The sequence below is a fragment of the Rhodococcus sp. FH8 genome (assembly GCF_019266085.1).
Lineage (GTDB): Bacteria > Actinomycetota > Actinomycetes > Mycobacteriales > Mycobacteriaceae > Rhodococcus_F > Rhodococcus_F qingshengii.
In genome coordinates this window covers 56,594-114,264 of sequence record NZ_LPNQ01000073.1, presented here as the reverse complement: position 1 = coordinate 114,264, position 57,671 = coordinate 56,594, and the positions used below count along the sequence as shown (strand labels likewise).

The 57,671-nt window shown below is 62.8% G+C and carries 45 protein-coding genes, 1 tRNA gene and 1 pseudogene (2 of these 47 running past the window's edge); 18 read left to right on the top strand and 29 right to left on the bottom strand.

Annotated elements, in window-relative coordinates; all coding sequences use genetic code 11:
- Nucleotides 1-331, top strand: the final stretch of a protein-coding gene (locus ATN38_RS19015) for a tyrosine-protein phosphatase (RefSeq protein WP_007735104.1). It extends 584 nt beyond the left edge of the window; only the last 331 of its 915 coding nucleotides appear in the window; its start codon lies beyond the left edge, outside the window; it ends in the stop codon at nt 329-331.
- 174 nt (nt 332-505) lie between these two features.
- Here the strand turns inward: ATN38_RS19015 and ATN38_RS19010 are convergent, their stop codons facing one another.
- Complete coding sequence (locus ATN38_RS19010) at nt 506-1,081, bottom strand: TetR/AcrR family transcriptional regulator (RefSeq protein WP_030535586.1); 576 nt, start codon at nt 1,079-1,081, stop codon at nt 506-508.
- A gap of 108 nt (nt 1,082-1,189) precedes the next feature.
- Between ATN38_RS19010 and ATN38_RS19005 the strand changes: the two genes are divergently transcribed.
- The 3 genes from ATN38_RS19005 (at nt 1,190) to ATN38_RS18995 (ending at nt 3,817) form a co-directional block, all read left to right on the top strand.
- The gene (locus tag ATN38_RS19005) at nt 1,190-2,371 is read left to right on the top strand and encodes a GDSL-type esterase/lipase family protein (protein ID WP_218748368.1); all 1,182 of its coding nucleotides are present in this window, start codon (nt 1,190-1,192) and stop codon (nt 2,369-2,371) included.
- Nucleotides 2,372-2,442: 71 nt separating this feature from the next.
- Nucleotides 2,443-2,949 (top strand): glyoxalase/bleomycin resistance/dioxygenase family protein, encoded by a 507-nt coding sequence (locus tag ATN38_RS19000; protein ID WP_042922656.1) that lies wholly within the window; start codon nt 2,443-2,445, stop codon nt 2,947-2,949.
- Nucleotides 2,950-3,001: 52 nt separating this feature from the next.
- Complete coding sequence (locus ATN38_RS18995; RefSeq protein ID WP_308256319.1) at nt 3,002-3,817, top strand: MerR family transcriptional regulator; 816 nt, start codon at nt 3,002-3,004, stop codon at nt 3,815-3,817.
- 19 nt (nt 3,818-3,836) lie between these two features.
- Here the strand turns inward: ATN38_RS18995 and ATN38_RS18990 are convergent, their stop codons facing one another.
- Complete coding sequence (locus tag ATN38_RS18990; RefSeq protein WP_003942131.1) at nt 3,837-3,992, bottom strand: hypothetical protein; 156 nt, start codon at nt 3,990-3,992, stop codon at nt 3,837-3,839.
- 276 nt (nt 3,993-4,268) lie between these two features.
- Here ATN38_RS18990 and ATN38_RS18985 point away from each other — a divergent pair, with 276 nt between their 5' ends.
- A complete protein-coding gene (locus ATN38_RS18985) occupies nt 4,269-5,318 on the top strand; it encodes a biotin/lipoate A/B protein ligase family protein (RefSeq protein WP_003942269.1) in 1,050 nt (349 codons plus the stop codon).
- Nucleotides 5,319-5,363: 45 nt separating this feature from the next.
- On the opposite strand, the gene ATN38_RS18980 is transcribed toward ATN38_RS18985, so the two are convergent.
- On the bottom strand, nt 5,364-6,524 hold the full coding sequence (locus ATN38_RS18980; RefSeq protein ID WP_042450699.1) for a hypothetical protein: 1,161 nt from the start codon (nt 6,522-6,524) through the stop codon (nt 5,364-5,366).
- Entirely contained in the window at nt 6,524-7,471 is a 948-nt protein-coding gene (locus ATN38_RS18975) for a metal-dependent hydrolase (RefSeq protein ID WP_030535581.1), read from the bottom strand. Before ATN38_RS18975 ends, ATN38_RS18980 begins: the two co-directional genes overlap by 1 nt.
- A 225-nt stretch (nt 7,472-7,696) precedes the next feature.
- On the opposite strand from ATN38_RS18975, the gene ATN38_RS18970 reads away from it, so the two are divergent.
- Entirely contained in the window at nt 7,697-8,353 is a 657-nt protein-coding gene (locus ATN38_RS18970) for a TetR/AcrR family transcriptional regulator (RefSeq protein ID WP_007735111.1), read from the top strand.
- Here the strand turns inward: ATN38_RS18970 and ATN38_RS18965 are convergent.
- Both ATN38_RS18965 and ATN38_RS18960 read right to left on the bottom strand, forming a co-directional pair.
- Nucleotides 8,319-9,053 (bottom strand): energy-coupling factor transporter transmembrane protein EcfT, encoded by a 735-nt coding sequence (locus ATN38_RS18965; RefSeq protein ID WP_042450697.1) that lies wholly within the window; start codon nt 9,051-9,053, stop codon nt 8,319-8,321. The two genes, ATN38_RS18970 and ATN38_RS18965, sit on opposite strands and share 35 nt — an antisense overlap.
- Nucleotides 9,050-11,089 (bottom strand): ATP-binding cassette domain-containing protein, encoded by a 2,040-nt coding sequence (locus tag ATN38_RS18960; RefSeq protein ID WP_218748366.1) that lies wholly within the window; start codon nt 11,087-11,089, stop codon nt 9,050-9,052. The genes ATN38_RS18965 and ATN38_RS18960 overlap by 4 nt, the downstream gene beginning before the upstream one ends.
- Before the next feature lie 111 nt (nt 11,090-11,200).
- Between ATN38_RS18960 and dapB the strand changes: the two genes are divergently transcribed.
- On the top strand, nt 11,201-11,956 hold the full coding sequence (dapB, locus tag ATN38_RS18955; protein WP_374104623.1) for a 4-hydroxy-tetrahydrodipicolinate reductase: 756 nt from the start codon (nt 11,201-11,203) through the stop codon (nt 11,954-11,956).
- Nucleotides 11,953-12,417: a hypothetical protein gene (locus ATN38_RS18950; RefSeq protein ID WP_003942246.1), complete on the top strand. Its 465-nt coding sequence runs from the start codon at nt 11,953-11,955 to the stop codon at nt 12,415-12,417. The genes dapB and ATN38_RS18950 overlap by 4 nt, the downstream gene beginning before the upstream one ends.
- Before the next feature lie 34 nt (nt 12,418-12,451).
- On the opposite strand, the gene ATN38_RS18945 is transcribed toward ATN38_RS18950, so the two are convergent.
- Nucleotides 12,452-13,108 carry a DUF3105 domain-containing protein gene (locus tag ATN38_RS18945; protein ID WP_003942235.1) on the bottom strand — a complete coding sequence of 219 codons (657 nt, stop codon included), beginning with the start codon at nt 13,106-13,108 and terminating at the stop codon, nt 12,452-12,454.
- A gap of 48 nt (nt 13,109-13,156) precedes the next feature.
- Nucleotides 13,157-14,104, bottom strand: coding sequence for a hypothetical protein (locus ATN38_RS18940; protein ID WP_030535576.1), 948 nt, complete (start codon nt 14,102-14,104; stop codon nt 13,157-13,159).
- 200 nt (nt 14,105-14,304) lie between these two features.
- Here ATN38_RS18940 and ATN38_RS18935 point away from each other — a divergent pair, with 200 nt between their 5' ends.
- Entirely contained in the window at nt 14,305-14,703 is a 399-nt protein-coding gene (locus tag ATN38_RS18935) for a DUF1801 domain-containing protein (protein ID WP_037130001.1), read from the top strand.
- A 7-nt stretch (nt 14,704-14,710) separates the two neighbouring features.
- On the opposite strand, the gene ATN38_RS18930 is transcribed toward ATN38_RS18935, so the two are convergent.
- Nucleotides 14,711-15,868, bottom strand: a complete 1,158-nt coding sequence (locus ATN38_RS18930) for an isochorismate synthase MenF (RefSeq protein WP_128637961.1) — start codon at nt 15,866-15,868, stop codon at nt 14,711-14,713.
- Between the two features lie 200 nt (nt 15,869-16,068).
- Between ATN38_RS18930 and ATN38_RS18925 the strand changes: the two genes are divergently transcribed.
- The 9 genes from ATN38_RS18925 (at nt 16,069) to ATN38_RS18885 (ending at nt 35,840) form a co-directional block, all read left to right on the top strand.
- A complete protein-coding gene (locus ATN38_RS18925; RefSeq protein ID WP_003942230.1) occupies nt 16,069-16,299 on the top strand; it encodes a phosphopantetheine-binding protein in 231 nt (76 codons plus the stop codon).
- Nucleotides 16,287-17,087, top strand: a complete 801-nt coding sequence (locus tag ATN38_RS18920) for a 2,3-dihydro-2,3-dihydroxybenzoate dehydrogenase (RefSeq protein ID WP_003942103.1) — start codon at nt 16,287-16,289, stop codon at nt 17,085-17,087. Before ATN38_RS18925 ends, ATN38_RS18920 begins: the two co-directional genes overlap by 13 nt.
- Before the next feature lie 41 nt (nt 17,088-17,128).
- Nucleotides 17,129-18,793, top strand: coding sequence for a (2,3-dihydroxybenzoyl)adenylate synthase (locus tag ATN38_RS18915; protein WP_215515868.1), 1,665 nt, complete (start codon nt 17,129-17,131; stop codon nt 18,791-18,793).
- Between the two features lie 36 nt (nt 18,794-18,829).
- On the top strand, nt 18,830-19,477 hold the full coding sequence (locus ATN38_RS18910; RefSeq protein WP_042922600.1) for an isochorismatase family protein: 648 nt from the start codon (nt 18,830-18,832) through the stop codon (nt 19,475-19,477).
- A 47-nt stretch (nt 19,478-19,524) separates the two neighbouring features.
- Complete coding sequence (locus tag ATN38_RS18905; RefSeq protein ID WP_003942217.1) at nt 19,525-19,977, top strand: flavodoxin family protein; 453 nt, start codon at nt 19,525-19,527, stop codon at nt 19,975-19,977.
- 207 nt (nt 19,978-20,184) lie between these two features.
- A complete protein-coding gene (locus tag ATN38_RS18900; protein WP_308256316.1) occupies nt 20,185-32,646 on the top strand; it encodes a non-ribosomal peptide synthetase in 12,462 nt (4,153 codons plus the stop codon).
- 40 nt (nt 32,647-32,686) lie between these two features.
- Nucleotides 32,687-33,700 carry a Fe2+-enterobactin ABC transporter substrate-binding protein gene (locus ATN38_RS18895; protein WP_003942170.1) on the top strand — a complete coding sequence of 338 codons (1,014 nt, stop codon included), beginning with the start codon at nt 32,687-32,689 and terminating at the stop codon, nt 33,698-33,700.
- Entirely contained in the window at nt 33,697-34,998 is a 1,302-nt protein-coding gene (gene entS / locus ATN38_RS18890) for an enterobactin transporter EntS (RefSeq protein WP_007735127.1), read from the top strand. The genes ATN38_RS18895 and entS overlap by 4 nt, the downstream gene beginning before the upstream one ends.
- Complete coding sequence (locus ATN38_RS18885) at nt 34,995-35,840, top strand: siderophore-interacting protein (RefSeq protein WP_047271424.1); 846 nt, start codon at nt 34,995-34,997, stop codon at nt 35,838-35,840. Before entS ends, ATN38_RS18885 begins: the two co-directional genes overlap by 4 nt.
- Here the strand turns inward: ATN38_RS18885 and ATN38_RS18880 are convergent.
- The 20 genes and pseudogenes from ATN38_RS18880 to ATN38_RS18785 form a co-directional block, all read right to left on the bottom strand.
- Complete coding sequence (locus tag ATN38_RS18880) at nt 35,789-37,237, bottom strand: MFS transporter (protein WP_218748363.1); 1,449 nt, start codon at nt 37,235-37,237, stop codon at nt 35,789-35,791. The two genes, ATN38_RS18885 and ATN38_RS18880, sit on opposite strands and share 52 nt — an antisense overlap.
- 1,020 nt (nt 37,238-38,257) lie before the next feature.
- On the bottom strand, nt 38,258-39,883 hold the full coding sequence (locus ATN38_RS18875) for an ABC transporter permease (RefSeq protein WP_218748362.1): 1,626 nt from the start codon (nt 39,881-39,883) through the stop codon (nt 38,258-38,260).
- Nucleotides 39,880-40,671: an ABC transporter ATP-binding protein gene (locus tag ATN38_RS18870; RefSeq protein WP_019748159.1), complete on the bottom strand. Its 792-nt coding sequence runs from the start codon at nt 40,669-40,671 to the stop codon at nt 39,880-39,882. The genes ATN38_RS18875 and ATN38_RS18870 overlap by 4 nt, the downstream gene beginning before the upstream one ends.
- A gap of 120 nt (nt 40,672-40,791) precedes the next feature.
- A tRNA-Cys gene (locus tag ATN38_RS18865) sits at nt 40,792-40,862 on the bottom strand.
- Between the two features lie 104 nt (nt 40,863-40,966).
- Nucleotides 40,967-41,593: a trans-aconitate 2-methyltransferase gene (locus ATN38_RS18860; protein ID WP_003942244.1), complete on the bottom strand. Its 627-nt coding sequence runs from the start codon at nt 41,591-41,593 to the stop codon at nt 40,967-40,969.
- A 20-nt stretch (nt 41,594-41,613) separates the two neighbouring features.
- Entirely contained in the window at nt 41,614-42,330 is a 717-nt protein-coding gene (locus ATN38_RS18855) for a hypothetical protein (RefSeq protein WP_218748361.1), read from the bottom strand.
- A complete protein-coding gene (locus ATN38_RS18850; protein ID WP_218748360.1) occupies nt 42,327-42,911 on the bottom strand; it encodes an RNA polymerase sigma factor in 585 nt (194 codons plus the stop codon). Before ATN38_RS18850 ends, ATN38_RS18855 begins: the two co-directional genes overlap by 4 nt.
- Before the next feature lie 30 nt (nt 42,912-42,941).
- Nucleotides 42,942-43,625 carry a lysoplasmalogenase gene (locus tag ATN38_RS18845; protein ID WP_218748359.1) on the bottom strand — a complete coding sequence of 228 codons (684 nt, stop codon included), beginning with the start codon at nt 43,623-43,625 and terminating at the stop codon, nt 42,942-42,944.
- A 4-nt stretch (nt 43,626-43,629) separates the two neighbouring features.
- Entirely contained in the window at nt 43,630-45,225 is a 1,596-nt protein-coding gene (gene nuoN, locus ATN38_RS18840; RefSeq protein ID WP_218748358.1) for an NADH-quinone oxidoreductase subunit NuoN, read from the bottom strand.
- Entirely contained in the window at nt 45,222-46,826 is a 1,605-nt protein-coding gene (locus tag ATN38_RS18835) for an NADH-quinone oxidoreductase subunit M (protein ID WP_218748357.1), read from the bottom strand. The genes nuoN and ATN38_RS18835 overlap by 4 nt, the downstream gene beginning before the upstream one ends.
- The gene (nuoL, locus tag ATN38_RS18830) at nt 46,820-48,712 is read right to left on the bottom strand and encodes an NADH-quinone oxidoreductase subunit L (protein WP_218748355.1); all 1,893 of its coding nucleotides are present in this window, start codon (nt 48,710-48,712) and stop codon (nt 46,820-46,822) included. Before nuoL ends, ATN38_RS18835 begins: the two co-directional genes overlap by 7 nt.
- A gap of 1 nt (nt 48,713) precedes the next feature.
- Nucleotides 48,714-49,013 carry an NADH-quinone oxidoreductase subunit NuoK gene (gene nuoK / locus ATN38_RS18825; protein WP_003942238.1) on the bottom strand — a complete coding sequence of 100 codons (300 nt, stop codon included), beginning with the start codon at nt 49,011-49,013 and terminating at the stop codon, nt 48,714-48,716.
- Nucleotides 49,010-49,807 carry an NADH-quinone oxidoreductase subunit J gene (locus ATN38_RS18820; RefSeq protein ID WP_218748354.1) on the bottom strand — a complete coding sequence of 266 codons (798 nt, stop codon included), beginning with the start codon at nt 49,805-49,807 and terminating at the stop codon, nt 49,010-49,012. Before ATN38_RS18820 ends, nuoK begins: the two co-directional genes overlap by 4 nt.
- Nucleotides 49,804-50,391 (bottom strand): NADH-quinone oxidoreductase subunit NuoI, encoded by a 588-nt coding sequence (gene nuoI / locus ATN38_RS18815; RefSeq protein WP_218748353.1) that lies wholly within the window; start codon nt 50,389-50,391, stop codon nt 49,804-49,806. Before nuoI ends, ATN38_RS18820 begins: the two co-directional genes overlap by 4 nt.
- Complete coding sequence (gene nuoH / locus ATN38_RS18810) at nt 50,384-51,709, bottom strand: NADH-quinone oxidoreductase subunit NuoH (protein ID WP_218748352.1); 1,326 nt, start codon at nt 51,707-51,709, stop codon at nt 50,384-50,386. Before nuoH ends, nuoI begins: the two co-directional genes overlap by 8 nt.
- A complete protein-coding gene (locus tag ATN38_RS18805; protein ID WP_218748351.1) occupies nt 51,706-54,135 on the bottom strand; it encodes an NADH-quinone oxidoreductase subunit G in 2,430 nt (809 codons plus the stop codon). The genes nuoH and ATN38_RS18805 overlap by 4 nt, the downstream gene beginning before the upstream one ends.
- The gene (gene nuoF / locus ATN38_RS18800) at nt 54,132-55,451 is read right to left on the bottom strand and encodes an NADH-quinone oxidoreductase subunit NuoF (protein WP_218748350.1); all 1,320 of its coding nucleotides are present in this window, start codon (nt 55,449-55,451) and stop codon (nt 54,132-54,134) included. The genes ATN38_RS18805 and nuoF overlap by 4 nt, the downstream gene beginning before the upstream one ends.
- 1 nt (nt 55,452) lies before the next feature.
- A complete protein-coding gene (gene nuoE, locus ATN38_RS18795; protein ID WP_003942123.1) occupies nt 55,453-56,277 on the bottom strand; it encodes an NADH-quinone oxidoreductase subunit NuoE in 825 nt (274 codons plus the stop codon).
- Complete coding sequence (gene nuoD / locus ATN38_RS18790; protein WP_007735150.1) at nt 56,274-57,605, bottom strand: NADH dehydrogenase (quinone) subunit D; 1,332 nt, start codon at nt 57,603-57,605, stop codon at nt 56,274-56,276. Before nuoD ends, nuoE begins: the two co-directional genes overlap by 4 nt.
- Nucleotides 57,605-57,671: pseudogene (locus tag ATN38_RS18785) on the bottom strand (NADH-quinone oxidoreductase subunit C); its annotated part runs 572 nt beyond the window's last position; the annotation flags it as partial. The pseudogene ATN38_RS18785 and the gene nuoD, both read right to left, overlap by 1 nt.

The window sequence follows — 57,671 nt, the reverse complement described above, 5'->3', positions numbered from 1 at the left end:
TTCCGATGTCGCCTTTCGTGACCTGCTGACTGCGATCGCGAACAACTCCGACGGCGCAACCGTCTACCACTGCAGTGCAGGGAAGGACCGCACCGGTTGGGGTACCGCGATCCTGCTGACCATTCTGGGTGTCCCGCGGGAGTTCATCAGTGCCGATTTCATGGCGTCGAACACGTACCTGGGCCGGGACGACGCGGTGGACCTGTCGTGGCTCGATGCGGCGTATGCACAGGTGGACCGGCTCTACGGCGGTATGGATACTTACGTACGGGAGGGCCTCGGCGTCGACCAGGGCACTGTCGACTCTCTGCGCGCCAAGCTTCTCCTCTAAGCGGAGCTCCACGCCCGGCTTCTTGCCTATTCGGACCTTCTTCTGTCCCAGCGCGACCTGTGGTTGCGGGAGCGCGCGATTGTGTGGCGCCGCTCCTGGGGTGGGCCCGAGGTTTCTTGGCCGTGTGCGATCACCAAGTGGCGCAAGAACTTGGCGCGCAAGAATCACGCCTGGTCATGGACTCGACGCGGGCCAATTGGTCAGCATCGAATCGAGAGCCTCGAGGATTCTTGCCCAGCTTTCGGCGCTGTCCGGTGCACTGTGGCTGAACGATCCACCCAGCTCGAGGCTGGCGTACCCATGAAAAACGCTGCCGAGCAACCGAACTGCGTGGGTCTGATCGAGATCGGTGAGGTTGTACCCGCGCAGAATCGATCGCATCATCTGCGAGTGTCTGAAACCCGCGCTCGCGGCCGCGGCCTCCGGGGTGAGGCGCATCTGTGACGCGGCGTACCGACCAGGGTGTGACCTCGCGTAGTTGCGGTACACGTTCGCGAAGGCGGTCAAGGCGTCGCGGCCGGACCGACCGGCCACGGCGTCGGCAGCCTGGTCGGCCATCTCTTCCAAGGCAAGCAGCGCGATTCTGGTTTTGAGGTCGTTCGAACTTTTCACGTGCGAGTACAGGCTTGCGACCTTGACGTCGAACGCTCTGGCGACCGCCGATACGGTCACCTGCTCGAAGCCCACCTCGTCGGCCAATTCGGCGCCCGCCACGGCGAGGCGTTCGGGTGTCAGTCCTGCGCGAGGCATGTCCGTTGGTCCTGTTCGTCGAGAAGTGAAACCGCTTGCCTAAATAGTATAGGCAAATTACTGTGTGCTGTAGTTAAAACCTTCGCAACTTATCTACAGGTGAATGAGATGAACAGCCAGAGCAGCTGGATTACCACCGCAATTTCCGAGGACATCGTGCGCGGAGCCCTCGAGCTCGAGCGGACCGAACGCGGTGTGCTGACACACCGTCTGCCTGCCAGAGCTCGCACGCAATTCGCTGACGGGCAGATGGCAATGGCGCAATCACAACCGTCCGGAGTGCGGCTGGTGTTCCGAACCAGCGCTACGGCCATCGAACTCGACACTCTGCCCACGAAAATGATCTACATCGGTGCCCCGCCGAGGCCGCAAGGGGTGTACGACCTGATCGTCGACGGCGAACCAACCGGGCACGCAATCGCTGAGGGTGGCAACACGGTGACGATCGACATGGCGACCGGTACCGCTCAGAGACAATCCGGACCCGTCAGCACCATCCGCTTCGCGGACTTGCCCGCGCGATCCAAGACCGTCGAGATCTGGTTGCCGCACAACGAAACCACCGAACTTGTCGCATTGCGAACCGACGCCCCGCTCGAACTCGCAGTCGGCACGAAGCGCGATGTGTGGCTCCATCACGGAAGCTCGATCAGTCAAGGCTCCGGCGCTGAAAGTCCCTCCCGCACTTGGCCTGCTCTCGCAGCCTCCCTCGGCGGCGTGGATCTGATCAACCTCGGGTTCAGCGGCAGCGCTCTGCTGGACCAGTACGTCGCCCGCGCTATGCGAGACACTCCTGCCGACCTCATCAGCATCAAGATAGGCATCAATCTGGTCAACTCCGACGTGATGCGCCTGCGGGCCTTCACGTCGGCAATGCACGGCTTCCTCGACACGGTCCGCGACGGCCATCCAGTGGCTCCACTGCTGGTCGTCTCGCCTGTCTATTGCCCGATTCACGAAGACACGCCTGGACCTGGTGCACTCGATTTCGACGCGCTTGCCAGAGGCGAAATGCGATTCGTTGCTACCGGCGATCCCGCCGAGCGTGCAGCCGGAAAGCTGACGCTGCGCTCTATTCGGGAAGAGTTGGCGCGCATCGTAACCCAGCGATCGGCGGCTGATCTTAATCTGCATTACGTCGACGGGTGCGATCTCTATGGTGCGGCCGAGAACGAAGAGTTGCCGCTTCCCGATCAGCTCCATCCGGACGCTGCGACGCACCGTCTCATCGGCGAACGCTTTGCCCAACGGGTATTCGCAGACGACGGCGCATTCGCACGCACGGTGTGATCGCGCAATCTGGTTCGATCGGATTTCACACGATTTGACCCTGACGTAGCGTGAGGGCTCACGATGACTTCATGACCGATACTTACCCGGCATTCGACATCAGCCCCGTCCCTGTCCCCGCTACAGACGCCGTGCCTCCGGAACAGTTCCGAGGTCTCTACGGAATGCCCATGTTCGTGTCGGTTCCGACATCGGATCTGGCCGAATCTGCCGACTTCTGGATCCGTGGGCTCGGTTTCTTCGACCTCTTTTCGGTACCGGATCGACTGACGCACCTGCGACGCTGGGCATTTCAAGACGTTCTGCTCGTGCCCGGCGAATGTGCAGATTCACCACCGTCCGTCAGCGTGAGCTTTGCGTGTGTGCTGAGTCAGATCGATCAGATAGCCAAGGCGTGTGAGGAATTGCGGCCCGGATGCACCAGCGGTCCACATCTGAAGCCGTGGAATTCACTGGAGTTGGAGATTGTGACACCGGAGAACGCGCGTGTGATCATGACGGCCGCTCGTCCGTACGACCCGAACAGTGCCGAGGCCGAGCATCTGCGAGGCATGGGAATTGACGGACCCGTCGACTGAACCGAGGTCTGACGCTGTGGCCTCCCGAACCGCGTCTGTCAGACTGGATCACGTGACGGACCAACTCTTCGGAGACGAGGCAGACAGTGCTCTCACTGTCGGTGCTGCCGCATCACGACTAGGCATAACCGTACGTACCCTCCATCATTGGGACGCAATCGGTTTGGTGCGTCCGTCCGGGCGCAGTGACGGGGGCTACCGGCAGTACACCGACGCGGACCTCGGCCGCATCGGCCGGGTGCTTGTCTACCGTGACGTGGGTTTGTCGCTCGACGAGATCAGGATATTGCTCGATGCGCCCGCAGCCCACGTGGACGAGACGCTGCGTGGGCAGCGCGCCGAGTTGCGGCAACGGATAGCCGACTTGGAGGAACTGGGCGAGTCCTTGGATCGCATCATCGATGCCAGGAAGTCGGGTGTGCTGTTGCCGGCACACGAGCAGGTCTCGATCTTCGGCCGACACTGGCAGCCGTCATGGGGACCTGAGGCGCACGAGCGTTGGGGTGACAGTGCGCAGTGGGCGCAGCACGCGGAACGGTCGGCGGGTAGGATCGCTGAGGATTGGCAGAAGATCGCCGACTGCGTCGAGACGCTCAACGAAAATCTGGCGCTGGCCTGCCGATCCGGTGTCGAACCGGGAAGCGCCGAGGCGAATTTGCTGGCAGAACGGCACCGAGCGTCGATCGGGGTTTACTTCGACTGCACACATTCGATGCAGGTGTGTCTGGGACGGATGTACGTGGCCGATCCGGGATTCACCGCGTTCTACGAGCAGGTCGAGACCGGTCTGACAGTGTGGCTCCGCGCTGTCATCGATGCGAATGCTCGGGCCAACGGGGTTGTCCCCGAATCGGCGACGTGGGTGTGAGTGAGCTGGTGGTCGCTCGTCAGTCCAAAGACGCACACGCAGTGCACCACGGTCGGCCGTCGACTCCGGGCGCACGATGGGACACTGCGATGCGCGCGGCCAAAATGCAGCTTTCGTTGTCGTGATAGACGTCGAGATCCGAAGGAACCGTCGAGTGGAACGCCGGGACCTTCATGTCTACCTCCGTTGTGGCTCGCCAGGGAGTTGGCTCGTTGCGGCAATCCTCCCACCACAGAGATCATCTCGCCTGTCGGCAGAAGCAGGGCCGTTGCTCGGCCAAATTGCCAGGGGTCGACACGTGCGGTCCCGTCCGCGCGATTGTGCAGCCCCGCAGCGACTTACAGGTGTGGTTACTTGATCGCCCTGCCTTCCGAACAGATGCGCACTGCGCGCGGGGTGTGATCTTCGACGGCGCTCACCGCAGAGAATCCCGCAGGGATAGGCTGGACGGATGCGTGGAGAGTACAAGGTTCCTGGTGGAAAACTGGTCGCGGTCGACGTCGAGGTGGCGGACGGTCGGCTGTCCGAAGTCGCAGTCTCGGGGGACTTCTTCCTCGAGCCCGACAGCGCGCTCGACGACATCAACGCGGCGTTGCGCGGAATGCCCGCCGACTCGGATGCAGAACAGTTGGCGCATGCCATCTCCACTGCGCTCGACGAGTCCGTCTCGATGATCGGCTTCACGCCGCAGTCGGTCGGCATCGCGATCCGGCGCGCACTCGGCCACGCCACGAGCTGGGCGGATCACACCTTCGACCTCATCCCGCCGGTGGTTCTCGATCCCGCGATGCACGTCGCGCTGGACGAGGTCATCGCGCGTGAGGTCGCATCGGGTGAGCGTCCGCCGACATTGCGTTTCTGGGACTGGGACTCGCCCTTGGTCGTGATCGGATCGTTCCAGTCCGTGCGTAACGAGGTCGACTCCGAGGCGGCTGCGCGGTACGGCATCGGGGTGGTGCGCCGAATCTCCGGTGGCGGCGCGATGTTCATGGAACCGGGCAACTGCATCACGTACTCGTTGGCAGTACCGGCGTCATTGGTCGAGGGTTTGAGTTTCGAGCAGTCCTACGCGTTTCTCGATCAGTGGGTCATGGGAGCGCTTGCCGAGGTCGGTATCAACGCTCGGTATGTGCCGCTCAACGATATCGCCTCGGACAAGGGCAAGATCGCCGGCGCCGCTCAGAAGCGATTCGCGTCCGGCACTGTGCTCCATCACGTGACCATGGCCTACGACATCGACGCTGAGAAGATGACGCAGGTGTTGCGAATCGGACGAGAGAAGATGTCGGACAAGGGAACCAAGAGTGCGGCCAAGCGCGTCGATCCGCTGCGTTCGCAGACCGGAATGACGCGTGCAGCAATCCTGGAGTCGTTTGCGCAGCACTTTCGAGGTCAATACGACACCCACGACAGCGATTACACGGACTCGGAGTTGGAGCAGGCGCGCAAGCTGGTGGACACGAAGTTCAGAACCGAAGAGTGGACTCACCGCGTCCCGTGAAACCGAGAAACCGGGACGAGACCCGAGCGGTCTCGTCCCGGTCGCCTAGGTAGCCGGAGTCGCTGAGTTTGCCCCGAGGAGCTCGGCGTCGGCCGTCCCGGAGTTCCGCTTCGGAATGGTGAAAGTTGCGCTCACGCACAGGATTGCGATGACGAAGCACGCCACTGTGTACCAGAGGTTCCCGATGGGATCTCCAGCGCTGGTGGAACCGTCGACCGCGTCGAAGAAGTCGGGAAGCGCACTCGCCCACAGGACGGCCATGACAACCAGGTACACCACGCTGTAGATCTGCACGAACCTGTTGGTGTGTGCAGGAGTGTTCGATTCTGCCGAGCGCAGGTGCGTCCATTGGCGGACGAGAACCACGATCGCGACCACTGTGAGGACTGCAAGTTCAGCGGCGTAGAGGAACCCGCGGACAGTGTCGCTTCCTATACCGAAGACCGTCGCCGGGAGCGGGAGAATGAACGTACCCAGCGAGGCCAGCAGGCCGATCACGATGGTGCGCCATACCAATTGAAGTCCGGAGAAGTGCTTGCCGGCATCGACGTGCCGTCCGACGAAGTACTGGACGCAGAATGCCAACGACATCGGCCACAGCGCGGCGAAGACGACCACGCTGGGAAGTGGAACCGCGTCGAACATGGGTTGGTTGATCGGGTTCGACGTCGACCACTCCCACCACCGCAACTGGGGCCCCAGGTGGTCGAAGATTTCGTAGAACGCATGGTGGACGAAGCCGACGCAGACAGCGCCCAGTAGTGGACCGTATCTGCGGAAAACGCCGAGCATTCTGACTATTTCGAAGGCCAACGTCGCCATCAGTGGATAGATGGCAACGATGTACAGCGGCAGTCGACCCCACATGAAGTCGACGGTGAACACGTTGTGCGCGAACATCGTGTCCACTTGTTCTTCGATGCCGAACGCCGCCGGGAAGTACAGCGGAGGCTCGATGATGAACAGGTAGGCGGTGGCGCCGAACCAGAGAACCAGATTGGTGGGGTCGCCGTTGCGGCGCAACCGCACGATCGCCAGGACCAGTGCGAGCACCGAGCCGACGATGATGGTCCATTCGAGGACGGGCAGGGTCCAGTTCTCCAGCGCCGCCGGGTTACGGAACTCGACGAGTCCACCTGCTTCCTGACAGGAGAAACCGAGTTCTGTTGCGAGCTGGGAAAACGTGGGGGAGCAGTGTTCTGCCATCAGTTGGCCCCTGACGTGATCGACTCGGCTTGTGCCTGAGATTCGGCGGTGTACCAGCGTGTGCAGTCGTAGCCGTCGTCGTAACGCTTGAACCACTGGTCGGCGAGTGCGGGGAGTTTCTCGTGGTCCGGGTTGTGATTGGGCATCTGGCTGCGGAAGACACCGCCGAGTGCAACGAGTTGTTCTCCGAGTTGAAGGTGATCGAAGGCGCGAGGCATCGTGCCCTTGGTCAGATACGGAGCGAACGACGTCAGAATCTTCTGCTTGGTGCGGTGGGTGGCGAACATCGACAGTGAGTCGACTTGCCGCTCGGAGAGCGGAACGTGCTGGTTGAAGCCTGCGCAGGCGATACGAATCACCTTCATCACGTGCGCGAAGATCGACGGTGCCATCCGCATCCGGTAAAGCTCGCTTCCGACAACGGAATTGAAGATGATCAGAGCCGAGCTGCGATGCTCGACCTCCTCGACGAAGTGCCAGATGAACAGCGACGCGACGCGGTCGTCTCCCGGGCGGAACAAGGTCGCCTCGTTGTCGAGCATCAGCTTGAACACCGGAGTGAAGGTCGCCTCCAGGTCCGCGGTGTATGCAAGCCGGTAGTTCAGCGAGGTCGCCTCGGTCAGTAGATCGAATTCACCGATCACAGCGTCGAGCGTGTTCTGTAGTCCGGGGTAGCGCCTGATCAGAGCCTTCACATGCTGGCGGTGCGCGGTCGAGTGATGGCCTTCCTGACGCATGAACGCCACGGCTTCCTCGGCCACTTCAGGATCGCTGATCCGCGACTTGGTCTGCATGATCATCTTCACGATCATCTTCTCGAAACCGATGGCCAGGAACGAGACCGCGTTGGACATGCTCGACCAGGCCGGATTCTCCGGGTTCCACAGGAAGGGAACGTCCTGATCCTCGAATCCGAAGTCCATTTTTCGGGGTTGAAGGTTGGTCACTTGTCGAACCTCGTCTTTCGGAGGGGCTGGTCAGGTGGCCGCTCTGGCACTCGAAGCCACGTGTGGCGGTAATCATACATATTGGTGTGCAGTTGTATGTTCACTTTCGGCGAGGGGAGTGAATTCGAGGGGCGCAGATGCAAAACCTGCCTGTGTTAGCCTGTGGCTCTTGGACTTCGAGCGCAAAGACATGGTTCGAGCCTCGTTCGAGCGAGGAAGTGGGCAGTGGCACGAAGGCGTGGGTGGGGCGGCAATCCACCGGACAGTGACGAAGATGCGTCTCGTCGCATTGTCGAGGCCGCGGTCGAGTTGATCGGACGGACGAGTTCGGAAATCAGCATCGGCGACGTCGCCGAGTCACTGGGCGTGATCCGGCAGACCGTGTATCGATACTTCCCCAGCGCTGACGCTCTGATGCGGGCAGCTGCAATCGCGTCGGTCGACGGCTACCTCGATCGGCTCACCACACACGTGAGCGGCATCGAAGATCCCGTCGAGGCGATGACCGAGGGTGTCGTCTACACCCTGACCCAGGTCCACCGAACGCCGCATCTCGGCATTCTGCTCACCAGCACGAATTCGAGTCTTCATCCCGAAGGTCTGACCTCTCAGGAGGCGCAGGCCTTCGGAATGGCGATGATCACCCGCTTCGACGTGGACTGGGTGCGTTTCGGATACGACGACGCATCACTTCAGGAACTGGTCGAATACGTCCTGCGGACGATGCAGTCGTTTTTCCTCGCGCCCGGCGACCCGAAGCGGAGCGACGAGGAACTGCGGCGATACCTACGGCGCTGGATGGGTTCTGCGATCATCGCCCAGGGAAATTCTGTCAGCGGTGATCCGATCAGCGCAGAACCAGAGTCAAAACAACCGCGCTGACGCACGCGGCGATGACGACGATCAGCGCGAACAGGTCGGCGAGCTGAGGGCGCTTGGGGTACGCCGCGATCAAACCGGTGCCCCCGCGAGCGGAGATCGCTTCACCCATCTCGGCAGAGCGCCGAATTGCCACCGACATGGTCGTGGTGATCAGATCGACTATCGAATTGTCGGCAGCGCTGTTCACCACAGCTTTCGGGCGTAGTCGTCGCGCCGCCACCAGGGTGAGCATCTCGTCGATCAAGAGCGGAAGTGAACGAATGCAGAGGGCCGTCGCGATCGCCCACTCGTCGACCGGGATCTTGAGGAATCGCAGCGGTCTACCGAGCGTTGCCAGTGCCGGCGCCACATCGCTCATCGACGTGGTCCATGCCAACATCAGTGAGACGCAGAGCAATACAAGACCGAACGTCACAGCTTGCAGGTAGATGAAGACTGCGTCGAGGCCGATCGGAAGATTGATCAACGCGCCGAGCAGGATCAGCGCCCACAACCACCACGGAGGTCGCGGAACTGCAGTCGGGGGGATGCGTCCGATCACCGCGGTCAGCAACAACAATCCGAGTACGACGCCGATCGCCGGCCAGGACGGAGCGGTCACGACCACGATGCTGACGAGAACGACGGCAACGATCTTCGTTCCGGCCCACAATCGGTGGATCGGCGATGAAGTCGGGACTTCGCGCAGAAGTGTTGTCACGTCGTCGATCCTTCCAAGGCGCTGCTGGCGGCAGGGTCGAGGATGCGACCCTCCGACAGTCGAATTGTTCTGCTGCACACGGCGTCCATGCCGTCGACATCGTGGGAGATGACGACTACTGCGGTTCCGTTCCGACGAATCCACCTGAGTACGTTCAGGATTTCGTGTCGACCGGGTGGATCGAGACCGGCCAGCGGTTCGTCGAGGATGAGTACCCGCGGTTGGCGCACGAGGAGACCGGCCAGGACGACGCGTCGCATCTGTCCGCCGCTCAACTCGTCGATGCTGCGGCCGGCGATGTGACGGTCGAGTCCGACGGCGTCGAGCGCCCACGAGACTTGCACCGATCCGATCTCCGGACCTCCGGCGGCCTCGATGTCTTCGGCGACGGTTCGGCGTTGCAGCTGCAGTCGCGAATGCTGGAACGTGAGACCGACGGTGCCGAGTTGGCGTGAGACGGGTTTGCCGTCGAAGACTGCGGTTCCCTTGCTCGGTGCGATCAAGCCCGCCATGATCCAGGCCAGAGTCGATTTACCGGAACCGTTGCCGCCCAGAACCAGCAGCCCGTCGCCGTCGCCGATTGTGAGATTGACGTCCGACAGTGCGCGCCGCGACCACGGAGTCCGGTCGTTGTACGTGTGGGTGACATCGGTGAGTTGGAGGACAGCTCGAGTGCTGACCGGCCACGGCGCAGACGGCGGACCCCCGAACGTCGACGTCATCCAACCTGGTTGGTGATCGATCTGCCGTCCGCGTTGTAGTTGAATCACCCGATCTGCGTTGCGGGTGTCGGCGTGGTGATGGGTGACCAGTACCACGGCCATCGGGTGGCGTCGCGGAAGTTCGGCAAGGAGCGAGACCAATTCCTCCCGGCCGGCCTGATCGACCATCGCGGTGGCTTCGTCCGCGATCAGCAGAGCGGGGCGCCGCACCAGCGCGGCTGCAACAGCCAGACGTTGCATCTCGCCACCGGACAGCCCGGAGGTCTCACGCATACCCATGCCTGCGAGTCCCACCTCGGCCAGCAGTGCATCGACGTCGGGATGCGACTCGGGGGGGAGCCCCCAGACGACGTCGTCCGCGACGCGGGTTCCGAGGATCTGGCTTTCGGGTCGTTGGAGGACGACGGCGGTTCCGCCGTGTCGGCCGAGACCGGCGGACCCGGGTCTCGTCAGCGTCCCGACAGTCGGCGCGCGACCGGCGAGCAACCGGGTGAGTGTGGACTTGCCCGAGCCGTTGTGGCCGACGACGGTGACGAACTCTCCTCGTCGCACGGTGAAGTTGACGTCGACGAGGGCCGGTGTCGTTGCACCCGGATAGGTGAAGCCCACGTGATCGAAAGTGACCGGCAACGGATCGATCGGACGGTCGTCGGGTGCTGTCTGGAGCGGGTCGGCCGAAGGGAGTGCAGCCAATCGGTCGAGGACGGCGCCGAGGACGAAATAGGAGACGACGGTACTGAGGACGATTCCGGAGATGATGGACACGCCGATCCACAACCACCAGTAGTCGATGATCGAGCCGATGCTGTTCTCGATCCATTCGGCTGCGCCGACGAGTGTGGGGGCACGCTTCAAGATCTCGGCCACGCCCAACGCGGTGTTCTCGAGCGAGGTCAACAACAAGGTGCGCAGCGGAGCGAGAACAAGCAACAGGACTATGGAGAACAACGCCAGCGCGGGCCCGATGACCAATGACGACAGCAATGCGGAGACGAAGCCGAGACCGCGCCGCTTGACCGTACCGATGATTCCGCCGAGGAGAGCGCTCAATGCGACCGCCGCCGCAGATCCCGAACCCGCCGCGACGAAGGCGACTGCCGTAGCCGAGATACCGGCCGTCGTCACGGCGCGGACTCGGAAGCGCTGGGCAACAATTCCCATCGGAACGGCGGCCACGAGGTTGAGGGCGCTGGCCATGGGGATGACCGTGGCAATGACGGACAACGCGACCGTGAATCCGGCCATGACGGCACCCGTTGCCAACTCGAGTGGTCGAAGGTTGCCGGTTTCGCGGACTTGCGGACGGTTGCTCACTACGTCCAGTGTGCCAGTGGTGACATAACTCCCGCCCGACTGATGGTGAGCGCATCGGGGTGATTGCGTAGGCTTCACCTCAAACAATGCATCGGACGGAGCGTGGAAGACGTGAGTGCAGCACCCATCAGGGTCGGGGTTCTGGGAGCCAAGGGCAAGGTCGGTCGAGCGATCTGCGAGGCAGTGGAAGCTGCTCCCGATCTGGAACTCGTCGCTCAGGTCGACACCGGTGATCGCATCGAGACGTTTGTCGACACCCGCACTCAGGTAGTGGTCGATTTCACGCACCCCGACGTCGTCATGGGAAATCTGGAATTCCTCGTGGCCAACGGAATTCATGCAGTGATCGGCACCACCGGTTTCGACGAGTCCAGGCTTGCGACTGTGCAGTCCTGGCTCGACGCCCAGCCGGCAACGGGTGTTCTGATCGCCCCGAACTTCGCCATCGGTGCTGTGCTGTTGATGCGCTTCTCGGCTGCCGCGGGGCGCTTCTTCGATTCCGTCGAGGTCATCGAACTCCATCACCCCAACAAGGCAGATGCTCCCTCGGGCACCGCATACCGAACGGCCGCCATGATCGCCGAGGCTCGCGCGGAAGCAGGCGTGGGACGCAGTCCTGACGCCACCACGACCGAGCTCGAGGGTGCGCGCGGAGCGGACGTCGACGGCGTCCGGGTTCACTCCGTGCGGATGGCCGGACTGGTCGCGCATCAGGAAGTGATTCTCGGAACTCAGGGCGAGACGCTGACCATTCGCCACGACTCGATCGACCGGAATTCGTTCGCGCCGGGCGTTCTGCTCGGTGTCCGCCAGATCGGCTCGCGTCCGGGTCTGACGGTCGGTATCGATTCCTTTCTCGATCTATGAACAAGACCACCCGCACCGTCGCACTGATCGTCGCGATTTGCATTGCGCTCGCGGTGTACTTCGTGCTGCTCGGTCAGCGCGGAATCCAGCTCATCCAGGACGGTGGCGGCGCCGCGATCGGTCTCGGGATCGGCGTGCTGATCCTGCCATTCCTGGGGCTGTGGCTCGTCATCGCCACGCTCCGTGCCGGCTTCACGCACCAGCGCCTCGCGCAGCAGATTCACGACGAGGGCCTCGCTGTCGATGCGTCTGCGCTTCCGAAATTGCCTTCGGGCCGGATCGAGCGAGCGGCTGCCGACGAGTTGTTCGCCCAGATCAAGGTCGACTGGGAAGCAGACCCGGACAACTGGAAGCAGAACTTCCGACTTGCTCGCGCCTACGACTATGCCGGTGACCGAAGCCGGGCTCGGGAAACCATGCGACGGGCAGTCGAACTGGAACGCCGTTCACGAGGCAAGTAGGTGTCTACGCCGCGGAGCGGGGCCTGCTGAGACGCTACCGCTCCGGAACGGTTGTGGGAGATGACGGATCCGGAGTGGTGGGGTCGAATGGCGGCGGGTTGTTCGGGTCGAAGCTCGTCACCGGCACCGAACAGGTCGCGCCCACTTCGGGATACGTGTTCGGGTTGACGCGCAGAGCCGAGACGAACTGATCGATGCGCGCGTCCGCGGCGTTGTCGAGCTTGAGCTGACGGCCCCACGACTGCAGCGAGATCGGCGAATCCAGGGTCGGATACGGCGACATCAACGTGTAGCTCATGCCCTCGACTCGCTGTGCCAAGCGAGCCTGATCCTCGCTCGAGACGAGGTCGGGGTTGTACGTGATCCACACGGCCCCGTGCTCGAGAGAATGGACCGCATTCTCGGTCCGAATCGCTTGTGGATAAACAACTCCGGTGCAGTTTGCCCAGACCGAGTCATGACGGCCGCCGAAGGGCGGTGAATATGTGTACGCCACGCGTTCGTTCGGGCGTACGTGTTGGGCTGCTGGGTAGTCGACCGTGACAACTCCGTCGATGGCTTCGGACGGATCCGGGTTGTCGATGCTCGGAACAAACGCATCCGGGCGCGGTGATCCTTCGAGGGAATTCGCACACGAAGCCAGTGCGAGAACTGCCGAGACCACCACTGTCGCTCGAAGTTGTTTGTTCACTCGGCCATGATAGCGGCGCCTGTCCGCTTTCCCGGGGACGCGAATCGACTACGACCCGAGAGAGCCGCTCGCTCCGCCCGACAGTGCGATGTCGCTGGCGCCGCGAAGAATTCGGATTGGTGGTAATGGCCCTCGGTATGCCTCGGAGCCACTGATCAGATCACCGGCAGCGTCGAACGCGATCGCCTCACCTTGTGGCTCGTCGGGAAGGGGGACGCGAATCGGGTTGGTGTTCAACGCTTTCACGACATCGCCGTCGGGAGCTGCGTACAGGTAAGCGTCGGTATACGTGCGGAGCGCTACCACCGTGCCGTCCTTGCTCACGGCGCCGCCGGTGACAGCCATCGTGCCGGCGTGGGGGACGGGCCCACCGGGTGTGAGGGTGGGAGTAAATCTGAGCTGACCTACTTTGGCCAACATGGTCGGCGAGCCCGTACTCAGATCCTGAACCTGCTGTCGCTCAGCGGTTGTGTAGACCACGCTTGCACCTAGGTAGTCCTTGGTGACGATGACGGGAACCCCGTCGCTCTGGATCAGTAGTGTCTCGGCGTCGTGCCCGCCGTCGGGATAGACCAGGGGGTAGGAGGTCGCCGCACCTGAAGCCGGATCGAGGTCGATCAGCCCGACCGACGTTCGTACCGCGTTGTTGTCGCCGATGTCTGCCAGCCACAGATGGCCGTCGGGAGTCGACGACAGATCCTCGACGTCGACACGAGGGGTGCCCACGCTGATCCAGCGCTGCACGTGGCAGTTCGAATCGAGTTCGGCGACCCGATCGTCGGAGCCGCTGTCGCCGATTGCGTACATCCCGGCCGCGGTGACGGTGAGTCCGGACAGCTCGGAAAGGCCTGCATCGGTGGGTGTGCACAGTACGTCGAAGACGCGGGCCTGTTGCGCCGCCGCAGGAACAGTGTGAACGCCGACAATCGCGGCGGCGAGAACAACCGATCCGGCAGCCCAAGCGACTGAGTGGGTGAGCGGTCGATTCCAGATCACGATGCAGTCCTCCAGGCCGAAGAATCGGGACTTAGTACCCAGAGAATACTGGACGTCCGTCTCACTTTGACAGAAACTGCAAGAAATCGCCTATGCCGAGACGTCGTGATGCGTCAGTGATTCACCGAGTGAATCCGCGTGCAGGAGGGGATACTCGACTCACCGGAGATCGGCGGCGACGAGCAGGAAGTGACGAAGCGATGGCGAAGAGTGAGTCCGACAAGCAAGGCGCAGATTCCCCGTCTCGGTTGATCGACCAGCGAATCGAGGAACTCGGAGACTGGCGGGGCGAGATGCTCGCCCGGATACGAACTCTGATCAAAGAAGTGGATCCGGATGTGGTGGAGGAATGGAAGTGGCGAGGTGTTCCCGTGTGGTATCACGCCGGAATGATCTGTACCGGTGAGACTTACAAGAGCGCAGTGAAGGTGACCTTTGCCAAAGGCGCATCACTCGACGACGCTTCAGGACTCTTCAACTCCAGCCTCGAGGGCAATACGCGACGGGCGATCGATTTCCACGAGGGCGAAGCCGTCGACGAAAAGGCGTTCAAGGCACTCGTTCACGCCGCGATTGCCCTGAACACCTCGAAGAAGTGACGCCCTGTCAGAGCTGGTGTTCAGCGAGGTCGAACGCACTGAGTAGCGTGCGGAATTTTGTACTGGTCTCTCTCAATTCGATTTCCGGGTCGGAAGTAGCGACGATGCCGCCGCCGGCGTAGGCCCGCGCCGAGAGGCCGTCTGCTGCGATCTCGGCGCAACGAATAGCAACCATCCACTCGCCGTCTCCAGTCCGGTCGCACCAGCCCACGGCACCGGCATAGAACCCACGATCGGCTTCGGTTGCGGTGATGTGCTCGCGTGCGGCGACCGTCGGTGTGCCGCAGACAGCGGGAGTCGGATGCAGCGCCGTTGCGAGTTCGAGCGAGGTCAGGCTCGGGTCGATCAGGACACCTTCGATCTTGGTCCCGAGATGCCACAGTTGCGGTGTCCGAAGGATTTCCGGTGCGCTGGGTGCATTGAAGGACGTGCACAGTGGTCCGAGTATCGCGCTGATGGAGTCGACGACAAACGCGTGTTCGGCCAGATCTTTGGTCGACGCGCGGAGTTGCTCGGCATTCGCCTCGTCCTGATCCGAATTCGGATGGCGTGCAATCGAGCCCGCCAGCGGGTGGCAGGTGACGACGCCGCCTCGCCTTTCGATCAGAACCTCGGGCGTCGAACCGACCAGCGATCGCCCGCGGTACTTTCCTCCGGCGGGGGACAGGTCGACGCAGAAACCGTTGTGCGCGTGATCGAGTGCAATCAGTTTCTCGGCCAGAGCGGCGGGGAAGATCGTGGACTCGGCCTCGATGGTCAGGGAGCGTGCGAGGACAACTTTGTCGAGTTCGCCTGCTCGAAGTCGTTCGATGGCTCCGCGGACCCTGTCGGTGTGGATCTGCGGGCTGGGTTCGAATCCGGCTACCCGCGAAGTGGGTAATGACGGGATGTTGGAGTGATATAGATCACCGCGGACTCGTGTGAAACTCAGTGGCGCGGTGAGGGCGGACGGCGTCTCCGGGGAGAACGGCAGGGCGCCGACGACCGAGTCGATGCGCCCGGTCTTGAGGGCTTCGGCAGCGTCGAAGGCCGAGTCGAATTCTTCGACTACTCCCGAAGTGCGGATCGACGTTTGCCTACGTGAGAGCAGGAAAACGGAGTCCGTTTCATCGTCAGTCCGGTTGTTGCGCAACGGGAATTCGGAGACTTCGGCGAGTGCTGACATGGACACCCTTCCAGTTCGACAGATTGCTTGTTATGTTGAGGCTAGCCTTAGTTTGGGTGAATTTGTGTTGCGAGCGCCCGGGTTGTGTACTTCCGTACCGTTATGGTTAGGCTGGCCTAAAGTCAAGGCGTGCGGACGGGGTCGACACGAGGGTTGGGTTGGCTCGATCTGAGCGCGTCGACCACTACTCGAGGAGACCGATGAGCAACACCGTGGACCGTGACCAGATCGTGCGCGACGTCGCCGAGGTTCTGTCGATGAGGGCAGAGCAACTCGGCGACGACGCGGACCTGGGTGACGAAGGCCTTGACTCGGTTCGCTTGATGACGCTCGTCGAACGGTGGCGGGGAGCGGGCGCGGATGCCGACTTCGCGGAGTTGGCAGAAGAGCCCACGATCAATGCCTGGGTTCAGGTCCTGTGCCCGCAGTGAGCGAGCGCCGAATCGCCGTGGTCACCGGTGCTGCGGCGGGGATCGGCGCCGCAGTGGCCCGTACGCTTGCGCGCGACGGGTATTCGCTGGCGTTGCTCGATCGCGACGACGTCGAATTGAAGCGGGTAACTGCGGAATTGGCAGAAACAATCGTCGAAGGCGCCGATATCGAGAGTCACGTCGTGGACGTGACCGATCGGCAGGCAGTCGACGCTGCAGTGGCCTCGACGATGGACACGTTCGGCCGGATCGACGCGCTCGCGCACGTCGCCGGAATTCTCGACACCGGATCGGTGCTGGACTCCGATCCGGACCAGTGGCGGAAGATATTCGGCGTCAACGTCTTCGGATTGCTGAACGTGCTGCAAAGCGTGGGACTGGAAATGCGTCGCCGTCGGGCCGGGGCGATCGTGGTCGTCTCGTCGAACGCGGCCGGTGTCCCACGTATCGGGATGGGTGCTTACGGTTCGTCCAAAGCTGCTGCCACCATGTTGGTTCGAACCGCTGGACTGGAGCTGGCTACTGACGGCATTCGTGTCAACGTGGTCGCTCCGGGATCCACCGACACAGCGATGCAGCGGTCATTGTGGTCGGACCCTTCCGACGATTCGGGTGCCGACGCGGTCATCGAAGGCAATCTGGCGAGCTATCGCCTGGGTATTCCGCTCGGAAAACTGGCCACCGCAGACGATATCGCCGACTCGGTGCACTTCCTGCTGTCCGACCGGGCGGCCCACATCACCATGCAGGCGCTGTACGTCGACGGTGGAGCGACGCTCAAAGCGTGAGACGTATTTGCTGACAGTACTTTCGAACAGGAGTCACTTGCATGACCTCGAGGATCGCTCGCGAGCCCTTGGCACCCGTCGCACAGTATCCACCCGATTTGGTGACGCATTATCGGGAACGAGGCTATTGGACTGACGAGACGCTGGCCGGATTCGTCACGGCCGCGGCCGCACGGCATCCCGACAACGAAGCGGTGGTCGGCAGCGATGCCTCTGGCACACAGACACGGCTGACATATTCCGACCTCGATCGTCGCAGCTCGGCCGTGGCCGGAGGCCTGTCCGGCTTGGGTGTTCGCGCCGGTGACCGGGTGCTTCTGCAGCTGCCGAACATCGTGGAATACGTCGAAGCATTGTTCGGTGTGTTGAAGCTCGGCGCCCTGCCGGTATTCGGGTTGCCGGCGCATCGCCGAACCGAAATCGGATACTTCTGCCAGTTCGCTGATGTCGCTGCCTATATCGTCGCTGACCGTCATGGCGGGTTCGACTACCGCGCGCTGGCGCGTGAGGTGAACGAAGGCCTCGAGACTCCGCCTGTTGTGATCGTGGCCGGTGACCCCGAAGAGTTTGTCGGTTTCGATTCGCTGCGCGGATACGAGGTTCCCGTTCTTGCCGACGTCGATCCGTTGTCGGTCGCCTTTCTTCAGCTTTCCGGTGGCACGACCGGTGTTCCGAAGCTGATTCCGCGAACGCACGCCGACTACCTCTACTCGGTGCGAGCGTCCAACCCGATCTGCGGCGTCGACGACTCGACGCGCATGTTGGTGGTTCTCCCTGCAGCGCATAATTTTCCGATGAGTTCGCCGGGCATCCTGGGTGTTCTCCACGCGGGCGGCTCCGTGGTTCTGGCGCCGGACACCATGCCCTCCACAGCTTTCGGTCTGATCGAATCAGAGCGAGTCACGCACGCTTCCTTGGTCCCACCGATCGCGTTGGCCTGGATGGCCGCCCCCAGTAAGGCAGATCACGATCTGTCGAGCTTGCGGGTTCTCGGCGTCGGCGGAGCGAAGTTCAGCGCCGAAGCCGCTGCACGCGTACCCACGGAGCTGGGCTGCACCCTCCAGCAGGTGTTCGGGATGGCCGAGGGGCTGGTCAACTACACCCGCCTCGACGACACGCAAGAATTGATCGTCAGCACTCAGGGCCGGCCCATTTCACCCGACGACGAGGTTCGTGTGGTCGACGACGAAGGCGCGCCCGTCGCGCCCGGAACCACGGGGCACTTACTGACTCGGGGTCCGTATACGATCCGTGGCTATTACCGGGCGGATGCGCACAATGCCGAGGTCTTCGACGCCGAAGGTTTCTATCGCACCGGCGATCTGGTCAGCGTCACCGATTCAGGACATCTGATAGTCGAGGGGCGCGCAAAAGACCAGATCAACCGCGGCGGTGAGAAGGTTGCGGCCGAGGAGATCGAGAACCACCTGCTCTCGCATCCGGCTGTCCACGATGCGGCCGTCGTCGCCGTTCCCGACGAGTACCTGGGCGAACGAACCTGTGCTGTTCTGGTGATTTCCGGAGATGCACCGACCGTCGGCGAGATCAAGCGATACATACGAGGCCGAGGCGTTGCGGCGTACAAGGTTCCGGATCGAGTGGAGTTCGTGACCGAGTTCCCCGTCACCGGCGTCGGAAAGACCAGCAAGGCGGCCTTGCGCCGTGTTCTCAGCGAATCGATTGCCGCACAGACTCTGTCGAGTTGATCGGTTCCCACCCCCACATTTTCGAGGAGATTCATCATGGCGCTACCCACAGCAGTGCGATACGAGATGCCCACCGAGTTTCCGCAGAATCGGGTCGACTGGACTCTCGATCCTTCCCGAGCGTTGTTGCTTCTGCACGACATGCAGGAATATTTCGTGAACGCGTACGACCGAAGCGTCGACCCGCTCCAAACCGTGGTTCCGAACATCGACCGGCTTCGTTCGTCGGCGCGAGCTGCCGGAATCCCGATCGTCTACACCGCGCAACCCGGTGATCAGGATCCCGAGGAGCGCGCGTTGCTGTCGGATTTCTGGGGACCGGGTCTGAAGGCAGATCCCGCTCACACCGACGTGATCGCCGAGTTGGCTCCGCATCCGGACGACGTGATGCTCACAAAATGGCGCTACAGCGCTTTCATCAAGACAGATCTGCGTGAGCGGCTGCGCGAGAGTGGGCGTGACCAGCTGATCATCACCGGAATCTATGCCCACATCGGTTGCCTGACTACCGCTTTGGACGGGTTCATGCAAGACGTGCAGATCTTCTTCGTGGGCGACGCGGTAGCCGACTTCTCCCTGGACGAGCATGTCGGCGCGCTCGAGTACGCGGCCGGGCGCTGCGCCTCGGTCACCCGAACCGACGACCTGGTCAAGGCGATGAGCGCGGAAACGGTTTCGGCGTAGGCGTGAACGGCGACGGGTGCGCCACCCGTCGCCGTATTGTCAGGTGTGTGAAGACATTGTTGGTGGTTCACCACTCGCCCTCGCCGACAACCCACGAATTGTTGGATGCGGTCCTGGCCGGGGCTCGCGATCCCGAGATCGAGGGCGTCGAGGTGAAGGTGATGCCGGCGTTGGCGGCGACGGTGCCCGACGTGCTCGCTGCTGACGGCTATCTTTTCGGTACCACCGCCAATTTCGGTTACATGTCGGGCGCGCTGAAATACTTCTTCGACACCACGTACTACCAATGCCTCGGCGCGGTTTCGGATCGACCGTACGGCCTTTGGGTTCACGGCAACAACGACACTGCCGGTGCAGTGTCTTCGGTGCGCAAACTCGCCACCGGGCTCGGATTGGTCGCGGTGGCGGATCCGCTCGAAGTGACTGTGAGCGTGGACAAATCTGTCCGCGATGGTTGTTATGAACTGGGCGGAACCGTCGCGGCAACGCTGATGGACTAGCCTTCACTTTCTCGTTTCGATTCACGAAAGAGACTGTCCCGCAAGCGGTTGTAGAAGCGCGTGTCCTCTGATTAACGCGTCGGGAGCCGTCGGTTCTCGGGTCACCGGCGAGGCGGATTCCCCGATTCATTGACATTTAGTTTAGGCTACCCAAAACGACGTTAGGTCACCCTTGGGTGACGTGTGTCCACAGACGAGGGGATCAGTGTGAGCGTTCTTCCAGGTTCGAACTCCGGAGCGGCGAGCGAAGCTACGTTTGCTCTCACAGGAGCTCAACTCGGGATTTGGAACGCACAGAGGCTTGATCCCGAATCTCGGAGCTACCTCGTCGGTGAGGTGCTCGAAATCTCGGGCGACGAACCGATCGACACGGAACTGCTGACAGCCGCAATCACGGCGACGATCGGTGAAGCCGAAACCATGCGGCTGCGGATGATCGAGACGGCGGACGGCCCGCGTCAGTACATCTCCGACGAGCCAGTTGGCATCATCCCGATCACCGACGTCCGTGACGAGCGCGATCCCGTAGCCGTGGCGCACGCACTGGTCGACGCCGAGCGCAGCCGGGCGTCCGAGTACTGCCGCCTGATGGTGGAGCGTCCGCTGTACACCTACTCGCTGATCAGGCTCTCCGATCGCGAGATCTGGTGCATCCAGCTCTATCACCACCTGATCGTCGACGGATACAGCGCAGCAATGATTTCGCGCCGAGTCGCCGCGCACTACACGGCCGCGAAGAAGGGAACCGAGGTCGCGCCAACGCGATTCGGTTCTATGACAGATCTGGTCAGCGAGGACGAGGCGTACCGGGCTGGCGAGCAGTTCGCGGAAGATCGTGACTACTGGCGTGATGTCCTGACGCCGTTGCCCGCGTTGGACGGACGCGGCCAGCAGGTCACCGGTCCGGCGGAACGAACGATCCAGGTTCGCGAGATCATTACCGCCGACGCCCTCAACCGCCTCAAAGAGGTGGCAGACGCGACGGGAACAACGTGGGCCGAGGCACTGATCGCCTGCTACGGCGCGTTTCTCCACCGACTGCTCGGCGAGACGGATGTTGTCATCGCGATGCCACTCATGGCGCGCGTAGGTCGCACGGCACTCAAGACGCCGGCCATGGCAGTCAACGTTCTGCCTCTCCGGTTGACGATTCGCAGCCACGATCGACTCGGTGACCTGAGCAAGCAGGTGGCCGCCACGATGAAAAGCCTGCGCGCACACCAGCGCTACCGCGGTGAGAATCTTGCTCGGGACCTGGGCGTCGCCGGAACCGGCGCACTGCTTCACGGGATCGGAATCAATCTCAAGGCTTTCGACTTCGCCCTCGATTTCGCCGGCGCTGTGGGTGTACTGCGAAACGTCGCCGGGGGACCGCCGGAGGACCTGGGTTTGACGGTGACGCCCATTGCGGACGGCGAAGTTCTACTCGGATTCGAAGTGGACGCGCGTACCAATACTCGGGAATCGGTTCAGCGTCGCCTCGCCGGTTTCGTCAGCATCGTCAACGCGATGGTCGGGGAGGGAGATCCTGCCGTCGGTCAGGTGGAGATGATGCCTGCGGCCGAAGCCGCGCGGATTCTCGCCGGCCGCGAAACTGCACCGCTGCCCGGCTCGGTCGAACTCGTTCCCGACGTGTTCGACCGCATCGTTGTCGAGCACGCGGATGACACAGTCCTCGTGTGCGGTGACGAACGTTTGACAGGCGCAGAACTCGGTGGCCGCGTCCACAAGCTCGCCCGGTTGCTTCGGGCCCGCGATGTCGGCCCGGACGACATTGTCGGACTTGCGCTTCCGCGTACTTCCGAGATGGTGGTGGCTCTGCTCGCGACATTGAACGCGGGCGCAGCGTACGTGGCCCTGGATCCGCAGCACCCGGCCGAGCGGTTGCGAGATCTGATCGACGACGCGCAGCCGAAGGTCGTGATCACCACTTCCACTCTGGCCGAGCAACTCGTCGGAGGTTCTCGGCCCGACCCCCTCGTCATCGATTCCGACGCAGTCCGCGAAGAACTCCGTGCTAATTCCGAGCTTCCACTCGAACTCGGTGAACTGGCGACAGCACGGCATGGTGATCACCTGGCGTATGTCATCTACACCTCGGGATCGACAGGCAAGCCCAAGGGTGTGCTGGTCAGAGGCGGTGGATTGGCGCACCTGCTTCACCACCATCGCGCCACCATCTACCGGGACACCGCCGAGCGCGTCGGGAACCGTCAACTGCACACCGCGCACACAGCGTCGTTCGCCTTCGATGCGTCTCTCGATCAACTGTTGTGGCTGCTGTGTGGTCATCGTGTGCACGTATACGACGAGGAACTGCAGAAGGACGCGGTTGCTCTGGTCGCGGCGTTCGAGCGAGATTGCGTCGACGTGGTCGACACGACGCCGTCGATGGCGGCAGCGATGGTGGACAACGGGTTGCTGCGTACGCAGCGGTTGCAGCTCCTCGTCGTGGGTGGCGAGGCGGCACCGCCCGCACTGTGGGACGCGATCATCGAATCCGGTGTTCCGGCTCGAAACCTCTACGGACCAACCGAAACGACGGTCGACGCGATCGCGACCACGGTCGGAGGTGCCGGACCGCGTATCGGGTACCCCCTCGCGGGTACCCGTGCGTACCTGCTCGACAGCGCGCTCGAGCCGGTCGCCGACGGTGAACGAGGTGAGCTCTACCTGGCGGGACCGCAAATGGCCAGGGGCTACCTCGGCCGCGCCGGCGCGACCTCCGAGCGTTTTGTCGCAGATCCTTTCGGGGCTCCGGGAGATCTGATGTACCGCGCTGGGGACGTGGCGCGGTGGGTACCGGGGCGGGGCTACGACTTCATCGGTCGCAGCGACAAGCAGGTGAAGATTCGCGGACATCGAGTCGAGTTGAGCGAGGTCGAGGCTGTTCTCGGATCGGTACCCGGAATCGGCGCGGCTGCTGCGTTGATCCGCACGGATGGGGGACGGCCCAGCCTCGTCGGCTACGTTGTAGCCGCCGCCGGCGCGACGCTTCCGCCGCAGGAAGAATTGCGCCGTGACCTCGCCGGTCGCGTACCGGATCATCTCGTTCCCGCCGCAATCGTCGTTCTGGACGAATTGCCCGTCACGGTGAACGGAAAGCTCGATCGTGCGGCACTACCTGCCCCGGCTGCCGAATCGGCAGGGCGCGCCGCATCCACACCGCGCGAGGAAATCCTCTGTGACGTGGTGGCCGAGGTGCTCGGCCGCGAACGCGTCGGCGTGGACGAGGATTTCTTCGGCCTCGGTGGTGACAGCATCACGGCAATCAGTGTCAGCAGTCGACTGCGGGTGCGTGGTCTGATCGTTGCTCCCAAAGAACTACTGGCACAGCGAGATCTGGGAACCATCGCCGCTGCGGCACGTGAGATTGCCGATGACGCCGACGCCGTAGCCTCGGTTGCGGACGTGGCCACCGGCACCGTGATCGCCCCGCCGATCGTTCGAGCACTGATCGAAAAAAATTCGGCAGACGAGGCAATCGCGGGCTATGCGCAGTGGACCGCAGTGCGCATCGACGACAGCCTTTCACTGGGTGACCTGCAGTCCGGCGTGCAGACGATCCTCGATCACCATGACGCTCTACGCCTGCTCCTGCGCCGTGACAACGACAGCGGCACTACCGAATTGATCGTCCGGGACGCCGGTGCAGTGCGCAGCGAGGGACTCGTTCGCGAGGTGTCCGACACCTCCGAGCCGTCCCGGATCAGAGAGCTCGCGGAGGCGTCGGCGGCGAGTCTCGACCCACGCGCCGGTGAACTCCTGCGAGTCGTACTGGTCAATACCGAGGCCGGTCGACCCGACCAATTGATCGTCGTGGCTCACCATTTGATCGTCGACGGTGTGTCCTGGCGAATTCTGCTTCCAGACCTCCGCGAAGCTACCGATGCAGCGCGCGAGCGTAGGTCGGCCCGGTTGGCTGCAGGCGGAAGTTCGTGGCGTCGATACGCAGGGTTGCTCGCGGAATTCGGGGCCTCTGGCAGCAGGGCGTCAGAGCTCGAGTACTGGAAGTCCGCGTCGGTACAGGCGGACGACGAGCCGATCGGCAGTCGTCGTCTCGACCCGAAGATCGACGTGACCGCAACCGCCACTCGCACGACAACTGTTGCGCCCCCGGCCGTCACGGACGCGCTGTTGACCACGCTTCCGGCGGCGTATCGAGCCAAGACCGACGAAGTGCTTCTCGCGGGATTGATGCTTGCCTTGCGCTCATGGCAGCACAGTCGCGGCCTGACTGGGCTGCCCGCGCAGACAGTTACCGTCGAAGGTCATGGCCGCGACGCGCTCGCCAGCGACACCGACTTCGCCGGAACCATCGGGTGGTTCACCAGTGAGTTCCCCGTTCGGGTTCCCACCGATGCACTGCTCACCGCAGACGATCTTGCCGACGCACTGAGCGGGGGAGCAGCTGCCGGGCATCTGCTTCGTGCGGTGAAGGAAGCAAAACGCGCCGTACCCGGAGGCGGAGTCGGCTATGGAGTTCTGCGGCATCTGGATCCCGACACCGCACCTGACCTTTCCGCGTGCGCTACACCTGAACTGTTGCTCAACTATCTCGGCCGCTTCCCGTCCCTACCCGGAACCGGATGGCGATTGCCGGAGCAGGATCCATTCGCGGTCATCGAACCGGCGAGCAAGGCAATGTCGGAAGTGCTGGCGCTCAACGCATTTGTCCGTGAGGACGGATCACCGACGCTGGCAGTCGAATGGACTGCGGCGGGTTCAGTGCTCGACGCCGCGACGATCGTCGAGCTGCAAGAGCATTGGGAACGTGCGCTCGCTGCCCTGACCGCGCATGCCGCGCTCTTCGAGGGTGGTTTGACGCCTTCCGATTGCTCGGCGACGATCTTCGGCCAGGGCGCGGTGGTCGATCAGGCCGGGATCAACGAACTCGAAGCCGTCCACGGACCGCTTGCCGACGTCCTTCCGCTCTCGCCGCTACAAGAAGGTCTCCTGTTCCATGCGGTCCGTGACGGAGCCGCAGACGTCTACACACTTACTGCACGCTTCGACCTCTCCGGGCCACTGGACGAGGCGAAGTTGGCCGACGCGTTCGAGACCGTGATCGACAGGCACCCGAACCTTCGCGCAGCTTTTCACTACGAGCAGTTCGAACGGCCCGTTCAGATCATTCCGCGCGGCGCAAAAGTCGAGTGGCGTTCGGTCGATCTGACCTCCGTTCCAGCTGACACTGCATTCCGCTCTGCAGATCAGCTCGAGGACGAGGCCGCCAAGCATGTCTTCGACGTCAGTACACCGCCTCTGCTGCGTGCACTACTGGTTCGGCTGCCCGGCGGGGTGCACCGTTTGGTCCTCAACGCACACCACCTGCTCACCGACGGTTGGTCGACTCCGATCGTCCTGCGCGAGCTGATGAACGTCTACCACGACGGCGACAGCCGCCTCCCTGCGCCGACGCCGTATCGCGACTACTTGGCATGGATCGCCGGCCGCGATCAGGACTCTGCCCGCGCAGCGTGGAGCGAGCGTTTGCGTGGGCTCACCGCGCCGACTCTCGTTGCCGACGCCGGAGCGCCGCGAAGTGTGCCCGTCGCGCTCGAGGTTCCTCTCGCGACATCGGACGCCGAAGCGCTGATCGAACTCGGCCGTGCGCGAGCGCTGACGGTCAACACCCTGGTTCAGGGTGCGTGGGCAGCAGCGCTCGCCGAAGCGACAGGACAGTGGGACGTCGTGTTCGGGGCCACGGTGTCCGGCCGACCTGCCGAACTCTCGGGGGTGGAGGGAATGGTCGGGTTGTTCAGCAACACGATTCCGGCCCGCCTCGACATCGTCGCGGACCGGCCTTTGCTCGATCAGTTCGTCGATCTCCAGAACGCCCAATTCGACATCGTGGACGTCGAACACACCAGTTTGGCCGAGATCGAACGCATCGCCGGAATCGGGCAACTGTTCGACACGCTCCTGGTGTTCGAGAACTTCCCGAACTCCGGTGCAGGACAGCCTGCATCGCACACACTGCGGGTCGAGGGATTCACCAACCGCGGAGTCACGCACTATCCGATGACGTTGATGGCGCCGCCGAGCACCGGTCTGGATCTGGTTCTGTACCACGATCCGGCAGTTGTCTCCGACGCCACGGCGGAGCGAATGGTCACACGGCTCGCGGAGATCCTGCGTGGGTTGCTGACCGAGCCGACAGCTCCCGCATCCGCGGTGCTCACGGTAGTCCGACAGGCAGCGTCCGTTGCCGATGCGGTGTCTGCCGCGAAAAATGTCGCTGTCACGAAAAAGGTGGCCGCGTCCGATCCTGCGATCGATGTCGATCCCGCGGTCGTGGATGCAGTGTGCGCCTGTGTCGCAACGGTGTTGGAGATTCCCGACGTCGATCCGGGCGACAATTTCTTCACTCTCGGCGGTCACTCGCTCACTGCGATGCGGTTGGTGGGAAGCCTGCGCAAGCTGGGAATTCGCGTCGTCGTCTCGGATGTCTTCGACACCCCGACCCCCCTCGGTCTTGCCGTGGCCGCACGCGTCGATCGGACGAAGTTCTCGCCGGATTCAGTCGTTGGCGTCGATCGACCCGTCGTGACCGTGGCGACGTTCCGCGCCCCGGCGGTGGCGGGAAATCCTGATCACGAGCGGTACTGGGTTCGCACGCTCGCGGACCTGCCCCTCGAAACGGACCTTCCGTATGACCGCCCGCGCGGCGAAGAGTACCGCCCGCACACCTACCTCCGTCAGCTACGCGATGCCCGGTTCGGTGACGAACCAGGATTCGACGCGGTGCTGTTGGCCGCCGTGGCGGCGACGCTGAACAGCTTCGGCGGTGGTCGGGACCTTGCGGTCGGACTGGTCTCGGAAGGGACTGACACCCTGATTCGGGTCGACCTGTCCGGTCGGCCTAGAATTGCCGATGTCGTTCGGCGAGTCGAAAACGCTGTCTCCGAGGCACTTGCGCATTCCGATGTCAGCCTCGACCGAATCGCCGATCTACTCGGGCGTCCGACGAGCAGCCTGTTCGCTGCCCGTGTCGGTCACTCGCCCGGAAAGAGCGTCGACCTCGAATTCGTCCGAACCGCAACAGAACTTCGATTGACGGTTGATGCCGGGCTGTTCGACGCCGCGACTGCGGACGCATTGCTCGACGGTGTGATCGCGGTCCTCGGTCACGAAATCAGCACTGTCGTCGCGGATCTGCGACTGGCGGAAAACAAGCCGGATCGCGACCCGGGCCGACGCGCGACGCCGCCGTCGGGGATCTCGCAGTTGTTCGCTCGACACGTCAGCCGCCACCCCGACGACATCGCGGTGATCTCCGGCGAGGTCGGAATTACCTACGGGGAACTGTCGGCGCGCGTCGACGAGCTGGCCCGCGAACTTCTCGCGGTCGGCGCCGGACCCGAGAAGGTAGTCGCCGTCGCGCTGGATCGAAATGCGGATCTGGTGGCCGGACTGCTCGCGGTACTGCGCATCGGCGCTGCGTACCTGCCACTCGACGTCGATTACCCGACTGAGCGGCTCGAGTTCATGATCGAGGACGCGGCTCCGGTGTGTGTCCTGACCAGTATCGACAGCGCCGGGCAACTTCCGTTGACGGTCGCCACGAGTGTCTTCGTGGACGGTGAGTTCACCAACTCGGGTGTCGTGCTTCCTCCGCCGCCCGCGGCGGGTGATCACCTCGCCTACATGATCCACACCTCCGGTTCGACGGGTCGCCCCAAGGGCGTGATGGTCTCGACGGGCAACCTCGCAGCCTTCGCGGACACGGTACTCGAGGATTGCTGGATCAGGCCGGGCGATCGCATCGTCGCGGTGACAACGGTGTCGTTCGACATCGCGGCACTCGAGTTGCTGTGCCCGCTCGCGGCGGGCGCGACTGTCGTGATCGCAGACCGCAGGACGGTTCGCGATCCGGATGCGTTGTCGGCGTTGATCATCGCAAGCGATGCGACAGTGATGCAGGCAACGCCGGCGCTGTGGCGAGTGGTCACCGAACACGAGAACGCAGTCGGACTCGCCATGGTGCGAGCCCTGGTGGGAGGGGAAGCCCTCCCGCAGGATCTGGCCGACGATCTGGTGGCCAACGCTGCTTCGGTCCGGAATGTCTATGGACCCACCGAGGCCACGGTGTGGGCGACATCTTCGGTCATCACGACCGGCGACCGAGTCACGATCGGTCAGCCCTGGACCGATGTGCACGTGCGAATCCTCGACGACGACCTGCGTGAGGTTCCGGAAGGCGTTGCGGGCGAGCTGTATCTGGGCGGTGCGCAGGTGGTCCGCGGATACCTGAACCGCCCCGATCTGACCGTCGCTCGGTTCGTCGCCGATCCTTCTCTGCCGGGGGCACGCCTCTACCGCACCGGCGATCTGGTCCGACGCCGGCGAGGGGTTTTGCACTTCCTTCGTCGTGCGGACGATCAGGTGAAGGTTCGCGGTTTCCGCATCGAGCTCGGCGAAGTCGAAGGCGCGCTCGGATCGGTGGCAGGTGTGTTCCGCGCGGCAGCCACCGTTCGCGTCGATGCGGCGGGTACCGGAAGTTTGCACGGGTATGTGGTTCCCGAAGGTGCAACCACGCTCGATTCGGTACTGGTGCGCAAGGAAATTGCGCGGCTCCTACCCGAACACATGGTGCCGCAGACCATCACGGTGCTCGAGGCACTACCACTCACCCTCAACGGCAAGGTGGACCGGAAGGCATTGCCCGACACCGCGCCGGATCGTGTGCCGAGCCCACTCGTAGCCGTCGATGCGGATCGTCGGGCACGGCTCGAGTCGCTGAGCCCGGGCTGGCAGGACGTGCTGCCACTCGGTCCCTTGCAGGAAGGCATGTACTTCCAGTCGGTTCTCGACGGCGCCGGCGGCACGGATGTCTATCACATGCAGCCGCGATTCGAGTTCTCCGCCGATGCCGCCGTCGACGTTCGCTCACTCCGCGCAGCAGGGGATGCGCTCTTGCGACGCTATCCGAACTTGCGGGCCGGCTTCACACACGCCGGGTTCGACGCTCCGGTGCAGTTCGTGCCCAGGGAAGCCGAAATGCCTTTCCGTGAGATCGATCTGAGCGCAGTCGCACCCGAGGACTTGGATATCGAGGTCCGCGCCGTCGACGAGGCCGACTTCGGCAGGCTGTTCGACTTGAGTGCGCCGCCACTCATTCGAATGGTGCTGGTCTGGTTGCCAGGTGGGGGAGCGCACCTCGTCTTCACTCAGCACCACCTGCTCACCGACGGTTGGTCGCAGACCTTGATGTACGCGGAGTTGTTTGCGCTCTACGAGTTTGCTCGCACACACGGCACGGACCCGGTTGGACTCGACGGCGCGCTCGACAAGCCTGCGGACTTCCGTGATCACCTGCGATGGATCGCCGAAGCGGATCGCACGGACGCCATCTCGTCCTGGAAGGACTACCTCGCGGATCTCGAGCAACCCACACTCGTGGGTGGTACGGGATCAGGCGGACGCGCTCCGTTGCCGGTGTTCACCCGGGTTCAGCTCGAACAGAAGATCACCGAGCACGTACGCGAGTTGGCCAGACGTAGCGGAGTGACGCTGTCCACCGTCGTCTCTGCGGCGTGGGGTCTGGCATTGCGCGCCGTGACGGGCCGTGACGACGTGGTCTTCGGATCGACGGTTTCGGGACGTTCACCCGAGGTCGAGGGCGCCGACCGCATGGTGGGATTGGCGCTCAACACCATTCCCGTGCGTGTCCGGGTCCGGCCAGGCGAGGAGATCTCGGCGTTGCTCGGACGCCTGTTCCGTGAACAAGGTTCGCTGCTGGGGCATCACCAGCTCGGGCTCGGCGACGTGCAGCGAAGCGCTGGGTTCGCAACACTGTTCGACACGCTCTACGTCTTCCGCAACACGCCTCGTGACGAACAGGCACGTCGAGACACGTTCGGGCGCAGTGGAATCGTCGGGTTCGACGCAGTGGACGGCACCCACTATGCGCTCACGCTCGACGTGGATCCGGGTGTCGGGGACATGGCGATGGCGCTCACACTCGAAAACCGTCCTGACCTGATTCCGCACGACGTGGCTCAGGACATCCTGTCCCGCACCATCACGATTCTCGAAGTGATGGCGAATTCCGATACCGCCACGGTGGCGGACACGGCGGTTCCGTTTTCGCGCACCCCCGCGGAATTCGCTTCGGAGCACGTCGTGATGCCACGGCCGGACCAGGCCGGCGGTAGCGTGGACGCACTACTGCGCGAAAGGGCAGCGGCAACTCCGGACGAGACGGCGCTGGTCTTCGGAGACGTCACACTGAGCGCAGCCGAGATGAACTCTCGGGTGGACAGACTGGCACGGATACTCGCTTCGGCGCTGGGGCAGTCGGTACCAGGCGGGGGACCGACCCGTGTTGTCGCGCTCGCGCTTCCGCGTACTGCCGATCACGTCGTCGCAATCTTCGCCGTCATGAGAACCGGAGCGGCCTACCTTCCCTTGGATCTGGCTCACCCGCCGGCACGCCTGCGCGAACTCATCCTCGACAGCGATGCGGCGCTGGTAGTCACCACGACTCAGACGCGTGACCTCGTTGTTCCCGATGGACAGCCATGTCTGGTCCTCGATGACCCGGACGTGGCCGGGGTACTCGACGGGCAGTCTTCGGCACCAGTTGTCGACGAGGCTGCGGTCTGCGGGCCGACCTCACCGGACCAGCCTGCCTACGTCATCTACACCTCGGGCAGTACCGGAAAACCCAAGGGCGTCGTGGTGGGTCACCGCGGGTTGACGACGATGTATCACAATCACAAGGCCGAGATATTCACTCCGACCGAAAACAGTGTGGGTGGCCGACGTCTGCGCATCGCGCATACAGTCTCGTTCTCGTTCGACATGTCGTGGGAGGAACTGTTCTGGTTGCTCGCGGGGCACGAAGTTCACGTGATCGACGAGCAGGCGCGACTGGACCCCGCGTCTCTGGTGATGCATTACCGCGAAGTCGGTATCGACGTCGTGAATGTAACCCCCTCGTATGCACGGGAACTGATGGCCGCCGGTCTCCTCGACGGTGAGCGGACGCCGGTGTTGGTGATGCTCGGCGGAGAAGCTGTACCTGCCGAGTTGTGGTCGCGATTGCGCGATCAGGACGGTGTCGACGGGTACGACCTTTACGGGCCGACGGAGTTCACGATCAACGCGATGGGATCCCCGGTTCAGGGGAGCGAGACACCCTGCTTGGGTCGTCCGATTCTGAACGCGTCTGCGCGGGTACTCGATTCGGGTCTGCGGGAGGTACCGATCGGAGCGGCGGGCGAGCTGTACATGTCCGGAGACGGAACGGCGATGGGTTACCTTCACCGGACCGCGTTGACCTCCGCTGTGTTCGTTGCTGATCCCTACTCCGTCGGCAAGCGCATGTACCGCACGGGCGATGTCGTACTGCGTCGTCGCGACGGTGAACTCGAATACCTGGGTCGCGCGGACCATCAGGTCAAGATCCGAGGCATTCGGATCGAATTGGGTGAAGTGGAATCCGCGTTGGCGTCGTTGCCGGGAGTGTTGCGAGCGGCAGCGTCCGTCCGTAGCGAAGGCGGTGCGCCGCCGAGACTGGTCGGCTACGTCATCGAAGAACCCGGTGCCGATTCAACCGATCTGCGAGCTGCGTTGCGGGAACGCGTACCGGCACACCTGGTTCCGTCGGACATCGTCGTCGTGGACTCGATCCCGCTGACGCCCAACGGAAAACTGGACCGCGGTGCGTTGCCGGCACCCCCCGCCCGAGCAGCGGCCCGAGCACCGCGAACCGAGATGGAAAGGCAACTGTGCCAGGTCTTTGCGCGGGTACTCGGCGTCGAGGCAGTCGATCCCGAAGAAAGTTTCTTCGATCTCGGCGGCGACTCGCTTCGAGCCATGCGACTGGTGGGGGAGATGGAGCATGACCTGTCGGTGAGCGTCGGTGTGGGAACGCTGATGGCCCGTCCGACAGTTGCAGAACTTGCAGTACACCTTGACGAGTCGGCGTCCGAAATCGATCTGAGTCGTGATCGCCTCCTGACACTGCGAGCCGAAGGCAGCGGAGAACCACTGTTCTGCGTGCATCCGGCCGGTGGATTCGCTTGGCCCTTTGCGCCTTTGACCGGTGTTCTCGAGGCCGACCGTCCACTGTTCGGCCTGCAACTGCCCACAGTTGCCGGTGAGCCACTCGAACCGACGAACGTGGACCAACTGGCAGCGATGTACGTCGACACGATTCGCGGCGTGCAACCGAGCGGGCCGTACCACCTGCTCGGCTACTCGTTCGGTGGCAACGTTGTTGCCGCGATGGCGGCTCAGCTGGTCGATATCGGCGAGACAGTGGAGTTCGCCGGTCTGATCGATACTCATCCACTGGGAGATCGTGACGATCACGGTCGCGACGATGCCGACGACCGAGATCTGGCGGCCGCCCTGCCACCCGAGATCCTCACTCAGGCACCGGGACTGGTCGACGCTGTTCGGGCGGGTTTTGATGCCACTCGTTTGCTCGTGGCCAGCTCGACCGACACAACCTACGACGGACCGGTTACTCTGATCACCGCCGACGCCGAGGCGTCCGGACAGCTGCTGGCCGATCGCTGGCGCAGAGTCCGCGGGGACCGGGACATGGCAGTACACCATCTGCCGTACGACCACGCCGGATTGGTGACCCCAGCCGGGTGGGCGGCGATTGCCCCGCTGCTCGACAGCCATTTGTCGAAACGCACGGCCACATAGTTCGAAAACCACACAGTTGAAACACAATGGGAGCTCAATGATGAAGTCCACACCGCCCCTCGCGATACGGAGTTGGCGACGATTCGTCGCCATCGCAGGGTTGCTGATCGTCGCACTCGTGGCGATGATCGGTTGCAGTAGCGATTCGAACGACGAACCGACCAAGGCTGCAGAGCCCACGACCCGCGTGATCGAAACCGAAAAGGGCTCGGTCACCGTGCCCGCGTCGGCGGAGCGCATCGTGGTTCTGAGCGGCGGTCTCGCCGGATACCTGTACGCCCTGGACGCACCGGTGGTTGCCACCGATACCCGCGTCCTCGGTGTCACGAACCTCGACGGTGGATTCCCGCCGGCTTGGGCGGACGCCGCAAAGGCGCAGGGCACCAAGGAATTGCCGGCCGGCGAGCAGCTCAACATCGAAGCCGTCGCGGCGGCTGAGCCTGACCTGATCATCGGCGGTGGCCAGGGAATCACCTCGGTTCAGTCCGAGGAACTCTACGATCAGCTCACTGCTATCGCACCCACCGTCTTGGTCCCCAAGACGGTCGCCGCGTGGGACAAGCAGCTCGAAATCGTCGCCGACGCGGCGGGCCGTTCCGACCAGGTTCCGGCACTGATGAGCGCATACGAGGACAAGGTCAAAGAGGTCAAGGGCAAGATCAAGGTTCCCGAGGGCAACGTCGTCTACTTCCTCTCGGTCTCGAGCAACAAGCCGTACCTCGTTCCGCCGACGGCCGCGCTGCCCGCCATGCTCGCCGAGCTCGGTTTCAAGGCCGACGACGTCATGGCCAAGGCCGGCAACCCGCAGCTCTTCGGCTCGGGTGACTCGTTCGAGGTCAGCCCGGAACTGCTCTCGCAGGTCGCCGATGCTCCTGTCGCCTTTGTGATTCCGGTGTCCGGTCGCCCGATGGCCGAACTTGCCACCGATCCGCTTTACTCGCAGTTGCCGTCCTTCAAGGCAGGCACGACGTTCGAGCTCCCCGCCAGCAGCTACCGTCCTGACTACGACGGCGCAATGGCTACCCTCGACCTGATCGGCCAGACCTTCGCATGACTCGATTCGGTGGGCTGGTGATCGATGTTTCACCCTTGCGGACCAGCCGTCCCTTCAGGTACGCCTTTTCCGCGCGATTGATCTCGCTGCTCGGGATCGGACTGCTCGTCGTAGCCGTCCCCGCGCAGACGTACCAGCTCACCGGCTCGACCTTGCAGGTTGCCGGAGTGTCCACGGCGATGGCCATCGCCATGTTCTTCGGCAGCCTGTTCGGCGGCGTGCTCGCTGACCGTTACGATCGGCGACGCACCATCCAGTTGGCCCGCAGTGCTGCGGGTCTCGGCTTTGTCATTCTCGGGTGCAATGCGCTCTTGCCACACCCGTCGATGTGGGTCATCTACGTCGCGGCAGCTGTCGACGGCTTGGCCGGCGGTGTCAGCAGCTCGGCCTTGATGGCTTTGATGCCGACGTTGTTGCCGCGCAACAAGATGGCTGCGGCCGGCGCTTTGGTAGCGCTGACCACCGACATCGGGACGATGATCTCGCCGGCAATCGCCGGCGTGATCATCGCCTCCGGCGGCATTCCCGCGACATACTTTGTTGCTGCGGTGGCCACCGCAGCAACTGTCACGTTGTTCCAAGCCATCGGCCCTTCCCCTGCACCGGGCACGAATCACGAAAGCCCGATGCGCGCGCTGGTGACCGGCGTGAAATTCGCCGGCACGCACACAGTTATTCGCGGCATCCTGATCAGCGGTCTGTTGGTCATGTTCGTCAGCGGGCCGATGGTGTTGCTGCCTGCCTTCGTCGACCAGGTTCTCGGCGGCGGACCCACCATGCTCGGTCTGCTCTACGGCGCCCCCGCTGTCGGCGCTGTGGTCGGTTCCCTCACCAGCGGTTGGACCGGACGAGTCCACCGCAACGGCGCCGCGATGTTGATCTCTGTTGCGCTGATGCCTCTCGGCCTGGTGGTACTGGGTGCGTCGGGAGCAGCGATTGTCGCGTTCCTGGGCCTGGCCGGATTCGGCCTCGGCCGCGCACTCAACGACATTCTGAGATTTGCAGTCCTTCAACAGAACACGCCGGACGAATTGCGCGGACGCGTGTCCAGTCTGTGGATGGTGCAAGCCGTCACGGGTACGGCGATCGGTTCGATGGCAGCCGGGTTCCTCGGGCAGTGGCTCGAGCCTGGCGCCGCGCTACTGGTCTTGGGGCTCGCCGGTGTGACACTGGGCCTGGTGCTCCTGGCAGCATTGGGTTCGGTGCGCCGGGTAACTTCGGAGATCAACGAAGTCGATCTCTCCGAAAACACTGTGCCGGTGGGGAATGCTCCGCCGGAAAAGGAAGGTAGTTCATGAACCGAGGAGACCACCTCGCGACCATCGCCGAAGTTCTGGCGGGAACCACCGGCGCAAAAGTGCCGTACCCCATCGGCATTCGCGAACTCGAAGTTGTTCGCAGCGAAATGGTCGGGACCGGACTGTTGCGTCTGACCTTGGGTGGACCGGAGTTGGCGGGCTTCGAATCGCACGCTCCCGACGAGCATGTTCGCCTGGTCTACCCGGATGCAGACGGAACTTTACGTCTACCCGAACGCGACGGATTCAGCCTGAAGTGGCCTCGTCCATTGCCGATCTCGCGTGAGTACACCGTCCGTCGATACGACGCCGAGGCGGGGGAGCTGGACCTCGACTTCGCGCTCCACGAAGGTGGGTACGCCTCTGATTGGGCTCAGGCGGCGACCGTCGGCACTCGGGTGCACGTGGCAGGTCCGCCCGGTGGCGTCGTGGTTCCGTGGACGTACGACCGCTATCTGCTGGCCGGTGACATCACCGCCCTTCCTGCCATAGCTCGTTGGCTCGAGATGATGCCCGCTGCTGCCGCCGGGTGGGTGTTCGTCGAGATCACCGACCCTTCACAGGAAATCGAACTCACTGTTCCGGAAGGCGTCGAGGTGCGATGGCTGCACCGCGGTGACGTCCCAGCCGGTCACTCGGATCTGCTCGAGCAGGCAGTACGGACGGTCACCGTGCCCGAGGGCGAGCGTGTCTACGCCTGGATCTCCGGTGAGGCCACCAGTCTCAAGCCGATTCGCAGATTCGTGCGCGACGAACTCGGCCTGAGTTCGGGCGACCACCTGATCACGGGCTACTGGAAGCGCGGAGTCGCAGACTTCGACGAGGACGACGACGACCACTGAACATCGGTTGATGCCGGTTTCGGCATCGTCACCGCGACAACGAGTCCGACAATCGCAACGATTGCCGCCACTCCGAAAGCTGTGGCGAATGCCGAGTGCTGGGGAAGGCCGCCGGATGAAGTCGCGCTCGCGATGATCCCGGCGGCAATTTGGGTTCCCACAGCAGAACCCAGCGATCTGGCGATCGTGACTATTGCCGTCGTGACACCTACGCGGTCTGCCGGTGCGCTGTCGGCGGAGATGACGAACACTGCCGTCGACGCGGCGGCAACGCCGGTACCCGCAAGGATCAGCACCACAACGATCTGCCACATCGTGGTTGCAAAGACCCCGACGGCGCCGCTCAGGCCGAGGAAGGCAACTCCCGCTACCGCAATGGCTTTCGTGCCGACCCGTTGTGCGAGCTTTCCGGAGATCACCGACGCGATGACCGCTGCGCCGTAGCCGACGCACAGCAGGAAGCCGATGGCGCTGGTCGACGCACCGCGGCCGAATCCGCTCTCTGCCGGCACGGCGAGTTGTTGCGGAAGTAGATAGACAACAGCGCCGTAGGTGAACCCGAAAACCACGCCGACGACCACGGCGCTCCACATCGAACGATGCCGCATCATCGTCAGGTCGATCATCGGCTCGGTTGTCCGGCTCTGATACCTGGCCCAGATCGTGAACACGGCAGCGGAAGCGAGAACCAGCAGCATCGACGTCGGTGCGCCCCACCCGTTGCTCGATGCGCTCGCCAGCCACGCCGTCAGCGTCAACAATCCCAGAGCCAATCCGCCCGCTCCCGGCCAATCGAGTCGGCCGCCGACGTTCGACATGTGATCTCGTGGTGTGCTCACGGCAAAAGCAATTGCGCCGAGCAAAACGAACGCGGTCGGAACTGCATACATCGCGATGCGTGAGACGTTTTCCGCGACGGGCCCGGCCAATACGACTCCCAGAGCGCCGCCGGCCACTACAACAGCCCCGAGCAAACCCGTGGCCGTCTTCAGTCGGTCCGAGGACAAAGTGCGTCGTAGGACCACGAAGCTCACGGGAAGCAACCCGAGCCCGAATCCCTGGAGAAACTGGCCGAGGACGAACAGCGGGAAGATCGTTGCGAGAGCGGACACGCTGCCGCCCAGGACAACGATTGTCGTGATCGCGAGCAAGGTGGGGCGGGCGCCGTACACGTCGGCTATTCGCCCGGCCATCGGCGTGACGAGGACAGTGCTCAACGTCAGAGCGACGGATGCGAGCGCTCCGACGTCGGCCGTCACTCCGAAGTCTCTCTGTATCAGGGGGAGTGCGGGGACGATGATGCTTTCGAGCGCGGCCACGGCAGCGATCAGCAGGGTCAGGCTTGCGATAGTTGCTACCGGTCGCGGCTGATTGCCGGAGACGCTCTCTGTGGTCATCGTGCTCTCTTTCGATCGGGGAGTGAGGAGCTTATGGACGCGACGAAACGCCGCCCCTCCAAGAGCTCGGAAGGGTTGTGGCACTGGATATATCGGGCTGTGAAGTAGACCGTCTCTTTATTTCGTTACGCGTACCGTTATTGTGGAGAAATGTAATCGGATTCAGCGCACAAAGCAAGAGTCGGATGGGGTGGAAATGGTGCCATGTATCGCCAGATCGCAACGGGCAGACTTTTGCTGCTACCGTCGGTCGGTGTCAGGTGATGTGACGATGGGGCTCATTTCTCGATGAGCATGACGCTGGTCACCAAAATGCTTCTCCGAGCAGGGAGTTCATCTGCCGGACACATCCAAGGTCCCCGTTTGAATGCCGGGTTTGTTAGCTTTCTGCCTGTGACGCGACGTCACGGAAAGTTCACGAATCACGGAGGATCATCATGGGTTCTATTTCAACGATCATCGGAATCTTCGAGCTCTACAAGCTTCTCGAGCCGCTGCTGAGCTCGATGAGCTGATTCAGGTGTGATTTCGCTGTCGAGCCGGGGCGCCGAGGGACTCGGCTCGACAGCGGATCTCGAGGATCCGGCGCGATCAGGACCCGTGGAACGGATGTCGGCACCGGCAGAATTCCATCGCTCCGGTGTAGTGGTCCATCACCAGGATTTCTGCACACCGAGCGGGCTGCGGTGCGAACCTGAGGCAGCGCTCGATCCAGCCGCGCTCCAGCGAAGGGGCGGGGTGCGCGCAGTTCCCGCATCGGCCGGGACGTTCGGCGACACGTACGGAACCGTAGTGCTCCGGGGGCATGCCAAACATCTTGGTGGTGCGATGTTTCCAGGGCAATGGTTCGGCTCGAGCGGAAGCTATGTCACGAAAGCCCGGCGGCGAAATCCGAGGACCGAACCCGTTGAGCTGCGCTACCTGGATCCCTGATAATCCGATTGCCCAGACTGAGTTTTTTGGTGCAAGTTGCGGCTACTGCGCTGACGCCCAGAAATTCTCGGACTATCTGGGCAACGATCATGTGGTGGTAACCGCGAACAGAATCCGATCCGGCTCGCGTTGCATACGGGTGATCGCGACGCGGCCCCCGATCCAAGCACCAAGTGCACCAATCGCAACAGCGACAGGGATGGCGAAATAGTTCACCGGGTTCGGTGGCAGCGCCCCGAGTAGAACGCCGGGCGCCGTTGTCGCGGCGAAGATGACGATGGCGAGGATGATCAGTCCGAAGGACGAGCCGTCGAAGGACCCGCGGGTGTTGAAGGAGAACGTCTTCTTCATCTCCGGAACCGGGTAGGGCGATTTGGCGGATATCGCCACTACCAATCCTGCACCGACTCCCATCATCGAAATGCCGACGGCGATCGGCACGGCCAGTCGGTCGGTCCCGAGGTCCCCGAAGATCCGTACAGCAGCTGTTGCGACGACCACGAAGGGTGTCATCACGATCACCCACGCGATTTGTCGGCCCCGGACGTCAGCGGCAGCGGCTTCGGGGATCATCACCAGATGCCAGATCGATGCGCCGTCGAATCCGTACAGATTCGATCCGGCTGCCATTGCCAGGTAGATCAGGAACCAGGCACCCCATGCGGCGGAGAAGGGGATCGATGACGAGATCAGCGGTCCGAAGCCGGAGACCAAGGTCATGATGGCAACGGAGAGCAGTTGTGTTCGTCGGCGCATGTCTCCGTGCCAGAGCGAAATCTCGCGAGAGATGACGGTGCCCAGTCGGGATGCGCGCCAACCGGTTCGAATGTCGCGGCCCTGGTTCTTCAATTGCACGGAAGTGGCGCCCGCTGATTCTGCGACCTTCCCGTTGAAGTAGCGAACGACCAGGCGTTGCCATGACCACAGCAGTGCGAGATCGACCAGCACCAGGGCGAGGACTGCTCCGGCGGCGAGGAGCCAGGCGCCTCCTGCTGCTGCGTCGACACTGGTGATTCCCCACGCGAACGGGATCGAATGCGCGACCGTGAGCGGCCACGTGACGTCGCCGTCCACGACCGTGCCGAGGCGACTCTGCAGCGGAAATTGCAGCAGATACAGTCCGCCGAAGAACGTGCCGAATGCCAACAGTCCCAGTTCGCGGCTGCGACGACTCCGCAGGAGCTGCGACATCGCCAGCATCGCGACCCGTGAGGTGCCGACAATGAGCAGGACCGTTGCGGGCCAGGCGATAATGGCCAATGGCAGTGCGGCAGGGTGGTGTGTAGCGGCATAAATTGGAATCGCTGCTGCAGCCAACGCGGTAATCGGCACGGTCATACCGACCAGCGACGTCGAGAACAGTGCTCTGGCGAGTCGGACGGGTTCCAGGGGGAGTAGTTGGAAATGTCTGGGGTGAAGATTGTCATCTGACAGGCCAGACATGATCGGCATCAAGATCCACATCACGCCGATAGCCGAAAGTGCGAGACTGGTTGTGCCGCTGACGAGATCGGGAGAAACACCGTTCTTTCCCGAAGCTCGTAGGCACAGTAGCGCTACCCCCAGAACCCCGAACAACGCTGCAATGACCTTGATTACAGCTCTTCCACCGGTGAACTGACGTTTGTAGAGGGTCATGCGCATGCGGAGAACAGTGCGCCACACAGAGACCGACGGGTTCCAGTGTGTCGGTGAAAAGCTGGTGGTGATCATGCGCGCATCCATGACAGTCCGTCGGGATTGGGACTGCGGCTACCGACAAGGCGAACGAATGCCTCGTCGAGAGTGTTGCCTGCGCGCACCTCGTCGACCGTTCCTGAAGCCACGACGCGACCGTCTGCGATGACTCCGATGTGAGTACACAGTTGTTCGACAAGGGCCATCACGTGACTGGAAAGAATGACCGAGCCACCTGAGTGGACGAACGAGAGCAGAATGCTCCGAATTCCGGCCGAAGAAATGGGGTCGACAGCTTCGAACGGCTCATCCAGTACCAGTAAGCGAGGGCCGTGCAACAAGGCCGAGGCCAACCCGATTTTCTTCGTCATGCCCGCTGAATAATCGGCGATGACCGTTCCACCTGCATCGGCGAGATCGAGCGCGGCCAACAGTTCGTCGCGTCGTGACGCGATGACGTCCTCTGGCATACCGCGCAGTCGCCCGAAATAGGTGAGTAGTTCATGACCGGTAAACTGCGCGGGTAGCGCCAAACCGTCGGGTAGAACGCCGAGCAGACTCTTCGCTGCCACAGGGTCGTTCCACACGTCGTAGCCGTACACCAGGCTGCGACCGTAGTGCGGGCGAAGCAATCCGACAGCCATCGACAATGTGGTCGTTTTTCCCGCACCATTCGGCCCAACCAGACCGAACAACGAACCTGAGGGCACCGCAAGGGAAAGGTCGTTCACAGCAACTTTCGCGCCGAACGCCATGCAGAGGTGTTCCACTTGCAAAGCCATCGGTCCGGGAGGTAACTGTCCTGTCTCGGGGAGAGGGTGCATCGATCGAGGGTAACTGTCCGGAGCCATGTGCGCGGAGACGGAGCGGAGCGATGCAGGCTGCGTGCACCGAATGTCATTCCTAGGTGGGGGTTGCGATATGAGTCGCTGGTTCGCAAGGGGAGCGGATGGCAGGAGTCGAACCTGCGTGGACGGTTTTGCAGACCGCTGCCTTGCCGCTCGGCCACACCCGCATTGATCCAATTATGTTCGTAGTGAACAACAGTCGCCACCATTGTGATCAGGGTGAGTTGATCGCCGTGTGACGGATCGCAGGGACTGCGGGGGAAGTGCCGGGTCAGGCGCGGGAGAACACCGCGACCAGGAATTCGGAATCCTCCTTGAACGGGCGAAGATCCCACGTGGAGAGCAGCAGATCAGCCTCGAGGCCACTCGCAGTCGCGTCGGCGAGAAACTCGGGGAACTCGTAGCCACGGCCGGCACCGAATCCGATGACCACTCGGCCGCTCGGAGCGAGATGACGAGCAAATCCTGACAATACTGCTTGCCTGGTGGACGGAGCGAGAAACGCCACCACGTTGCCTGCCGACACGATGACGTCGAAATCCGCCTCGACACCGCGGGCCGGCAGATCGAGTTCGGCGAGATCGCCGACAAGCCACGTCGGTCCGGGGTGGTCTTCTTCTGCGGCAGCGATGAGAACCGGGTCGACATCGACTCCGACAACCACATGCCCGACGTCGTGCAGATAACCGCCGAGTCGGCCAGGCCCGCACCCTGCATCGAGAACCCGGCCACCGCGTCCGAGCATCGCGTCGATCAAACGTGCTTCCCCGACAATGTCCTTGCCGTCCGCTCTCATGGAACGGAAACGCTCGACATATCGTGTGGAATGCGTCGAGTCGGCTGCAGTGATCTCTTCCCACTGGCTGGGGATGCGCTCGTTCGGGGCGTGTGCAGTCATCTTTCGAGGGTACCGACAGCTCACCGGGTGCCGACGACCGTCCCGTCTGCGGCATATCCGACGAGGGTTGGACGAGGGGACGTGAGCGACAGGGGAATCCATCCGTAGAAGCGGTCTTCGGCAAGAATTGTCGGATAGATCTGGCCGTCTGCGGTGTGAAGTTCGGCTCGGACAGCACCTCCCGCCCCTGCGTCGTAGGTCGCCTCGTGCGGACCGGCCTCGTACCCGGCGCCGCCCCCGAATGAATCTGCGCCGTACAAGTCAATTGATCTGCAGCCGTGTCCGAGGCCGATGAATTTCGACGGACCAACCTTCTCGATGTCGGCTGACGCCTCGAAAACCGGGGCGACGCACCTCCAGCCATTGGCGCCGTGGGCGACAAAGACGCTGAACAAGGTTCCGTCAGGTCCGGGAATGGACCCGACCCGCTCGGCGGTGGACGGATCTATTCCGCCGTTGGTTCCCGGCATCGTCTGCCAACCCGAGTACATGTCGGTGAACGCTTTCGGCATCATCCCCGTGGCAGCGGCGCAGCCCACCACCACTGCTGCGCAGATCGCCGCGACGAGAACGATGGCACCGACGCGACGGCGTGGAGCTTTGGTTGCCCCAATGTTGGTTTCGGTAGCCATGATTCGGGTGCGTGCGGCATCTTGGACGTTCTCGGGCCAGAGTTCGGCGGAAACCGTATCGCTCGGCCGCAGCTTCTCGAGCGTGGTCAGCAGATCTTTGGTCATGGGGTACTCCCGTGTTCGGCGGCAGCGCAAGGTCGGGCGGTGTTCATCGGGATTACGGTGACGGATTCTGAAGTCAACCCGGGGCGCAATCGATGCCGAGCGCGAAAGAGACGAACATGCATGGCCGGAACCGAACACCCAGCGACCCGCGCGGCTTCGGTGGCGGTCAACCCGTCCCAGGCAGTTAGGAGCAGGGCTTCACGTTCGGTGACGGTGAGTGTTGCCAGTGCTTCGAGCAGTTCCGTGCGTTCGGTGACAGTGACGTCGGCGCCCGGCGTCGATGCCGCAATCTGCTCGATGCGTCCCATTTTCTCGGTGAGCGCGTCAAGGCGCCGAACGCTGCGACGGTTGTTGTTCACGGTGTTTCGAGCCACCACCAACAGCCACGGCAGTGCCTGCTCGGGCACTTCGTCCAAGCGTCGCCAGGCAACGAGGAACGTCTCGGAGACAACCTCCTGCGCGCTGTGATGATCAACGTGGCGACAGGTATACGCGAACACCCGACCGGCGTAGGCGTCCCACAGGGCGGTGAACCGCTCTTCGCCGCTCGGCGGCGGCTGTTCCTCGGATTTCGGGGTCATATGAAGAGATGTCCGGCTGGTTGCTGATCCTTACAGCCTCTGAGCTAATGGACGGTTTGGCGTGTTACTCCGGCCGAGAACTCCCACTGTCAGAAGCAACAGAGCGAGGATGTACAGCGTCATGATCCAGATGCCCGCAGCGGCAGGCTGCCACTTGTTCGCCTGGCCGAGCAGGATGAGGGCGTCAGAGGTGAGGAACAGCGCGCCGCCGATACCGGTGATCGAGTTGTACGTCAGTGCGGTTGATGCGGTTCCCGCCAGGATTGCGGCGTACACGGGGACGGCAATTCGAAGTGCCGGTTCGAGACCGGGCCAGGTGTACGACACAAGAGCGATCCCAGCGACGGTGTAAGCGCACAGAAACCATGGCCGCCTTCGTATCTCCCGAAGCGCGCCGTGTGAGAGAAAGAATCGGATGAAGCAGAGGTGACCGATCGCGAAGGCTGCCATCCCGATGACAAACGTGGACTCCCAGATCAGGAACAAATCTCCGAAAGCACAGGCAATCAGCGCAGCAGCAACAATTCGAGGTCCGCGTCGGGCGACAACCCAGGCAGCCAGAATCGGAGCGAGCATGACCTTGGTGATCCCGTCCCAGGGCGCAGCATCAGCGGCATTGAGGATCAGATGGACAATCGCTACCGCTGAAAACACGACGAACCATGGGGCCCGGATGATGCTCGGCAGCCCGGGGTCGAGGTCAGATTCACGCATCGGCTCAGTGTAGGAAGTCCGCTGCACGCTCGGCGAGGTCGAGCGCCGGCTGGGGGAGTATGCCGAGGATGAGCGTGACACCGGCGCCGAGGCCGATCACACTGCTGGTCAGTGCACTCGGTACCACGACGGTCGGAGCGTCTGCGGCCGATTCGGTGAAGAACATCAACACGATCACTCGCACGTAGAAGTACGCGGCGATCGCGCTGCACAGGACGCCGACGATCACGAGAGGTGCGGCCCCGCCCTCCGCTGCCGCGCTGAACACCGCGAACTTTCCGATGAACCCACTGGTCAACGGGATCCCGGCGAAAGCCAACAGGAACAGTGCAAACACAACTCCGACCAGCGGTGAGCGCCGGCCCAATCCGGCCCAGCGCGAGAGCGTCGCGACCTCACCGTCTGCGTCCCGAACCAGACTCACGACGGCGAACGCGCCCACGGTGCTGAATCCGTAGGCCAGAAGGTAGAACATCGCCGAGGCCAGGCCGGCGTCCGAATCCGCAACCACAGCGGTCAGAATGAATCCGGTGTGCGCGATGGCCGAATACGCGAGCATCCGCTTCATATCGGTTTGCGTCACAGCGACGATCGATCCGACAACCATCGTGAGAATCGCGACCGCCCACACCAGTGGACGCCAGTTCACGTACTCGTTGGGCAGAGCCACATAGAAGACACGAAGGATGGCACCGAATGCGGCGATCTTGGTCGCAGTAGCCATGAAACTGGTGATCGGCGTCGGCGCCCCTTGATAGACGTCGGGAATCCACGAATGGAACGGCACGGCACCGACTTTGAACAGTAATCCCACGGCCACGAGTGCTGTCCCGAGCCACAGGAAGGCGTCGGTACCCGACCCGCTGCGAGCTGCGTCGGCGATACCGGAGAGCGTGACCGTCCCGGCATAGCCGTACAGCAACGCAATTCCGAAAACGAAGAACGCCGACGAAAATGCCCCGAGCAGAAAGTACTTGAGCGCAGCTTCCTGGGAGAGCAGGCGACGTCGGCGTGCCAGACCACACAGGAGATACAGAGGCAGTGAGAACACTTCGAGCGCAACGAACATCGTCAGCAGATCGTTGGACGCGGGAAAGAGGAGCATGCCGCCGACAGCGAAGAGGGTGAGCGGAAAGACCTCGGTCTGGGCGATACCGACCTTGACCGCTTCTTGTTCCGCAACACTTCCGGGGACGCTCGACGCTTGAGGGGTGAAACCGCCGAGCGCGTCGTGTTGCGCGATCACCTCGGCGGTGTTGCCCGAGCCTCGCTCGGCGATCAGCAGTACTGCGGGGATCGACACGAGAAGGATCGTGGCCTGCAGGAAAAGGGTCGGACCGTCGACCGCTACAGAACCCATCATCGCCGTCGACCGCGTGCCGGCGAGTAGAAGCACTGCCACGAACGCGGCCGCCAAACCTGCGACACCGAGGACGAGTTGCACGGGGTATCGAAAACGCCGGGGTGCAAACGCCTCGATGAGTACGCCCACAACCGCAACACCGAACACGATCAACATTGGCGAGAGCAAGCTGTATTCGACACTGGGTGACGCCGTGCCGGCTGAGCCGAGGATGGTCACGTCGTTGAAGGAACTCATTTGTGGGCACCTCCTTCGTGATCGGCGACGAGCGGGGTCGGAGCCTCGTCGACGACCGTATGGCTCACTGCAGGAGTGATGACGTCCAAGGCAGGCTTGGGGTAGATGCCGAGAAGCAACAGGAGTGCGATCAGAGGGGCGACCACCACGAGTTCGCGTCGAGCGAGGTCGCGGATCGTTCCCTGCCCTTCCTTCACAGGTCCGCCCATCATGCGCTGGTAGAGCCAGAGTATGTAGATCGCGGACAGGACAAGCGCGGCAGTCGCCGCGATAGCGGCCACGTGGTATCGCGAGTACGTCCCGATCAGCACCAGGAACTCACTGATGAACGGCGCGAGACCCGGCAGCGACAGCGTTGCCAGCCCCGCAACGAGGAATGTGCCGGCAAGTACGGGTGCAACTTTCTGGACGCCGCCGTACGCCGCGATCGATCGAGTACCTCGCTGCGAGACGAGGAATCCCGCAATCAAGAACAGAGCCGCAGTGGAGACTCCGTGATTGACCATGTACAGCGCGGAACCCGCCTGGCTCTGGCTGGTCATCGCGAAGATTCCGAGAATGATGAAGCCGAAGTGCGAAATCGACGTGTAGGCGATAAGTCTCATTACGTCTGTTTGTGCGATCGCCAGTATTGCGCCGTAGACGATCCCGATAACGGCGAGCGTGATGATCCACGGTGCAAAAGTCGACGACGACTCCGGGAACAGTTGCAGGCAGTAGCGAATCATCGCGAACGTGCCCACCTTGTCCACGACCGCCATCATCAACACTGCTGTCGACGGAGTCGATTCCACCGCGGAGTCCGGCAACCAACTGTGCAGCGGCCAGAGCGGTGCTTTCACCGCGAACGCGAACATGAATCCGAGGAACAAGGCGTTGAGCACCCCGGGCCCCACACCGAGTTCACCGCTGTTTGCCGCTGAGGCGATCGCCCGGAAGTCGAAAGTGCCGCTCGCGAAGGGACTCTCGTCGCGCGTGGTGACCACATACAGGCCGATGACTGCAGCGAGCATGACCAGGCCGCCGAGGAGGTTGTAGAGCAGAAACTTCACGGCTGCGCGAGATCTGCCCACTCCGCCGAACCCGCCGATGAGGAAATACATCGGTATCAGCATTGCCTCGAAGAAAATGTAGAACAAGAGAATGTCCAAGGCGCTGAACGAAATCATCACCATGGACTCGACAACAAGGATCAGCGCGAAATAGGTGTGCGGCATTCTCTTGGGTGATGCCGGGTCTGCTGGGACGTCGTTCCAGCCCGCGATCAGTAGTAATGGCACCAGCACTGCGGTGAGAAGAACCAGAACGAGTGCGATCCCGTCGAGTCCGAGTGTGTAGCTGGTACCGAAAGCCGGTATCCAGCTGTGGCTTTCGACAAATTGAAATTGTTCGCCGCCGCGGTCGAACGCAACCCCGAGAACGGCGGCGACCACCAGGACTGCCACGGACACAGTCAATGCGAGAGACTTCGCAAATTGGTACGACCGTGCCGGCAGAGCGAGGACAACACCCGCTCCGATGAGCGGAAGCAACCAGAGCACCGTCAGCGCGGGGAAGCCGGTATTGGTCACAGAGTCGCTCACCGCCGCTTCGATCACCACAGTGTCACCGCCATCATTGTCGCGACCACGAGTGTTGCTCCGACAAACATCACCAGTGCGTACGAGCGAACAAACCCGGTCTGTAGCTTCCGCGTGAGCGCGGACAGCCCGGTGACGACCACCGCAAAGCTGCCCACGACGCCGCCTATTCCCTTGGTGTCGAACACTTCCAACGACTTGGTGAGTTGTTGTCCAGGCTTCATGAACACCGTCTCGTTGAAGGCGTCACCGTACAGATCGCGGCGAGCCGCACCGGTCAACGGTGAAACCGGAGTCGGTGCCACAAGTGGAATCTCCCGGGTGGCGTACTCGCGATACGCAATCGCGACGCCGGCGACAACTGCGAGCAGCGCCAGCGCGGTGATCGACCATGCGGGTATCGGCGGTTCGACGTGATGTGAGCCGACAACCGGTTCGAGCCAGTTCTGCAAGCTGGACCCGATGGTCAGGAGCATCCCGGCGCCGACGGACCCCACCGCCAGGATGATCATCGGAGACGTCATCACCGCCGGAGATTCGTGAGGTTTCTGGTTCTCCCAGCGGGCCTTCCCGAAGAAGGTCATCAGCATCACGCGGCTCATGTAGAAGGCAGTGAGCGCCGCACCCAACAGCGTGACGATGCCCAGCACAACACCCTTGATGCCGCCCTCGCCGATCGCAACCTCGATGATCTTGTCCTTGGAGAAGAACCCGGCAAACGGCGGAACACCGATGATGGCAAGGTATCCGAGCCCGAACGTGACAAAAGTCAGTGGCATGAACGCTCGGAGCCCGCCGTAGCTCCGCATGTCGGTTTCGTCGTTCATCGCGTGCATCACCGAACCCGCGCCGAGGAACAGGCCTGCCTTGAAGAATCCGTGGGTGATCAGATGAAGGATTGCGAAGGCGTATCCAGCTGGTCCGAGACCCGCTGCCAGGACCATGTATCCGATCTGACTCATGGTCGATGCGGCGAGCGCTTTCTTGATGTCGTCCTTCGCGCAGCCGATGATCGCACCGAACAGCAGCGTCACGGCACCGACGATGACAACCACGAGTTGAGCGTCGGGTGCGAGATCGAAGATCGGATTGGAGCGCACGATCAGGTAGACGCCGGCCGTGACCATCGTGGCCGCGTGAATCAGCGCCGAGACGGGGGTGGGGCCCTCCATCGCGTCGCCGAGCCACGACTGCAGTGGCACCTGCGCCGACTTCGCGCATGCAGCGAGGAGGAGCATCAGGCCGATCGCCGTCAGGACACCTTCGCTTGCACCAGACGCGTCGGCGAAGACGCTGCTGAACGAGAGCGAGCCGAACGTGCTGAACATCAACATCATCGCGATCATCAATCCGATGTCGCCCACCCGATTGACGACAAAAGCCTTCTTGGCAGCGGTCGCCGCCGACGGCTTGTGCTGCCAGAAACCGATCAGCAGGTACGACGCCAAACCGACGCCTTCCCAGCCGACGTAGAGCCCGAGGAAGTTGTCGGCGAGCACGAGGAGCAGCATCGCAGCGAGGAAGAGATTGAGGTAGGCGAAGAACTTACGACGCTCGGGGTCGTGCGCCATGTAGCCGACCGAGTAGATGTGGATCAGCGAACCTACACCGGTGATGAGCAGGACGAAACACATCGACAGTTGATCAAGCTGCAGTCCGAACTCGACCTGAAGACTGTCGACCGGGACCCAACTGAACAGGTGCTCGGTGACGGTGCGGTCGGCGGTGTCGCGGCCGAGCATGGCGATGAAAAACACCACTGCGACGGCAAACGACGCGAGTGCCATGACGCAGGCGAACAGGTGGCCCCACGCGTTCGTGCGACGACCCGCCAGCAACAGGACAGCGGCGCCGCACAGGGGCAGGGCGGGGAGCAACCAGATGGCGGACGTGATTCCTCCTGACATGTCAGTACTTCAGCAGGTCTGCGTCGTCGACGGATACAGAACGCCGAGATCGGAAGATGATCATGATGATTGCCAAGCCGACGACTACTTCGGCCGCAGCTACCACCATCGTGAAGAAGGCGAAGATCTGGCCGTCCAGATTGCCGTGCATGCGCGCGAAGGTCACGAATGCCAGGTTCGCGGCGTTGAGCATCAATTCGATACACATGAACACCACGATGGCGTTGCGTCGCAGGAGGACTCCCGCAGCCCCGATGGTGAACAACAGGACCGACAGATACAGGTAATTCTCGGGATTCATCGCGCAGACTCCTCACCGGTACTCGGATCCGGGGAACGCGGAGTGAGCGCGCTGCTGACAGAGAGCGTCGAGAACGTTCCGTCGGGCAACAGTGCCGGCATGTCCACTGCGTTGTGACGTGCGTACACGCCGGGACTGGGGAGGGGAGTGGCCGAGCCCTTGTCGGGATTACTCTCATCGCTTCCCAGGTACGCGAATCGTTGCTGCGAGAGTTCGCGTTGGCTGAGCGTGGATCCGATCTTCTCCCGATGCGCGAGCATCATTGCGCCAAGTGTCGCCGTGATCAGCAGTGCGCCAGTCAGTTCGAAGGCCCAGACGTAGCGGATGAAGATGAGATCGGCGAGAGCGTCGATGTTGCCCTGGTCGAGTCCGGTGAATCCGGTGAACCCCGAGATCGACGCATTTCCGAGGCCGCCGATGAGGAGTAGCCCGAATCCGACGCCGATCACGATCGCGCTGACGCGTTGTCCCCGTAGCGTTTCGACCAAGGAGTCCGAAGAATCCACGCCGACCAGCATCAGGACGAACAGGAACAACATCATCACTGCGCCGGTATAGACGACGACCTGGACGACACCCAGGAACAGTGCGCCCTGCACGATGTAGAAGACGGCCAGGATGATCATCGTCATTGCAAGGAAGAGCGCAGAGTAGACGGCCTTGGGGGCGGCGACCACGCCCAAAGCGCTGATCACCGCAAGGGTTCCGAGGATCCAGAACTGCACCGCCTCGCCGGTGGAGGTCGATGTCATCGTTCCCTCCGCCAGGATCGTGGTCGTGACCGCCGCGATCATTTCTCGGTCTCCGGGTTCGGCTCTTGCTCGGGTGCTGGCTGTTCGGGTGCTGCTTGTGCGGGTACTGCCTGTTCGGGAGCTGCTGTGATGTCGCCGCGGTAGTAGTCGTCCTGAGTTGTGCCGGGACGCAGCGCGTGTGGTGGCGCTGCCATGTCGGGTTTCAGGGGCGCGAGAAGGCGGTCCTTCTCGTAGATCAACCCGGCTCGGTTGTCGTCGGTCATCTCGTACTCGTTGGTCATGGTGAGAGCCCGAGTGGGGCAAGCCTCGACGCAGAGGCCACAGCCGATGCACCGCAGGTAGTTGATCTGATACACCCGCCCGTAACGCTCGCCGGGGGAGAACCGTTCTTCTTCGGTGTTGTCAGCACCCTCGACATAGATCGCGTCGGCGGGGCAGGCCCAGGCACACAGTTCGCACCCGATGCACTTCTCGAGTCCGTCCGCATACCGGTTGAGTTGATGGCGACCGTGGTATCCGGGCGCGGTGGGGCGCTTCTCCTCCGGATAGAACTCGGTCTCGGGCTTCTTGAACATTGTCGAGAGCGTCACTCCGAAACCCGCGATAGGTCCGAGGAATTCAGGCATGGGAGTCCTCCGATGTGTCGGAAACATCTGTGCGTCGCAGCGGTGGTACGTTCTGACCAGGCAGTTTTTGACCAGGTAGGGGTGGAACCGGGAAGCCGCCCGACATCGCATCGAAAGGCATGTTCCCCGCAGCGGTGACCGACGCGGCGGTTCGGCGTCGGCTGCGGTAAGTCCCGGCCAACACGATCAGGAGCGCAGCTCCGAGAACCAGTGCGACGCAAAGAAGTACGACCCAGGTGTTGTAACCCTCGTTGCGGAAGGCACGAACAGTCGCGATCACCATCACCCACACCAAGGCAGCGGGGATGAGAATCTTCCATCCGAGATTCATGAACTGGTCGTAGCGCAACCGCGGAAGGGTACTGCGCAACCAGATGAAGACGAAGAGGAAGCCCCACACCTTGGCGACAAACCACAGCACGGGCCACCAACCGGAATTGGCGCCGTCCCACAGGTTGAATGGGAACGGTGCGTGCCACCCGCCCAGGAACAGTGTCGTGGCCAGAGCGGACACCGTCACCATGTTCACGTACTCGGCCAGCATGAACATCGCGAACTTGAGTGAGGAGTACTCGGTGTGGAACCCACCCACCAGTTCACCCTCGGCCTCGGGAAGGTCGAAGGGAGCCCTGTTGGTTTCGCCGACCATGGCTGTCACGTAGATCAGGAAGGACGGCAGGAGGAGAAAGACGTACCAGGCACCTTGTTGGGCGCTGACGATGCCGGACGTGGACATCGTGCCGGCGTAGAGGAAGACTGCGGCGAAGGACAGCCCCATTGCTACTTCGTAGGAGATGACCTGCGCGGTCGATCGAAGTGCACCCAGTAGTGGATACGTCGATCCGGACGACCAGCCGGCAAGCACGATCCCGTACACACCGATTGAAGTTACGGCGAGGATGTAGAGAACTCCGACCGGCAGATCGGTCAGTTGCAGGGGTGAAAGGGTTCCGAAGATCGACACCTGCGGACCGAACGGGATGACGGCAAAGGCCATGAACGCGGGCACGACTGCGATGACGGGCGCGAGGAGATAAATCGGTTTGTCGGCGCCGGTCGGTGTGATGCCCTCCTTGAGGGCGAGCTTGATTCCGTCAGCGAGACTCTGGAGCATTCCACGGGGGCCGATGCGGTTCGGTCCGACACGCATCTGCATGCGTGCCATGACCTTTCGTTCCGCGTAAATTGCCACCAGCGGTGTGAGTACGAGGAACACGAAAATGGCGAGAGCCTTGCCGATCACCAACCACCACGGGTCGTGCCCGAACGCCGACAGGTCGACCGGAGCTGCCACGGTCCCGTATTCGTGGGTGGTCATTGCGCTCCAGCCTTCGCAATCTTCACCACGGAACCCGCGGTAACGCAGAGCGTTTCGTAGATCGTGCTACCCGGTGAATTGAGTGGGAGCCAGACTGTTCGAGGCGGGAGTTCGGTGATCTCCAACGGTAATGTGATGGAACCGGATTCAGTCGACACCGCAACGTGATCGCCGTTGTCGGCGCCGATCTCGGCAGCGGTCTCGGCAGACAAACGTACGAGTGGGAGCCGTGCCGTACCCGCCAGGTTGGGCTCGCCGTCTTGCAATCGGCCGTTGTCGAGCAGCATTCGCCAACTCGACAACACTGCCTCGCCCAGTGCCGGTGTGGGCATGGTGCCTGACGGGACCTGAGGCGAGGTGGGGCGCGATCCGGACCAAGCGCCGAGGCGGTGTATCTCCGAGCGTGCGGAATCTGCGTCGGGAAGGCCCAGATCGATGCCCATCTCGGCTGCGATCGCGTGGAGAACGCGCTGATCCGGCATTACTCCTGTCGTTCTCAACGCGGTGTCGAACACGCGCTCGCGGCCTTCCCAGTCGAGGAAGGTTCCGGGCTTCTCGGCGACCGGTGCCACCGGGAAGACGACGTCGGCGAGTTCGGTGACTCCGCTGTGACGGATCTCCAAACTCACCACGAACCCTGCTGCTTCGATCGCGGCCCTTGACTTCGCCGGGTTCGGGAGATCACTCAATTCGACGCCGCCGACAAGAAGGGCAGCAGTCGTCTGCCCCGGATCCAGCAGACTCGCGGCGTCGCGCCCGTCGGATGCCGGGATGGAGGCCCCCCACACTGATTCCACCTCCTGACGTGCTGCCGGGTCCGCAACGGGGCGTCCGCCGGGAATTAATCCCGGTAGTGCGCCGGCCTCGACGGCGCCGCGATCACCAGCGCGGCGTGGGACCCAAGCCAAACAAGCTCCTGTCGCTTCGGCGAGACGTACCGCCGCGGCGAAGCCGCCCGCCACCTCACTGAGTCGTTCGCCCAACAGGATCACTGCACCGGGCTGCCGGAGGAGCTGGCCCTCCTCATTTCCAGGGCGAGCCAACGAATCCATCAGAGCTGCTTCACTTCCGGGTACGGTCCGAAGCAAAGAGCCGCCCATCTTCTGCAGGCCGCGCGTAGCGAATGGCGCGCTGGAGAGCACCGTCGTCTTGCCGAAACGTGCGGCCTTGCGTAGCCGCAGGAAGATGATCGGTGACTCCTCCTCGGGCTCGAGAGCTACCAGCAATGCGGCCGGGGCCGACTCGAGGTCCTGGTACGTCACCGACTCTTCGAGTGTGCGGCCGGCGACGTGTGCTGAGAGGAAACCTGCCTCTTCGGCAGAATGAGCACGGATTCGGAAGTCGATGTTGTTGGTAGCGAGAGCAACTCGCGCGAACTTGCCGTAGGCGTAGGCGTCCTCCAAGGTAGAGCGTCCGCCGACGAGTACGCCTGCGTCACCGCGGGCCTGCGCGAAGGATCGCGCAACGAGGTCGAGTGCCATGGGCCACGACGCCGGAATCAATTCGCCGTCAGCGTTGCGGATCAGGGGAGTGGTGATCCGATCACCTTGGGTCGTGTACGTGAATGCGAAACGGCCCTTGTCGCAGTTCCATTCCTCGTTGACTTCGGGGTCGTCCCCGGCGAGACGGCGGAGAACCTTTCCGCGACGGTGGTCCGTGCGCTGAGCACATCCGTCGGCGCAGTGTTCACACACGCTGGGGCTGGACACCAGATCGAACGGTCGCGCCCGGAATCGGTATGCCGTACTGGTAAGCGCGCCGACCGGGCACACCTGGATGGTGTTGCCCGAGTAGTAGGACTCGAAGGGCTCGTTGGCGTAGATCCCGACCTGTTGAAGCGCGCCGCGCTCGAGGAGATCGATAAACGGGTCGCCGGCGATCTGGCCCGAAAACCGTGTGCATCTGGCGCAGAGGACGCAACGCTCGCGGTCGAGGAGGATTTCGGACGAGAGTGGGATGGGCTTGGGGTAGGTCCTTTTCTCCTCACCGAACCGGGATTCGGTGCGACCGGTCGACATCGCCTGGTTTTGAAGCGGACACTCGCCGCCCTTGTCACACACGGGGCAGTCCAGAGGGTGGTTGATGAGCAGGAGTTCCATCACCCCGCGCTGCGCCTTCTCCGCCACCGGTGACGTGAGCTGTGTGGTGACGACCATTCCGTCCGCAACCGGTGTCGTGCAGGACGCCACCGGCTTGCGTTGACCTTCGACCTCCACGATGCACTGTCGGCACGCCCCGACCGGGTCCAGAAGAGGATGATCGCAGAACCGCGGAATCTGTGTGCCGATCATCTCTGCAGCGCGAATGATCAACGTGCCCTTGGGTACCTGGAGTTCCCGGCCGTCGATGGTGAGGGTGACCAGATCAGTGGGCGGTGCCGTGTCGGTCTTGGTGGCGTCGTTCTTGGTAGCGTCGGCTGCAGTCATGAGGCGAACGCTCCTGTCGCGAGAACGGACCGGCGAGGATCGAACGGGCATCCGTTGCTGTCGAAATGCGCTACGTATTCCTCGCGGAAGTACTTCAGGGAGGACATGATCGGGCTGGTCGCTCCGTCGCCCAACGCGCAGAAGGATTTTCCGAGGATGGTGTCCGAGATGTCGAGAAGTTTGGTGAGATCAGCTTCAGTACCTGTTCCGCCTTCGAGTCGCCGCAGGATCTGCACCAGCCAGTACGTGCCTTCGCGGCACGGCGTGCATTTACCGCAAGATTCGTGGGCATAGAACTCGGTCCACCGCAGCACCGCGCGCACGATGCAGGTTGTGTCGTCGAATATCTGCAGTGCTTTGGTGCCGAGCATCGATCCCGCCGCGCCGACACCCTCGTAGTCGAGTGGGACATCGAGATGTTCGTCGGTGAAGATCGGAGTCGAGGATCCGCCGGGAGTCCAGAACTTGAGGGTGTGCCCGGTGCGAACGCCGCCCGCGTAATCGAGAAGTTCTCGCAACGTGATGCCGAGCGGCGCCTCGTACTGGCCGGGAGTGGTGACATGACCAGAGAGCGAGTACAACGTGAACCCCGGCGACTTCTCGCTTCCCATCGACCGGAACCACTCCGGGCCGCCCAGGACGATCGACGGCACACTCGCGATGGACTCGACGTTGTTGACGACGGTCGGGCAGGCGTAGAGGCCGGCGACGGCGGGGAATGGCGGCCGCAGTCGAGGCTGACCGCGTCGTCCCTCCAACGAATCGAGGAGGGCTGTCTCCTCACCACAGATGTACGCGCCTGCTCCGGCGTGCACGACGAGATCCAAGTCGAATCCCGAACCGAGGATGTTGCGGCCCAGGTATCCGGCCGCGTAGGCCTCGGCCACGGCGGTCTGCAGACGTCGCAGGACCGGGACCACCTCGCCCCGGACGTAGATGAACGCCTTGGCCGCTCGAATTGCATACGCCGCGATGATGACTCCCTCGACCAACGTGTGTGGGGTCGCCATCATCAACGGCATGTCCTTGCATGTGCCCGGTTCGGACTCGTCGGCATTGACGACGAGATAGTGAGGCTTGCCGTCTCCTGGCTTGTCTTCGGTGCTCTGTGGGATGAAACTCCACTTGAGGCCCGTCGGGAAACCGGCGCCACCGCGCCCACGAAGGCCCGCGTCCTTGACCGTTTCGATCACGGCGTCGGGGGACATGGCTAGCGCTTTGCGTAGGGCTTGGTAGCCGTCGTGACGAAGGTAGCTGTCGAGAGTCCACGAGTTCGGTTGATCCCAGTAGCGACTCAGGACGGGGGCGAGTGTCATGTCACTTCCCTTCGCCGGGAGCGTCGGCTGCTGAGGCCGAGCCGGGTGGGTTGTCGTCGTGAGATCGGCTGATACGCAGTCCGGCAAGAGTTGCCCCGCCGATTGTTTGTGCTTCGGCTGCTTCGATTCGCGTATCCGGGAACCCGGCCAAGGTGCGTGCGGTCTGTCGGAACGAACACAGTGTGGCACCGCGACTGGGTGTCACGCGCTCTCCGGCGCGGAGCGCATCGACGAGTGAGCGCGCCGATTCCGGAGTCTGGTTGTCGAAGAACTCCCAGTTGATCATCATGACGGGGGCGTAGTCGCACGCCGCATTGCACTCGATGTGTTCGAGGGTGATCTTGCCGTCGGACGTCGAGATGGAGTGTCCGCCTTCGTCTCTGGAGCCTGCTGACCCGAGATGCTCTTCGAGTGCTGCGAGGATGTCGTCTCCGCCCATGATCGCGCACAGCGTGTTGGTGCAGACTCCGACCAGATACTCACCCGTCGGACCACGGCGATACATCGAGTAGAAGGTGGAAACGGCGGCAACCTCGGCGCCGGTCAAACCCAGCTTGGCACTGCAGAAATCGATCCCGGCCGGGGTGATGTACCCGTCCTCGGACTGCACGAGATGAAGGAGCGGCAGGAGGGCTGATCGACTGGTGGTCGCCGCGGCGTCAGGCTCACGGTAACGAGCGATGACGGTTTCGGCATCGGCGTCGAGTCGGGCGAGTACGTCAGGCGGATAACTCGATCGTGCGCCAGGGCGTACCAGTTGCGTGGGCTCGTCCGGGCGCGGCCCGAGTTCGATGAACACCCGTGACGAGCCGTTCGGGCCGGTCATCGGTCCACTCCGCCCATGACGGGATCGATACTGGCAACCGAGGCGATCACGTCGGACACCATGCCTCCCTCGCACATCGCCGCTACCGCTTGAAGGTTGGTGAATGACGGATCCCGGAAATGGACGCGGTACGGCCGGGTTCCCCCGTCGCTGACCATGTGCACACCCAACTCGCCACGCGGGGACTCGACGGCGACGTACACCTGGCCGGGCGGCACGCGGATTCCTTCGGTGACCAGTTTGAAATGGTGAATCAGACCCTCCATGGACGACTCCATGATCTTGGCGATGTGCTTCTGCGAATTGCCGAGGCCATCCGGTCCGACAGCGAGATCGGCAGGCCAGGCGATCTTCTTGTCGTCCACCATGACCGGCCCCGGTTGCAGTTTGTCGAGGCACTGCTCGACGATCTTGAGGGACTCCTTCATCTCCTCGACACGGATGACGTACCTTCCGTAGCAATCGGATCCGTCGTGCGTCACGACGTCGAACTCGTAGTTCTCGTAGCCGCAGTAGGGCTGCGCTCGACGCTGATCGTGGGGGAGACCCGTGGCGCGTAGGACCGGCCCCGTCACGCCGAGCGCCATGCAGCCGGTGAGATCGAGATATCCGATTCCCTGGGTGCGGGCTTTCCAGATGGAGTTGTCGCTGAGCATCAGTTCGACGTCACGCAACCGTTTCGGTAGGACCTTCAACAGTTCTCGTACCTTCGCGACCGACCCGTCGGGTAGATCCTGAGCGAGACCACCAGGCCTGATGTAGGCGTGATTCATCCGCAGTCCGGTGATCGTCTCGAACACGTCCAGAATCAATTCGCGTTCGCGGAATCCGAACAGCATCGCCGTCACGGCGCCCAGTTCCATTCCACCGGTTGCCAGGGCGACAAGGTGCGACGAGATTCGATTGAGCTCCATCATCATCACGCGAATGACGGTGGCTCGCTCGGGAATGTCGTCGGTGATGCCGAGAAGTTTTTCGACTCCGAGGCAGTACGCGGTTTCGTTGAAGAACGGTGACAGGTAGTCCATTCGAGTAACGAAAGTGACGCCCTGCGTCCAGTTCCGGTATTCGAGATTCTTTTCGATTCCGGTGTGCAGGTAGCCGATTCCACACCGAGCTTCCACGACTGTCTCACCCTCGATTTCGAGAATGAGGCGCAAGACGCCGTGAGTGGACGGATGCTGCGGGCCCATGTTGACCACGATCCGTTCGGCCTCGCCGGTTCGCTGGCGAGCGGCCGCGGTGACGATGTCGTCCCAGTCCTGACCCGATGCTGTGACGACGGTTTCCGTCGTGGCACCGGAGTTGCTTCCTGTCGTCTCGTTCATCAGTTGTACGACCTACGCTTGTCGGGTGGAGGAGTCTGGGCGCCCTTGTACTCGACCGGGATACCG

Bases quoted from the DNA above. Each gene is read 5' to 3' on its own strand.
- nuoF (WP_218748350.1), bottom strand. From the start codon at position 55,451: ATGACACTCGCCCCCGTCCTGAGTCGCTACTGGGATCAACCGAACTCG.
- ATN38_RS18805 (WP_218748351.1), bottom strand. From the start codon at position 54,135: ATGACTGCAGCCGACGCTACCAAGAACGACGCCACCAAGACCGACACG.
- ATN38_RS18820 (WP_218748354.1), bottom strand. From the start codon at position 49,807: ATGATCGCGGCGGTCACGACCACGATCCTGGCGGAGGGAACGATGACA.
- ATN38_RS18855 (WP_218748361.1), bottom strand. From the start codon at position 42,330: ATGACCAAAGATCTGCTGACCACGCTCGAGAAGCTGCGGCCGAGCGAT.
- ATN38_RS18885 (WP_047271424.1), top strand. From the start codon at position 34,995: ATGAACCGAGGAGACCACCTCGCGACCATCGCCGAAGTTCTGGCGGGA.
- ATN38_RS18985 (WP_003942269.1), top strand. From the start codon at position 4,269: ATGCGTGGAGAGTACAAGGTTCCTGGTGGAAAACTGGTCGCGGTCGAC.
- ATN38_RS18935 (WP_037130001.1), top strand. From the start codon at position 14,305: ATGGCGAAGAGTGAGTCCGACAAGCAAGGCGCAGATTCCCCGTCTCGG.
- nuoL (WP_218748355.1), bottom strand. From the start codon at position 48,712: ATGTCAGGAGGAATCACGTCCGCCATCTGGTTGCTCCCCGCCCTGCCC.
- ATN38_RS18915 (WP_215515868.1), top strand. From the start codon at position 17,129: ATGACCTCGAGGATCGCTCGCGAGCCCTTGGCACCCGTCGCACAGTAT.
- ATN38_RS18850 (WP_218748360.1), bottom strand. From the start codon at position 42,911: ATGACCCCGAAATCCGAGGAACAGCCGCCGCCGAGCGGCGAAGAGCGG.
- ATN38_RS18990 (WP_003942131.1), bottom strand. From the start codon at position 3,992: ATGAAGGTCCCGGCGTTCCACTCGACGGTTCCTTCGGATCTCGACGTC.
- ATN38_RS18950 (WP_003942246.1), top strand. From the start codon at position 11,953: ATGAACAAGACCACCCGCACCGTCGCACTGATCGTCGCGATTTGCATT.
- entS (WP_007735127.1), top strand. From the start codon at position 33,697: ATGACTCGATTCGGTGGGCTGGTGATCGATGTTTCACCCTTGCGGACC.
- nuoD (WP_007735150.1), bottom strand. From the start codon at position 57,605: ATGAACGAGACGACAGGAAGCAACTCCGGTGCCACGACGGAAACCGTC.
- ATN38_RS18980 (WP_042450699.1), bottom strand. From the start codon at position 6,524: ATGGCAGAACACTGCTCCCCCACGTTTTCCCAGCTCGCAACAGAACTC.
- nuoE (WP_003942123.1), bottom strand. From the start codon at position 56,277: ATGACCGGCCCGAACGGCTCGTCACGGGTGTTCATCGAACTCGGGCCG.
- nuoI (WP_218748353.1), bottom strand. From the start codon at position 50,391: ATGCCTGAATTCCTCGGACCTATCGCGGGTTTCGGAGTGACGCTCTCG.
- nuoH (WP_218748352.1), bottom strand. From the start codon at position 51,709: ATGACCACCCACGAATACGGGACCGTGGCAGCTCCGGTCGACCTGTCG.
- ATN38_RS18925 (WP_003942230.1), top strand. From the start codon at position 16,069: ATGAGCAACACCGTGGACCGTGACCAGATCGTGCGCGACGTCGCCGAG.
- ATN38_RS18845 (WP_218748359.1), bottom strand. From the start codon at position 43,625: ATGCGTGAATCTGACCTCGACCCCGGGCTGCCGAGCATCATCCGGGCC.
- ATN38_RS18870 (WP_019748159.1), bottom strand. From the start codon at position 40,671: ATGCACCCTCTCCCCGAGACAGGACAGTTACCTCCCGGACCGATGGCT.
- nuoN (WP_218748358.1), bottom strand. From the start codon at position 45,225: ATGAGTTCCTTCAACGACGTGACCATCCTCGGCTCAGCCGGCACGGCG.
- ATN38_RS18880 (WP_218748363.1), bottom strand. From the start codon at position 37,237: ATGACCACAGAGAGCGTCTCCGGCAATCAGCCGCGACCGGTAGCAACT.
- ATN38_RS18930 (WP_128637961.1), bottom strand. From the start codon at position 15,868: ATGTCAGCACTCGCCGAAGTCTCCGAATTCCCGTTGCGCAACAACCGG.
- ATN38_RS18875 (WP_218748362.1), bottom strand. From the start codon at position 39,883: ATGATCACCACCAGCTTTTCACCGACACACTGGAACCCGTCGGTCTCT.
- nuoK (WP_003942238.1), bottom strand. From the start codon at position 49,013: ATGAATCCCGAGAATTACCTGTATCTGTCGGTCCTGTTGTTCACCATC.
- ATN38_RS18895 (WP_003942170.1), top strand. From the start codon at position 32,687: ATGAAGTCCACACCGCCCCTCGCGATACGGAGTTGGCGACGATTCGTC.
- ATN38_RS18860 (WP_003942244.1), bottom strand. From the start codon at position 41,593: ATGACTGCACACGCCCCGAACGAGCGCATCCCCAGCCAGTGGGAAGAG.
- ATN38_RS18910 (WP_042922600.1), top strand. From the start codon at position 18,830: ATGGCGCTACCCACAGCAGTGCGATACGAGATGCCCACCGAGTTTCCG.
- ATN38_RS19005 (WP_218748368.1), top strand. From the start codon at position 1,190: ATGAACAGCCAGAGCAGCTGGATTACCACCGCAATTTCCGAGGACATC.
- ATN38_RS19010 (WP_030535586.1), bottom strand. From the start codon at position 1,081: ATGCCTCGCGCAGGACTGACACCCGAACGCCTCGCCGTGGCGGGCGCC.
- ATN38_RS19000 (WP_042922656.1), top strand. From the start codon at position 2,443: ATGACCGATACTTACCCGGCATTCGACATCAGCCCCGTCCCTGTCCCC.